Source organism: Priestia sp. FW507-14D1A (assembly GCF_058781295.1).
This window is the reverse complement of sequence record NZ_JBYSWQ010000005.1, coordinates 196,241-253,911: the sequence shown is the minus strand read 5'-3', so window position 1 is coordinate 253,911 and position 57,671 is coordinate 196,241. Positions and strand designations below refer to the sequence as shown.

The 57,671-nt window shown below is 37.6% G+C and carries 54 protein-coding genes, 3 tRNA genes, 1 pseudogene and 1 riboswitch (1 of these 59 cut by a window edge); of the genes and pseudogenes, 16 read left to right on the top strand and 42 right to left on the bottom strand.

Features of this window, described 5'->3' with window-relative positions; translation table 11 throughout:
* Positions 1-533: the 5' portion of an FUSC family protein gene (locus AC3WJG_RS18885; protein ID WP_102813205.1), read on the bottom strand. Its footprint begins 1,645 nt before the window's first position; only the first 533 of its 2,178 coding nucleotides appear in the window; it begins with the start codon at positions 531-533; its stop codon lies beyond the left edge, outside the window.
* 188 nt (positions 534-721) lie between these two features.
* On the bottom strand, positions 722-1,537 hold the full coding sequence (locus tag AC3WJG_RS18880; RefSeq protein WP_492588472.1) for a hypothetical protein: 816 nt from the start codon (positions 1,535-1,537) through the stop codon (positions 722-724).
* A 178-nt stretch (positions 1,538-1,715) separates the two neighbouring features.
* Between AC3WJG_RS18880 and AC3WJG_RS18875 the strand changes: the two genes are divergently transcribed.
* Positions 1,716-2,654 carry a VanW family protein gene (locus AC3WJG_RS18875; RefSeq protein WP_102813203.1) on the top strand — a complete coding sequence of 313 codons (939 nt, stop codon included), beginning with the start codon at positions 1,716-1,718 and terminating at the stop codon, positions 2,652-2,654.
* Between the two features lie 90 nt (positions 2,655-2,744).
* Here the strand turns inward: AC3WJG_RS18875 and AC3WJG_RS18870 are convergent, their stop codons facing one another.
* The 3 genes from AC3WJG_RS18870 to AC3WJG_RS18860 form a co-directional block, all read right to left on the bottom strand.
* On the bottom strand, positions 2,745-2,867 hold the full coding sequence (locus AC3WJG_RS18870; RefSeq protein WP_013056948.1) for a YjcZ family sporulation protein: 123 nt from the start codon (positions 2,865-2,867) through the stop codon (positions 2,745-2,747).
* A 188-nt stretch (positions 2,868-3,055) separates the two neighbouring features.
* Positions 3,056-3,568, bottom strand: coding sequence for a GNAT family N-acetyltransferase (locus AC3WJG_RS18865; RefSeq protein WP_221840505.1), 513 nt, complete (start codon positions 3,566-3,568; stop codon positions 3,056-3,058).
* An 84-nt stretch (positions 3,569-3,652) separates the two neighbouring features.
* Entirely contained in the window at positions 3,653-3,877 is a 225-nt protein-coding gene (locus tag AC3WJG_RS18860; RefSeq protein WP_028408619.1) for a YczF family membrane protein, read from the bottom strand.
* 145 nt (positions 3,878-4,022) lie between these two features.
* On the opposite strand from AC3WJG_RS18860, the gene AC3WJG_RS18855 reads away from it, so the two are divergent.
* From AC3WJG_RS18855 to AC3WJG_RS18845, 3 genes are read left to right on the top strand one after another with little or no spacing between them, the layout of a single operon-like run.
* Positions 4,023-5,645: a spore germination protein gene (locus AC3WJG_RS18855; protein ID WP_334034925.1), complete on the top strand. Its 1,623-nt coding sequence runs from the start codon at positions 4,023-4,025 to the stop codon at positions 5,643-5,645.
* Positions 5,635-6,858 carry a Ger(x)C family spore germination protein gene (locus tag AC3WJG_RS18850; RefSeq protein WP_221840503.1) on the top strand — a complete coding sequence of 408 codons (1,224 nt, stop codon included), beginning with the start codon at positions 5,635-5,637 and terminating at the stop codon, positions 6,856-6,858. The genes AC3WJG_RS18855 and AC3WJG_RS18850 overlap by 11 nt, the downstream gene beginning before the upstream one ends.
* 20 nt (positions 6,859-6,878) lie before the next feature.
* Complete coding sequence (locus tag AC3WJG_RS18845; RefSeq protein ID WP_060745708.1) at positions 6,879-7,979, top strand: GerAB/ArcD/ProY family transporter; 1,101 nt, start codon at positions 6,879-6,881, stop codon at positions 7,977-7,979.
* A 198-nt stretch (positions 7,980-8,177) separates the two neighbouring features.
* Here AC3WJG_RS18845 and AC3WJG_RS18840 read toward each other — a convergent pair whose 3' ends face one another.
* From AC3WJG_RS18840 to AC3WJG_RS18815, 6 genes are all read right to left on the bottom strand, one after another.
* Positions 8,178-9,578, bottom strand: coding sequence for a Na+/H+ antiporter NhaC family protein (locus AC3WJG_RS18840; protein WP_028408623.1), 1,401 nt, complete (start codon positions 9,576-9,578; stop codon positions 8,178-8,180).
* A gap of 214 nt (positions 9,579-9,792) precedes the next feature.
* Positions 9,793-9,864 (bottom strand) — tRNA-Gly (locus tag AC3WJG_RS18835).
* Positions 9,865-9,883: 19 nt separating this feature from the next.
* A tRNA-Leu gene (locus tag AC3WJG_RS18830) sits at positions 9,884-9,965 on the bottom strand.
* A gap of 26 nt (positions 9,966-9,991) precedes the next feature.
* A tRNA-Trp gene (locus AC3WJG_RS18825) sits at positions 9,992-10,065 on the bottom strand.
* Between the two features lie 221 nt (positions 10,066-10,286).
* Entirely contained in the window at positions 10,287-11,681 is a 1,395-nt protein-coding gene (locus tag AC3WJG_RS18820; protein ID WP_102813199.1) for a phospholipase D-like domain-containing protein, read from the bottom strand.
* Between the two features lie 309 nt (positions 11,682-11,990).
* Positions 11,991-12,260 (bottom strand): hypothetical protein, encoded by a 270-nt coding sequence (locus AC3WJG_RS18815; RefSeq protein WP_028408625.1) that lies wholly within the window; start codon positions 12,258-12,260, stop codon positions 11,991-11,993.
* Positions 12,261-12,764: 504 nt separating this feature from the next.
* Here AC3WJG_RS18815 and AC3WJG_RS18810 point away from each other — a divergent pair.
* A complete protein-coding gene (locus AC3WJG_RS18810; RefSeq protein WP_231504497.1) occupies positions 12,765-13,883 on the top strand; it encodes a GerAB/ArcD/ProY family transporter in 1,119 nt (372 codons plus the stop codon).
* 356 nt (positions 13,884-14,239) lie between these two features.
* The gene (locus tag AC3WJG_RS18805) at positions 14,240-15,361 is read left to right on the top strand and encodes a GerAB/ArcD/ProY family transporter (protein ID WP_098333233.1); all 1,122 of its coding nucleotides are present in this window, start codon (positions 14,240-14,242) and stop codon (positions 15,359-15,361) included.
* Positions 15,362-15,387: 26 nt separating this feature from the next.
* On the opposite strand, the gene AC3WJG_RS18800 is transcribed toward AC3WJG_RS18805, so the two are convergent.
* From AC3WJG_RS18800 to AC3WJG_RS18765, 8 genes are all read right to left on the bottom strand, one after another.
* Positions 15,388-16,722 (bottom strand): FAD-dependent oxidoreductase, encoded by a 1,335-nt coding sequence (locus AC3WJG_RS18800; protein WP_098432738.1) that lies wholly within the window; start codon positions 16,720-16,722, stop codon positions 15,388-15,390.
* A gap of 468 nt (positions 16,723-17,190) precedes the next feature.
* Entirely contained in the window at positions 17,191-19,272 is a 2,082-nt protein-coding gene (locus AC3WJG_RS18795) for a DNA topoisomerase III (protein WP_028408630.1), read from the bottom strand.
* A gap of 127 nt (positions 19,273-19,399) precedes the next feature.
* Positions 19,400-21,055, bottom strand: coding sequence for a DUF2339 domain-containing protein (locus tag AC3WJG_RS18790; protein ID WP_337134019.1), 1,656 nt, complete (start codon positions 21,053-21,055; stop codon positions 19,400-19,402).
* A gap of 173 nt (positions 21,056-21,228) precedes the next feature.
* Positions 21,229-21,465, bottom strand: coding sequence for a hypothetical protein (locus AC3WJG_RS18785; RefSeq protein ID WP_013056931.1), 237 nt, complete (start codon positions 21,463-21,465; stop codon positions 21,229-21,231).
* A gap of 99 nt (positions 21,466-21,564) precedes the next feature.
* Complete coding sequence (locus AC3WJG_RS18780) at positions 21,565-22,008, bottom strand: hypothetical protein (RefSeq protein ID WP_025752277.1); 444 nt, start codon at positions 22,006-22,008, stop codon at positions 21,565-21,567.
* Positions 22,009-22,161: 153 nt separating this feature from the next.
* Positions 22,162-23,190 carry a spore photoproduct lyase gene (gene splB, locus AC3WJG_RS18775; protein WP_025752275.1) on the bottom strand — a complete coding sequence of 343 codons (1,029 nt, stop codon included), beginning with the start codon at positions 23,188-23,190 and terminating at the stop codon, positions 22,162-22,164.
* Positions 23,191-23,301: 111 nt separating this feature from the next.
* A complete protein-coding gene (locus AC3WJG_RS18770) occupies positions 23,302-23,550 on the bottom strand; it encodes a transcriptional regulator SplA domain-containing protein (RefSeq protein WP_016764006.1) in 249 nt (82 codons plus the stop codon).
* A gap of 85 nt (positions 23,551-23,635) precedes the next feature.
* Positions 23,636-24,595: a LacI family DNA-binding transcriptional regulator gene (locus tag AC3WJG_RS18765; RefSeq protein ID WP_060745714.1), complete on the bottom strand. Its 960-nt coding sequence runs from the start codon at positions 24,593-24,595 to the stop codon at positions 23,636-23,638.
* 124 nt (positions 24,596-24,719) lie between these two features.
* Here AC3WJG_RS18765 and AC3WJG_RS18760 point away from each other — a divergent pair, with 124 nt between their 5' ends.
* Positions 24,720-24,848 (top strand): hypothetical protein, encoded by a 129-nt coding sequence (locus AC3WJG_RS18760; RefSeq protein WP_013083044.1) that lies wholly within the window; start codon positions 24,720-24,722, stop codon positions 24,846-24,848.
* Positions 24,849-24,887: 39 nt separating this feature from the next.
* Here the strand turns inward: AC3WJG_RS18760 and AC3WJG_RS18755 are convergent, their stop codons facing one another.
* From AC3WJG_RS18755 to AC3WJG_RS18745, 3 genes are all read right to left on the bottom strand, one after another.
* Complete coding sequence (locus tag AC3WJG_RS18755) at positions 24,888-26,198, bottom strand: Na+/H+ antiporter NhaC family protein (protein WP_337134020.1); 1,311 nt, start codon at positions 26,196-26,198, stop codon at positions 24,888-24,890.
* Between the two features lie 85 nt (positions 26,199-26,283).
* A riboswitch (SAM riboswitch) is annotated at positions 26,284-26,390 on the bottom strand.
* Positions 26,391-26,491: 101 nt separating this feature from the next.
* Complete coding sequence (locus AC3WJG_RS18750) at positions 26,492-27,259, bottom strand: ABC transporter permease (protein WP_028408634.1); 768 nt, start codon at positions 27,257-27,259, stop codon at positions 26,492-26,494.
* On the bottom strand, positions 27,252-28,163 hold the full coding sequence (locus tag AC3WJG_RS18745) for an ABC transporter ATP-binding protein (RefSeq protein ID WP_337134098.1): 912 nt from the start codon (positions 28,161-28,163) through the stop codon (positions 27,252-27,254). The genes AC3WJG_RS18750 and AC3WJG_RS18745 overlap by 8 nt, the downstream gene beginning before the upstream one ends.
* A 170-nt stretch (positions 28,164-28,333) precedes the next feature.
* Here AC3WJG_RS18745 and AC3WJG_RS18740 point away from each other — a divergent pair, with 170 nt between their 5' ends.
* Entirely contained in the window at positions 28,334-28,774 is a 441-nt protein-coding gene (locus AC3WJG_RS18740) for a YtoQ family protein (RefSeq protein ID WP_025752263.1), read from the top strand.
* Between the two features lie 152 nt (positions 28,775-28,926).
* Here the strand turns inward: AC3WJG_RS18740 and AC3WJG_RS18735 are convergent, their stop codons facing one another.
* Genes AC3WJG_RS18735 through AC3WJG_RS18725 form a run of 3 tightly spaced genes read right to left on the bottom strand, consistent with a single transcriptional unit; the run spans position 28,927 to position 32,830 of the window.
* A complete protein-coding gene (locus AC3WJG_RS18735) occupies positions 28,927-30,138 on the bottom strand; it encodes a Ger(x)C family spore germination protein (RefSeq protein WP_060745717.1) in 1,212 nt (403 codons plus the stop codon).
* The gene (locus tag AC3WJG_RS18730; protein ID WP_098333239.1) at positions 30,122-31,249 is read right to left on the bottom strand and encodes a spore germination protein; all 1,128 of its coding nucleotides are present in this window, start codon (positions 31,247-31,249) and stop codon (positions 30,122-30,124) included. Before AC3WJG_RS18730 ends, AC3WJG_RS18735 begins: the two co-directional genes overlap by 17 nt.
* Before the next feature lie 3 nt (positions 31,250-31,252).
* Positions 31,253-32,830, bottom strand: coding sequence for a spore germination protein (locus AC3WJG_RS18725; protein WP_337134021.1), 1,578 nt, complete (start codon positions 32,828-32,830; stop codon positions 31,253-31,255).
* A 505-nt stretch (positions 32,831-33,335) separates the two neighbouring features.
* Here AC3WJG_RS18725 and AC3WJG_RS18720 point away from each other — a divergent pair.
* A complete protein-coding gene (locus tag AC3WJG_RS18720; RefSeq protein WP_013083037.1) occupies positions 33,336-34,955 on the top strand; it encodes an ABC-F family ATP-binding cassette domain-containing protein in 1,620 nt (539 codons plus the stop codon).
* A gap of 36 nt (positions 34,956-34,991) precedes the next feature.
* Here the strand turns inward: AC3WJG_RS18720 and AC3WJG_RS18715 are convergent, their stop codons facing one another.
* The 5 genes from AC3WJG_RS18715 to AC3WJG_RS18695 all read right to left on the bottom strand — a co-directional run bounded on the left by AC3WJG_RS18715 (position 34,992) and on the right by AC3WJG_RS18695 (position 39,735).
* Positions 34,992-35,876, bottom strand: a complete 885-nt coding sequence (locus AC3WJG_RS18715; protein WP_098578840.1) for a DMT family transporter — start codon at positions 35,874-35,876, stop codon at positions 34,992-34,994.
* A gap of 64 nt (positions 35,877-35,940) precedes the next feature.
* Positions 35,941-36,657 (bottom strand): helix-turn-helix domain-containing protein, encoded by a 717-nt coding sequence (locus tag AC3WJG_RS18710; RefSeq protein ID WP_098525099.1) that lies wholly within the window; start codon positions 36,655-36,657, stop codon positions 35,941-35,943.
* A 27-nt stretch (positions 36,658-36,684) separates the two neighbouring features.
* The gene (locus tag AC3WJG_RS18705) at positions 36,685-37,314 is read right to left on the bottom strand and encodes an alpha/beta family hydrolase (RefSeq protein WP_337134022.1); all 630 of its coding nucleotides are present in this window, start codon (positions 37,312-37,314) and stop codon (positions 36,685-36,687) included.
* 60 nt (positions 37,315-37,374) lie between these two features.
* Positions 37,375-38,385 carry an LLM class flavin-dependent oxidoreductase gene (locus AC3WJG_RS18700; protein WP_337134023.1) on the bottom strand — a complete coding sequence of 337 codons (1,011 nt, stop codon included), beginning with the start codon at positions 38,383-38,385 and terminating at the stop codon, positions 37,375-37,377.
* A gap of 132 nt (positions 38,386-38,517) precedes the next feature.
* A complete protein-coding gene (locus tag AC3WJG_RS18695) occupies positions 38,518-39,735 on the bottom strand; it encodes an MFS transporter (RefSeq protein ID WP_492588468.1) in 1,218 nt (405 codons plus the stop codon).
* A 140-nt stretch (positions 39,736-39,875) separates the two neighbouring features.
* Here AC3WJG_RS18695 and AC3WJG_RS18690 point away from each other — a divergent pair, with 140 nt between their 5' ends.
* Both AC3WJG_RS18690 and AC3WJG_RS18685 read left to right on the top strand, forming a co-directional pair.
* The gene (locus AC3WJG_RS18690) at positions 39,876-40,157 is read left to right on the top strand and encodes an acylphosphatase (RefSeq protein ID WP_028408645.1); all 282 of its coding nucleotides are present in this window, start codon (positions 39,876-39,878) and stop codon (positions 40,155-40,157) included.
* An 83-nt stretch (positions 40,158-40,240) separates the two neighbouring features.
* Positions 40,241-41,017 carry a 3-hydroxybutyrate dehydrogenase gene (locus AC3WJG_RS18685; protein WP_025752250.1) on the top strand — a complete coding sequence of 259 codons (777 nt, stop codon included), beginning with the start codon at positions 40,241-40,243 and terminating at the stop codon, positions 41,015-41,017.
* Positions 41,018-41,054: 37 nt separating this feature from the next.
* On the opposite strand, the gene AC3WJG_RS18680 is transcribed toward AC3WJG_RS18685, so the two are convergent.
* The 8 genes from AC3WJG_RS18680 to AC3WJG_RS18645 all read right to left on the bottom strand — a co-directional run bounded on the left by AC3WJG_RS18680 (position 41,055) and on the right by AC3WJG_RS18645 (position 49,884).
* The gene (locus AC3WJG_RS18680; protein WP_337134024.1) at positions 41,055-43,466 is read right to left on the bottom strand and encodes a S8 family serine peptidase; all 2,412 of its coding nucleotides are present in this window, start codon (positions 43,464-43,466) and stop codon (positions 41,055-41,057) included.
* A gap of 741 nt (positions 43,467-44,207) precedes the next feature.
* The gene (locus AC3WJG_RS18675) at positions 44,208-44,645 is read right to left on the bottom strand and encodes a S1 domain-containing RNA-binding protein (protein ID WP_013056909.1); all 438 of its coding nucleotides are present in this window, start codon (positions 44,643-44,645) and stop codon (positions 44,208-44,210) included.
* Positions 44,646-44,826: 181 nt separating this feature from the next.
* Positions 44,827-45,648, bottom strand: coding sequence for an NAD(+) synthase (gene nadE, locus AC3WJG_RS18670; RefSeq protein ID WP_028408647.1), 822 nt, complete (start codon positions 45,646-45,648; stop codon positions 44,827-44,829).
* A gap of 34 nt (positions 45,649-45,682) precedes the next feature.
* Positions 45,683-46,363 (bottom strand): nicotinate (nicotinamide) nucleotide adenylyltransferase, encoded by a 681-nt coding sequence (gene nadD, locus AC3WJG_RS18665; protein WP_028408648.1) that lies wholly within the window; start codon positions 46,361-46,363, stop codon positions 45,683-45,685.
* Positions 46,364-46,378: 15 nt separating this feature from the next.
* Complete coding sequence (locus tag AC3WJG_RS18660; protein WP_102813189.1) at positions 46,379-47,848, bottom strand: nicotinate phosphoribosyltransferase; 1,470 nt, start codon at positions 47,846-47,848, stop codon at positions 46,379-46,381.
* Positions 47,849-47,870: 22 nt separating this feature from the next.
* The gene (locus tag AC3WJG_RS18655; RefSeq protein ID WP_028408650.1) at positions 47,871-48,419 is read right to left on the bottom strand and encodes a cysteine hydrolase family protein; all 549 of its coding nucleotides are present in this window, start codon (positions 48,417-48,419) and stop codon (positions 47,871-47,873) included.
* Positions 48,420-48,490: 71 nt separating this feature from the next.
* On the bottom strand, positions 48,491-49,267 hold the full coding sequence (locus AC3WJG_RS18650; RefSeq protein WP_028408651.1) for an NUDIX domain-containing protein: 777 nt from the start codon (positions 49,265-49,267) through the stop codon (positions 48,491-48,493).
* Between the two features lie 221 nt (positions 49,268-49,488).
* Positions 49,489-49,884, bottom strand: a complete 396-nt coding sequence (locus AC3WJG_RS18645; protein ID WP_028408652.1) for a CDI toxin immunity protein — start codon at positions 49,882-49,884, stop codon at positions 49,489-49,491.
* Positions 49,885-50,215: 331 nt separating this feature from the next.
* Here AC3WJG_RS18645 and AC3WJG_RS18640 point away from each other — a divergent pair, with 331 nt between their 5' ends.
* A complete protein-coding gene (locus AC3WJG_RS18640) occupies positions 50,216-51,304 on the top strand; it encodes an FAD-dependent monooxygenase (protein ID WP_334035810.1) in 1,089 nt (362 codons plus the stop codon).
* 90 nt (positions 51,305-51,394) lie between these two features.
* On the opposite strand, the gene AC3WJG_RS18635 is transcribed toward AC3WJG_RS18640, so the two are convergent.
* Together AC3WJG_RS18635 and AC3WJG_RS18630 are read right to left on the bottom strand one after the other, a co-directional pair.
* Complete coding sequence (locus tag AC3WJG_RS18635; RefSeq protein ID WP_013056901.1) at positions 51,395-51,730, bottom strand: helix-turn-helix domain-containing protein; 336 nt, start codon at positions 51,728-51,730, stop codon at positions 51,395-51,397.
* A gap of 203 nt (positions 51,731-51,933) precedes the next feature.
* Entirely contained in the window at positions 51,934-52,059 is a 126-nt protein-coding gene (locus AC3WJG_RS18630) for an anti-repressor SinI family protein (RefSeq protein ID WP_013083022.1), read from the bottom strand.
* Between the two features lie 232 nt (positions 52,060-52,291).
* Between AC3WJG_RS18630 and AC3WJG_RS18625 the strand changes: the two genes are divergently transcribed.
* Genes AC3WJG_RS18625 through AC3WJG_RS18615 form a run of 3 tightly spaced genes read left to right on the top strand, consistent with a single transcriptional unit; the run spans position 52,292 to position 55,171 of the window.
* The gene (locus AC3WJG_RS18625) at positions 52,292-53,845 is read left to right on the top strand and encodes an alpha/beta hydrolase (RefSeq protein WP_102813187.1); all 1,554 of its coding nucleotides are present in this window, start codon (positions 52,292-52,294) and stop codon (positions 53,843-53,845) included.
* A gap of 15 nt (positions 53,846-53,860) precedes the next feature.
* The gene (locus AC3WJG_RS18620) at positions 53,861-54,331 is read left to right on the top strand and encodes a DinB family protein (RefSeq protein WP_060745730.1); all 471 of its coding nucleotides are present in this window, start codon (positions 53,861-53,863) and stop codon (positions 54,329-54,331) included.
* A gap of 54 nt (positions 54,332-54,385) precedes the next feature.
* Positions 54,386-55,171, top strand: coding sequence for a nucleotidyltransferase domain-containing protein (locus AC3WJG_RS18615; protein ID WP_217598819.1), 786 nt, complete (start codon positions 54,386-54,388; stop codon positions 55,169-55,171).
* Between the two features lie 67 nt (positions 55,172-55,238).
* Here the strand turns inward: AC3WJG_RS18615 and AC3WJG_RS18610 are convergent, their stop codons facing one another.
* Positions 55,239-55,436: a hypothetical protein gene (locus AC3WJG_RS18610; RefSeq protein ID WP_102813185.1), complete on the bottom strand. Its 198-nt coding sequence runs from the start codon at positions 55,434-55,436 to the stop codon at positions 55,239-55,241.
* A 353-nt stretch (positions 55,437-55,789) separates the two neighbouring features.
* Here AC3WJG_RS18610 and AC3WJG_RS18605 point away from each other — a divergent pair.
* Positions 55,790-56,283 (top strand): annotated as a pseudogene (locus AC3WJG_RS18605) (MFS transporter); the annotation flags it as partial.
* A gap of 217 nt (positions 56,284-56,500) precedes the next feature.
* Here AC3WJG_RS18605 and AC3WJG_RS18600 read toward each other — a convergent pair.
* A complete protein-coding gene (locus AC3WJG_RS18600; RefSeq protein ID WP_098333248.1) occupies positions 56,501-57,343 on the bottom strand; it encodes a hypothetical protein in 843 nt (280 codons plus the stop codon).
* Positions 57,344-57,671: the final 328 nt, after the last annotated feature.

Here is a 57,671-nt window from a genome sequence, read left to right as displayed (position 1 = left end):
AGCACGTTGGCAGGCCGGTCTTTAAAGATAACAAAATTATAAATAAATGCACAGCATGCTCCTACTATAACGCCAGCTAACAGCCACGGCAGCTGAGAAAATGTGACGTGTAAAATAGAAGCAAAATAAAACGACATAAAGGCCACCATCGACAGGGAAAAATAGCGAATACCAAATCTCTGTAAATAAAAAGACAAAAACACCAACAGAACAAGAAAAATATTTTCTGCTTGTCCATATCGTGATAAAAACGAGCCAATTCCGAGAGAAACGGCGCTAGAAAGCGCTACTAAGCCTGTTGTCACTTTTTTTGCTTTTGTTGTTTCATCATTCACGACTAATATACCCATCAGGCCGATTACGCCTGCTAAAATAGCAGCGGTAATTTGTGAGCTTCCCGCTGCTTTTAATACGATCAGCATAATAACGACCGCTGTAATGACGCTAATCGTAGCTTTGGAAGCCGTTTTGAATCTTTTTCGTCCAGGGTCTGCAGCAACTAAGCGGCTGAACCAATATGAAAAAATAAACACCCTCTCCTTTCGTGCTGTAGAGTTCTTTGCAGAAAGAGTAATATTATTACTTATACCCTTTTTTATTCTTTTCTATCGTATGTAAGCACGTTTTTACACTATAACATTGCGAAGGACTAAAGTGCTAAACAAATGCTTAAAAACACATCTGTTTTCTGTCAGATGTGTTTTTAAGCATTAATCAGTACTTACAATGTAAGTGAAGAAATTTCCCACCCGTTTGTTAACGGATTTCTCTTTAAAGTAAAAACCATCGTGGTCTTTTGAACCCCTTTATCTTCGTAATAAATAAGGCAATCTACGGCGATTTTCTCTTTTGTTTTATACTTTTTTGCATGAAATACGTCCGTTTTATAATAAATAGTGGAGATACTATGCAGTTTTGTCCATAGCTTATGCTCTTGCTTCACGCGCAAAATCGGCTGCATCAAAGCATCATCATCTTGCTTTAATCCTGTTAAAAACATATTTACGACTTCTGCCGGCTCAGCTTTTAATGCATATTCATCAAGCTTTCCTCCTGCTTTTAATACCATTAACTGATGACCTGGATCCACATTTTGAGACTTGTGAGTCGTACTTCCTGCAAAGTGAATACAAAAATGACCGGGGAATCCATTGTCAAGCGCACCGGCTCCGTGAGGCATTCCGTTCATGGAAGCTGCAAGCATTTGACCTTTAAACGGAATAAGAACAGCTCTTCGGTTCCAGCTCCATTTCCCATTATATAAGTGCTTCATTACTTTCGTATCTTGACGTGTAAGCGGCTGAACATCTGCATGATGTGAGCCTGCTCTTCGCTGCACGTAAAAGTAAAAACCGGTTTCTACATCGATCACTTTAAACTTTTTCCCCTTCGGCAGTAAGCTTTCTACACGTTTCCACTTTAATACTTTTCCTGTGTCACTTACCGGAAAGTACGTAAGGTTTTCTTCTGCTTTCATCTTTTGGGGATGCACAAAAAAACTAATAAGCATAAAGACTAAAATCATTAATTTTGTCATTGTCTACCCTCATTACCCTGTAGTTTCTCTATGTAATATGCGAAAGTACACATACAATTATAAATAGAAATTTTTACACGCTCGCCTCATGGAAAATAATACAAAAAAGAGCTTGTGAATCCTATACATTAAACGGTTCATTTTATTCATACTAACAGGTGAAAGCGAGGTATATGATATGAATTTCACTTGGATGGTTGGACTTTTAATGCTCATTCAACCTCTTTCTACACAAGACCACCTATCTATTACTCATGACGGTAAACCAATTGAACGGATTGAACGGGACAAAGTGGCCGTACCTCTTCTTCCTGTCCCTATGGTTGATCATGATCGATACAATCTTCTTCTAAAAGAATTGGATAAAAAAACATATAGAGAGCCCATAAATGCCCGCATTGATAAAAGCGGACAAATTGTTCCTGAGCAAGCGGGTGTCAAACTATATCATAAAGATTTTGCGGAGAAATTTTATACTTATTTTTTTAACGGCGGTACGTCAACATTAGAAATCCCGACGCTTCCTGTTCCGCCTCGCGTAGATAAAGAACTGCTTGCAACGATTCGAATTAAGCAAATCGGTCATTATCATACGGTATTTAACCCTCACAATAAAAATCGTTCTCACAATATTTCTCTTGCGGCTGAATCACTAGACAGCAGCGTCATATTTCCTGGGGAAGTTTTCTCTTTTAATCAAACCGTCGGAAAAAGAACGGCAGCAAAAGGGTATATGCGTGCGCCAATCATTGTAAAAGGAGAGTATTCTGAAGGAGTTGGAGGAGGAATTTGCCAAGTTTCTTCTACTTTATTTAACGCCGTCGATAACGCTGGCGTAACGATTACACAGCGTTACTCACACAGTCGCAGTGTTTCCTACGTACCTCCTGGACGAGACGCTACCGTCAGCTGGTATGGACCTGACTTTCATTTTAAAAATACGTATAGTGATCCTTTGTTGATTCGAGCGCAGGTACAAGGGGGAGTCATAAGTGTGGCCGTGTATTCTACTGATGCGATTGAATATAAGCCTCGCCGAGTCCCTTGGGCTTCTGATGACCGATTGTTGAAAGAGAAAAAAATTGAATCACATGTTGATACTGAGCCTACCGATTAATCATCTTTTCCAGCATTTTATTTTTCCAGCATTTTATAATGAACACAAAAAAAGCCTAAAGGGTATCCTTTAGGCTATTCAGTGATATAATTAGCAGCCGTAGCCGCCACCGTAACCACCGCTATAACAACTACATCCGATAATTACTAATAGAATAAATAATACAACTAATAAAGCGAAACCAGAACCGAATCCACATCCAGCATTAGACATACAAGCACTCCCTTTCAACGTGATTTTCTGTTGCTAAAACAAAGAAGGTTCAAACATGGGGTGTTTCTCATGGATAGCTTATTGTATGTCTGCCTAGACGTTTTGGTTTGCTTTTCTGCTCATTTTTTAAAAATTGGGCTTGTTTTCGTCTTTACAACTCGGAAAACGTAATTCCGCAAAAGTAAAGCTCATTTCCACTCTTCCTTTAAAATTGCATAATAATATTCATCCCACCATCCTTTTTCAGTTGGAATACATTTTTTAAAATACCCTTCTCTTCTCATCCCGATCTTCTCCATAACACGATAAGAAGACGTATTCTCAGGTTGACAAGTAGCAATAATCCGATGCAGGTTCATTGTATTAAAGGCGTAGTCCACGATTGCTTTTGCCGCTTCTGACGCATATCCTTTCTGATGATAGAGAGAATTAAATACCCAGCCAATTTCATAAGTATGGTCCCCAAAATAGTTAAAAAAGACGAGATGACCAATTAAAATTTTTTCGTTTTTTAAGACAACTGGAAAATTTTTAACATTTTCTTTCATATTTTCATTTACAAATTTCTTCGCATCATCCTTACTAAAAACACCTTCTGGTATGTACTTCATGACATTAGCATCAGATGTATATGCGTAGACATCTTGCCAATCTTCATATTTAAATTTGCGTATTAGTAATCTGTCAGTCTCAATGTTCATGTAGTTCTCCCCTATCTCAAAGCTATCTTTCTATACGCTTGTTTCGATAGTGAAGATATAAAAACCTCTTTGCACCACAAGTTACTATTGCTTTTGCTGACGCTTCTTTAAAACAAGATAAAGTGACTCTGCGAAAAAGAAAAATAAAAGAGAAAAAAGGACAAATAATTCGGCCACTTCCATTACACGAAACGGGCTTAACGCATTGTATAGCGCCTGCAGTATGTTCGTTCCTTGAAAAAGATCAATTCCTACAGAAAGAGCGATCACAGATCCAAATAGCAGTAAGCTAACTCCAATAATTTTCATATGTCTACTCCTCACCTAATCATTACTTACCTCATAGGTTCGTCATTTTTATTTACCATCATGCAAAAGATATTTTGTTAAAAATTACATAATTATACGGTTTTTGGTCAAATTAATAAAAACTATAGTAAGGGTGCTTTCATTTATGCCTTCATTCTTTAAAAACCAAAAGTCTAAAAATAAGCTTCCCCCTCAGGCAGATCAAACAAGCAGCGAACAAACAGCTTCTTCTCTTAAGAATCTGCTGTCTGAGAACCTTACCCTCATTAAAGAGAAAACTGGAAACAGCTCAGATATTGTGATTCGTCATTTTAAACTAGGTGTCAATAACAGCTTGGCTGCTGCTATCGTCTATATAGAAGGGATTGTAGATAATCAGGCTATTCAAGATTACTTACTGCAGTCTCTTATGAAAGATAATCAAAAAAATGACCTAAACGATCAAAATGCATTAGAGTTAATCTCCGAAGACATCGTCACAATCGGCAACGTATCGTTTGCAGACAACTGGGATGATTTACTGTCTTCTTTGATGTCAGGAGACAGCCTTCTTATTGTCGATGGCATAAACCGCGTACTCAGCGTGAGTACACAAGGCGGTGAAAAGCGTGCCATTGCAGAATCTACTACAGAAATGGTAGTTCGGGGACCAAAAGGTGCCTTTACTGAGTCTATCGGCACAAACTTAGCCATGGTGCGCCGAATTATTAAAACACCTGACTTATGGCTAGAGTCGATGAAGATTGGCCGAGTAACTAAAACGGATGTCACTGTTATGTATATTCATGGCATCGCAAACGATAAAGTTGTAAAAGAAATTCGAAAGCGATTAAAAAACATTGATATTGATAGTATTTTGGAATCAGGTTATGTTGAGCAGCTAATTGAAGATCAAACGGTCACTCCTTTTCCAACTATTTACAATACAGAAAGACCCGACGTGGTGGCAGGTAACCTTTTGGAAGGAAGAATTGCTATTTTTGTGGACGGAACTCCTTTTGTCCTTATTGCTCCCGCGTTGTTCATTCAATTTTTCCAATCGGCTGAAGATTACTACGCACGCTTTGATATTGCGACGTCCATTCGTCTTTTGCGGGTGTTTATGTTTATGATTTCACTTATCGCTCCTGCTACGTATGTGGCGGTTACGACATTTCATCAAGAGATGGTACCCACAACGCTTATTGTAGCTCTTGCTGCACAGCGAGAATCCGTTCCATTTCCCGCGTTTGTGGAAGCTTTTTTTATGGAAGTCACCTTTGAAATTTTGCGTGAAGCGGGGATTCGTTTACCAAAAGCTATCGGCTCTGCCGTATCGATCGTCGGAGCTCTTGTTATTGGGCAAGCAGCGGTTCAAGCGGGGATTGTCTCACCAGCTATGGTTATTATTGTATCGATTACAGCCATTGCTAGCTTTGCAACGCCGTCTTTCGATATGGCTATTTCAGCGCGTTTAATTCGTTTTTTATTTATATTAGGAGCGGCTACATTCGGTTTCTATGGTATTATTCTTATTCTTTTAGTGGGAGTTGGACATCTGTGCAGCTTACGTTCATTTGGTGTTCCTTATATGACGCCATTAGCACCGTTTATTCCTGCAAGCAATGAAGATACTTTGATACGGTTGCCATGGTGGACGATGAGAAGAAGACCTAAATTAATTAGTGATAACAAAGTTCGTCAAAGCAAACATCAAAAGCCTGAGCCTCCTTCTTCAAGAGGTATGATTAACCAGGAAATGGAAGAAGATGATCGAAATGAAACGTAAAAGTTTATTTTTACTGGTAATGACCATAATGATGGTATTGCTTACTAGCTGCTGGAGTAAAAAAGAGTTAACGGATCTTGCATTTGTATCGGCAATGGGCATTGATAAAACGAAAGATGGGCGGTATGAGCTTACCTTTCAAATTATTAACCCGGGAAATGTAGCTGGCTTACAAGGGGGCGGCGGTACCCAAAGTCCGCCTGTTACGATCTATGCTGCTTCCGGTGATAATTTAGTTGAAGCAAGCAGACGCGCTTCAGCTAGAATTTCCCGAAGACTTTATTATGCCCATACCAACTTAGTCGTGATCGGAGAAAAATTAGCGCGTGAAGAAGGAATTAACATTCTCATTGATTCTATTGATCGCGATCCTGAGTTTCGAATTACGACTTCCTTAGTAATCGCCAACCAGTCAAGTGCTGCTGATTTGGTAAAAGCACTAACGCCTGTCGATAAAATTCCAGCAAACAAAATTATGAAAACGCTGGAGTTCACTCAAAGAAAATGGGGAGAAAATCTAAAGGTTTCCTTTCAAGAAGTGATGAGATCTCTCGAATCTCCTGGAGGAGAAGCACTAGTCTCGGGTTTTCGTTTAGTTGGAAATCCTCAACAAGCAGAAAAATTAGATAACCTCCAGCAAAGCGCACCAGAAGCTACCCTTCGTGCTTCTGGCATTGCTGTTTTTAAAAATGGAAAGTTAATCGACTGGCTGTACAATAGTCCAGCCAGAGGCAGCGTTTGGATTCTTGATAAAATACAAGGAACCGACATTAATGTAGACTGGAAAGGAAAAAAAGAAGCGCTTGCCTATCAAACAGTTCGTCAAAAAACGGATGTATCTGTAAAAATGGTAAAAGGAAAACCTTATGCGTCCGTTCACACTCGCGTAGAAGGCGATCTTGGAGAAGTGGAGGTCCCTGTTGATACACGTCAACCTGCTGCAATCAAAAAAATGGAAAAAGCTGCAGGTAAAGAAATAAAAAAAGAATTACAAACAGCTATTAAACAAGCTCAGACAGACAAAGTTGACATCTTTGGATTTGGAGAAGCACTAGCACGCACGCGGCCTAATCAGTGGGAAAAACTCAAATCAGAATGGGATGACGTTTATTTTCCAAAATTAGATGTAGACGTTAAAGTAGAAGCTTACATTCGCCGAACAGGTCTGCGCAATAAATCGTTTCTCTCTAGCGTAAAAGAAAAACAACAATGAGGTAAGGAGGTTCTGGCTATATGGAAAAAGCAAAAATTAGCGCCACTCAGTTATTTATTCTCATGGTTTTATTCGAGCTGGGAAGTGCTTTATTAGTTCCTCTTGCAATGAGAGCAAAGCAAGATGCATGGCTAGCTATTTTAATTGGAATGCTGTGCAGTTTTTTCTTCTTTTTAGTTTATCACAAGCTCTATTCCTACTATCCGGACCTCCTGCCCACAGAATATATGCAGAAAATTTTAGGTAAGGCACTGGGAACGCTTCTTGCATTCGTATATATCGTTTATTTTTTATACGATGCATCACGAGTTCTAAGAGATTTCGGAGAGATGCTTCTTACTTTTGCTTATCCCGATACGCCTTTATTTATTGCCAATGCCTTATTAATGCTGGTCATTATCTATATTACCCGAAAAGGAATTGAAGCGATAGCCCGGTCAGGAGAGCTTCTGTTTATTTTTATGTACTTTCTGGCTGTGGCAGGCTTCATCTTAATTATTAGCTCAGGACTAATTGATTTTAAGAACTTACAGCCGGTATTAAAAGAAGGAGTACTGCCCGTTGCAAAAGTTGCTTTAACCGAAACGCTGTATTTTCCTTTCACGGAAGCTATTGTATTTACCATGCTTCTTCCTTATTTGAGCAATCCCAAAAAAGCGAGTGTCACCATGATATGCGCAACGGGATTAAGCGGAATTAACCTAATTATTACGATGATCATTAACATTAGCGTGCTTGGAGTTGATTTGACGACAAGATCACAGTTCCCTCTTCTGAGTACTGTCCAAACGATCCAAGTAGCTGATTTTTTAGAGCGTCTAGATGTATTTTTTATGTTCGCTATGGTTATTGGGATTTATTTTAAAGTTAGCATCTTGTTTTATGCTTCTATAATAAGTACAGCTACTTTATTTAAAATTAAATCGCCTTCCCGTCTAGCATATCCTTTAGGCATCATTGTGTTATTTCTGTCGATTACAATCGCTAGTAATTTTCAAGAACACCTTTATGAAGGGCTGCACGTAGCGAGATTTCTTTTACATATGCCGCTATTTTCTATCATACCTATACTGCTTTTGATTATCGCCTTTTTGAAAAATAGGAAGAAGCAGCACAGATAGTATATATCTCTAATAAATAGAAAAATGGCATTAAAATTATCGAGGTGATGTTCGTGTATATATGGTTTTATGATCATTTTGTTAATACAATCTTATTTCCGCTTACTTGTATCATGCTAGTGTGCCTATCACTAGGGCTGTATGCATACGTTAAGCTAAAAAAAATGAAAAGTGAAGAATAGATAGCTACTCCCTCATTTAAAACAAGAAAGATACAACAAGATAGAAAGCAACTGTTATTCCCGCTGCAATTAAAGCTGGCTTTAATTTATATTTGGCATATTCAATAACAGATAAATCTAATATTTTGGCGATGGTATTCGTATCGTCGCTTAAAGGTGAAGAAAATGCTCCAAAGGAACCGCTCGCAAACACCGCACCGATAATTAATGGCAAAGAAAGATCTGCAGAACTTGCAAGCGATACGCCAAGCGGCATTAAAATCCCCCATGTCCCCCAAGCAGACCCGATAAAGTAAGAAATAGCAGCTCCAAACACAAACATAAAAGGAGTGACAAACATTTGAGGAATCCACTTAGAATGTGCCGTCACAAAATTTGAAAAACCTAAGTCTTCTGTAACAGCGGATAATCCCCATACTACCGATAACAGCAGAATAACGGACATTAAGTCATTGCCTCCTGTGATAAAACCATTAAGCAAATTCTGTAATGTAAAGCGCTGAAACAAGAAAAAAATGAGGGTAATTAACGTAGTGATAATTAAAGCTACTACCATCGCTTCTAGCACGTCTGCTTTAATAAATGCTTCAAAAAAGCTGTGGCTCTTATGATGCCCGCTCCACCATGTTAAAAGTAAAGTAAGTGAAATCACAACAAGTAAAGGTACTAACAGATTCCAAGGCTTAGAAGGCAAATCCTTCGACACGCAAGGATGACAATCATGCCAATCTTTTTCGTCTTCTTCCTCCAGCTTCATAGGAGCCGTAGATGTTGAATGATGAAAAAAACTGAAATAAATCCCTACTAGAATAATCACAATCGAAAAGAAGTTATAAGGAATGCTTTGAATGAACAAAGAATAAGCGTCTTGTTTTATGCCTTGATGATCAATTGCCATTTGAATGATTGAGACCATATACCCTACAAATGCCGTTGCCACAGGAATTAAGACGATAACAGGAGTAGCAGTTGTTTCAATAACAAACCCTAGCTCTGCTGTCGTCATTTTCACTTTTTTCAGCAGCGCTCTCATGATGGGTGCGATCGTCACAAAACGAAATGTGGGAGCACTGAATGTTCCAATGGTTGAAACATAGGTTAAAATAAGGGCTTTTTTTCTTGTATCAATTCTTTCTGCAGCTGTTTCCACAAACCCCTTAACTCCTCCAGCCATCTTAATCATTCCGATAAGCCCTGAAAACGCGTATAAAAAGACGACGATTTCTATATTACTTTTATTTCTAAGAGCTTGTACAACATAGTGAAGTAGCTTTTCAACACCTCCGATAATCGAATGATCAATTAAATAAGCACCTACTAATAAGCCTAAAAACAACCCTGGCAGCACTTGTTTCGTGAAAATAGCTATGGGAATAACAATTAAAAACGGTATAATCGAAAACCAACTAGATTCCATAGGACTCTCCCCTATCTTAAAAACCATATTAGATGTCTTCACGTATCGTTCATTAGCTTTTAATGTAACCCCAATATTATGTGTATATTCACGAAAGCAACACGTATAAGCAGTACTGCTTTAATAAAATATTTCTGATTACAAACAGCATAATAAAACTCTTTATTTCTACAACAAAAAAGCAGTTTGCACATGCAAACTGCTTTTGAAAAGAAGCGGAAGACGAGGTTCGAACTCGCGACCCCCACCTTGGCAAGGTGGTGTTCTACCACTGAACTACTTCCGCGCGTATATGAAAGTAAAGATGCGGGTGAAGGGACTTGAACCCCCACGTCATAAGACACTAGATCCTAAGTCTAGCGCGTCTGCCAATTCCGCCACACCCGCGTGTGAATTAAAAGATAACTCCAAAATGGCAGGGGCAGTAGGAATTGAACCCACACTGACGGTTTTGGAGACCGTAGTTCTACCTTTAAACTATGCCCCTAGAAATGACCTCTTCAAAAGAATCTCGTTTATTAACGACGCTACATCATAATAAAACATATATGGAATTTCGTCAATAGATCTTTTGATGAATCATAACTAGTACTAGCGGTTTTCAAAAAACTGTGAGGCATATCACAGCTTTTTACACATTCCCTTCACCAGCTGCAGTCCTCTTTAATCTCCGCTATTTGTTTTTAGAGACTCTGCTGTAACAAAGTACTATACAAAATGTCTCCAAAATCGTGTAAAGACCGAAAGAATATGTAGGAGTGCAGATTTTACAGGAGGCACGTTTTTTTGAGAATCCGTATTAACATCCACAGGTTCTCCCTCATCTCCCACAAGCATACTGTGAGAAATTTTAGCTTCAATAGCTCCTGTTAACTGGGCTGCAAATTCTTCACTATCTATCATAACCATGGATTCAGTATTTAAAAATGCAGAGCGCGAATCTAAGTTAAAAGAACCAACTGCACTTAAACGCTGATCGTAAACAACAGATTTCCCGTGAATTGAATAAGGCTTTTGATATTCATAAAGCTTCGAACCAGCTTTTAGAACGCGATTCTTTACTCCCAAGTATGCAGAAAAAGCCATAGCATTTGGAGTGGATGTAATAGAATTAGTTAAAATAATTCTTTGCACTTTTGGTTTTACTCGCTTATCTATATACTGTTCCATCTCTTTTGTTGGTACGATATAAGGGCTTTGAACAACAATGGATTTTTCAGCTTGCTGGGAAAGCTTAATAAACGTTTTCCATATAAAAGGGCTTTTATTTATTCGTTGAATAGGATTTGTAATAAAAGAAATCTTTCTTGTAGGGATCGTTGCTTCTCTCCATACAATATAAGGATGGACAAAAGGTTCGTTTGCTTTTTTGGCCTCTTCGTATTGATCTATCAACAATTTCTTTCCTGAAAGACCGCGAAATTGTTTAGTTTTCTTGAGCTTTGGAAAAGCTTTTCGTGTATACGGATGATTCCATAATTTCTCTACATACTTCTCCATTGAGAGAATGACACTATGACTTTCTTGCTTTGTGTTATAAATCAGCACATCACGGTCATAGACAAAATTTTTATTTGGTTGACTGGCCAAGTATTTATCTCCAATGTTTCGTCCTCCAATAATACCTAATTGGCCATCGACTACTATTATTTTATCGTGAAGACGATTATGCCATGTCCAAGGTTTAAAAATAGTGAAGGGCTCATAGTACTTTAATTCTATATTATTGTGGAAAGCTAGAGCATAAAGAACATTTTTCCTCTTGCCTTTTAGCCCATGAGAGATCCCGTCTAACAGCACGCGAATACGTATACCTCGATCCGCAGCTTCGAATAAAGCGCCCATAAGTAAATCCGAAGAACGACCTTTACCGATGGAAAAGTACGCAATATCAATTGTATGCCTCGCTTCTTGAATCATCTGCATTCGAACAAGCCCTGAAAAATAGCCGTTTTCCAAAAGCATAACTCGGTCTGTAGATTCTTTCTTCCCGTAAAAATTCTCAGTATTCATTACTTTTAAGTCTTTTCCCTTGTGTAAAGGGACATAAAACAGTACCACTGCAGTTACGAATACATATATGAAGTACAATACGACAATCATTATTAGTATGTTTATTAGCATATTTCCTGTCACAATCCCTTTCCATTCTTATTGTTCTGTTTTTATTAGGATTCTTACTTTTTTAACTTCTATACCTTTTAAAATAAGAATGGAATGATGGATTATTTGTTACACCACTGTTGATTTCCGTGCCAGTCTTCGCCTTTCCCTCCAAACAACAGCTAGAAGCAATTATATACACGAAACCTACGTTTACACTACCAATAAAAAAAGCAGAAGTTCATTACCTTCTGCTTTTACAATTTATACTCTCTATTGTGAAACTGCCTAAGTAAAACAGCGGCTCTTTTACTGATTAAGGTCGTTCTCCATATCTTCTATATCTTGCTGAAACTCTGTTAAACGCTGACGCTGTGTTTCAGAAGCATTTTCAAGCGCATTCTCAATTTGCTGAGAGGCTTCATTCACTTCACCTATCGCTTGCTTCGCTTCATGTCCGTACGATGCATCATTTTTAGCTTCATTTGCCTGTTCATATGCATCTACTGCTTCTTTATGCCCCTGCTGTGCTGCTTGAAACGATTGTTGTTTATCTTTATTGTATGGGAATTTTTTCATCATAGTGCTCCTTTCCATTTGTTCACTCTTTAGTGTGGCATTTTTCTACTTATTCATACGACGCTTCAATAGGTTAAAGCTAAGTGAATATTCCTCATAACAAATCCCTCAATCATTTAAGAGCCCTAGAAAATATCTTCTATCTCCTGAAATGCTTTCTATATTTTACAAAAATGTATAATCACTTTCTTTAGCGGACATCATACGAATAGCTTATCTGAACGAAAAAATGTATTGGGGTTGACTGCATGCACTTGTTTCTTTCCTTTTTGATCATTTGTGCAGGGATTATATGGATGGAAATAAAAAGATTACCTCAACACTCTCATAAAAAGGAACGGAACATTTTTATTGTGTTCATGACAATCAGCATCATAATCGCTCTTGCAAAAATCTTTCGGCTGCCTCTACCCAACCCTTCTGATTGGGTAGAAGTAATGTTTCAACCTTTAAGTCACTTATTATTCCGTTGGATCACTTAATTAGTGTATATGGCAAAAGGATGTGCTCATTTTGCTTAATGAAATCAATATTTCAGCTGCGCAGTTTCGCAAATTAGTAACTTTGTATAGCATCGGAAGCACAATTATTGTTGTACCTGCCGCTATTACAGCTGATGCTCATCAAGATGCCTGGATTGCCGCACTCTTTGGTGTAGCATTAGGAATTGGCTTAGTTTTGCTTTTTACCTCACTAGGAAAAATGTTTCCAACGCTTACGCTGATGGAAATGAACGAAAAAATTTTAGGCAAACTATTTGGAAAGATCGTTTCTGCTGTTTTTGTGTTATCCAATTTATTTATCAGCAGTCAAGTTCTTTACTATGTAGGAAATTTTCTCACTACACAAATTCTTCCCTACACGCCGCTTACAGCCATCCACATTGCATTTATGGGTGTGGTCATCGTAGGAGTACGCCTAGGAATAGAAGTTATTGCACGAAGTGCCGAGATTTTATTTCCTTGGTTTGTCGGATTATTCGGACTTCTTATTTTGTCTATGATCCCTCAAATTAAAATAGAGCATATTCAGCCGGTGTTCGAAATCCATCCAAAAGCTTTTATTCGTGCTGTTTTAACGTTTTTAAGCATGAGTTCTTTGACTTATACCATTCTGCTTATGATTTTTCCTTCTCATACACCAGACACAAAAAAGGCAACTCAATCCTTTTATATAGGTAATATAGCCGGTGGACTAGTGATGGTTACGTTAATCTTACTCGGAATTCTAGTACTTGGTCCTTATTACTCCCAAATCACCATGTTTCCAAGCTATGAATTAGGAAGAAGAATTGATGTAGGAAACTTTCTTCAAGGAATTGAAGTAGTCATTGCTATTTTGTGGTTTATTACTCTCTTTTTTAAACTTTGCATTTACTTTTACGCTACTCTTTTGGGGTTTGCCAATGTATTTCATATAAAGGACTACAAACTATTTTCTTTTCCAGTCGCACTCATCATGATTACCCTTTCCCTTATTGTGTATCCAAGCGTTTCTTATCAAAAGGATTGGGATACAAAAACGTGGATTCCCTACAGCTTACTTGTAGGCATCTTATATCCACTTTTCCTTTTAATTGCAGGGTTTATTCAAAACAAAAAGCGGCGTTCTAGCAATGGATAGCAACTCACAAACCTTTAGTAAAGAATGCACCTTCAGTATAAGTAATTATTTTTCAGGAAAATATAACACTAATTATTCATGTATAGGAGCTAGTGTATGCTAGGGGTATTGGGGTTACTTATTGTTTGCACGCTCGTCATTTAGTTTGAAGTACCTAAACTACGGCAAAAAAAGGCGAAGAAAGAACTTTGGCTATTCTATACAGTTCTTGCAATCGGAATGGTCGTAAGCATCTGTAAAGCACTTGGTTTAAATGTTCCAAATCCTTCTGATTTATCAGCTGCTATCTTCAAGCCAATCAGCATATTTTTACTTCATTTATTATCTTAAGACGTTAAGACGAGGAAGTGAATACAGTGAAACCTGTAGTTAAAATTTCAACGATTCAATTTCGCATGCTCGTTATGCTTTATACAATTGGAAGCACAATTGTTATTGCTCCAGCAGCTATGACTGTAGATTCTAAACAAACCGCTTGGATTCCAGCTATCCTTGGAGTAGTATGCGGATTTGTATTAGTGAAAGTATATATAGCTCTCGGACTGTTATTTAAAGATAAAAATCTGATAGAAATCAATGAAGCAGTGTTTGGAAAATATCTAGGAAAAGGTGTATCTTGTTTATTTGTCACGTCTACTGTCATAACATGCAGCCGCATTGTATACTACGTGGGGAGTTTTTTAAATACACATATTATGATGGAAACTCCGCTGATTGCTATTCACATTATTTTTATGCTTGTGGTTGTGTTCGGAGCAAGACTCGGACTAGAAACCATCGCACGCTGCTGTGAAATATTTTTCCCTTGGTTTATTGGCCTTCTCGGAATTTTCATCTTCTCACTGACTCCTCAAATGAAAGTCGAAAACCTTATGCCTTTATTAGATATTCACTTAAAGCCGCTTACTCATTCGGTTTTCACCTTTCTTAGCATCACTTATTTTACTTTTGCTCCTTTAATGATGGTATTTCCTATTCATTTAAGAAAACCTGAAAAAGGTGCTAAAGCTTTAATGAGCGGAAGTCTGTTAGGTGGATTTATTATGGTAGCGATCATTCTCTTTTGTATAATGGTGATTGGCTCTTATCATTCTTCAACTACTATGTTTCCTGTATACGAAATGGCTAAGCGAATTGAGCTGGGAAATTTTCTGCAAGGAATTGAAGTAATTATTGCTATTATATGGTTTCTTACTCTTTTCTTTAAAGTTTCTCTTTATTTTCATGCTTCTATCGCTGGGCTTTGCCACATTTTTAACGTCAACGAAACTCGATTTCTAACGCTACCGATCGGGTTAATCGTTACAACTTTTTCTATTATCGTTTATCCAACCATTATCTATCAAAAAACATGGTTAGCCGAAACGTGGATTCCCTATAGTTTTTTCGTAGGGGCTTTTTATCCTTTTATTCTTCTTGTTATAGGCTGGATCCGCTTTAGACCTGCTAAAATAAAAAAGATAATAAAATCTACATAAAAAAAAGCAGGTAGTCACCTGCTTTTTTATGCTTGAAGCGCTTGAAGTCCTGCTTGGTTTAAGAAATGCCAAGGCTTATTAAAGTGCGGTTGAAAGAAAAAGTCCATAAAGCCAAGCTCATCGATCGTCATCTCCTGCTGTACACAGACAGACAATGTATTGATTGCTTGAGTAGCATCAATTTTAGAAATAACCTGTGCGCCTACAATTCGTCTTGTTTCTTCTTCATATACTACTTTCAACGTAATATTTTCGTACGTTGGCATGAATTCAGGTCGGTTATTCTCTGATATTGTGATACTTTTCACATTCATATCAAAAAGAGAAGCTGCTGTTTCAGTTATGCCGGTAGATGCAACATTGTAATCATAAATATGCAAGCCTGATGTTCCTTGTGTTCCCATGTACTTAATCGTTGGCTTAACAAGGTTTTGAGCTACTAATGTTCCCATTCTAACTGCATTGGTAGCAAGCGGAATATAGGCATGTTTCTTAATTGGATTGTAATAAATGGCACAGCTATCTCCGGCTGCAAATACATCTTTTTTGCTTGTTTGCATATATTCATCAACTACAATTGCGCCGTTTGGAAGCATGTCTACTTGTCCTTTTACTAAGTCTGTATTTGGACGGAAGCCAACACACAGAATAACAAGATCCGCTTCGTATTCGCCTTCAGTTGTCACTACTTTTTCAACAGATCCCTCCCTGCCTACAAATTTAGTAACCGCTTGGTTTAATGCTAACTTAACTCCTCGATTTTCAAACTCAGTTTCCATTAGATTCGTAAATTCTGGATCAAGATATTTATTTAAAATGCGATCAGCACTATCAATAAACGTCACTTCTTTTCCATACACTTCGAATGCTTCTACTAATTCCGCACCAATATAGCCCGCACCAATTACGGCGATTTTCTTCGCTTGCTTCGCTTTTTCAATAATGTGATTAGCATGCTGATAGTTTTTACAAAGCACAACATTATTTAAGTCGATGCCTTCAAGGTTTGGAATAATCGGCCATGATCCAGTTGTCATCACTAGTTTATCAAATGTATCTTCAAATTCTTCGTTAGTTTCTAAATTTCGTACAGCTATTTTTTTACCCTCTGTATCAATATTCGTAACTTCATGTTTCATTTTCATATTTACACCCATCTCTTGCAATTCAGACGGTGAAGAGTAAAATAAGCCATTTGCATCTTTTACGACCCCGCCTACATAGAGCGCAATTCCACAAGACAAAAATGAAACATTATCATTTCGCTCATAAACTGTAATTTTAGCTTCTGGATAAAGTTCTGCCATATTTTTTACTGCTGCCGTTCCTGCATGTGTACACCCTACTACTGCAATTTTCATAGATGATATCCCCCTTAGGATTATAGAAAATATGATATTGTGAAGTTTTTCACATATATTGTGAAATGTTTCACATATCTTTTACAATTCTTATTATACAAACATGTTTGTCCTTTTTCAAGAGATATGTGAAAAAAATCACATACTTTTTTAAAAAAATATGTTACAGGGTTCTTTAAAGCTTGATATGATACGCTTTTCTTGCCGATGCGCTGCTGATGAAAAACTTCATCAGCTTAGTTTTTTACGTAGAAACTCACTATCCAGCGCACTCTCCATTAAAAAAATAAGACCGATAAAAGAGTCATCGCTAAAATGATTAGTACCATCACTCCTACTATAAAGAACGAGATTAAACGATCATTCCCCTGCTTTTTCTTTTCATTGTTCCACTCCACCTTGCTTACTCATCACTTAATCCATATTAAAGGAAAAAAGTGCGATACCGTGGTATCGCACTTTTCTACATTATTTATCTTTTTTATCTTGAAGAGCTTGTTTTAAAGCATCACCCAAGCTTGAACCAAATGCTCCATCATCATTGTATTTGTTAAGAAGCTTTCGTTCTTCTCGTTTTGAAATCTTTTTCTTTTTGTCCTCAGCTTTCTCCACTACTTGACATGAACGGCATTGGAAGTACGTACCCGCTTTTCCTGAGTGAATTTCCATTCGCTTGTGACACTGCGGACAGCGTCGATTTGATAGTTTAGGGTCTTTTGCGCGTCTATAGCTGCACTCAAGGCTTGAACAAACGAGCACTCTTCCTTGCTTTGTTTTCTTTTCTTTCAAGAAAGAACCGCATTCCGGACATTTAGAGCCCGTTAAATTATGAGGTTTGTACGTTTGATTACTCGTTTTTACTTGCTTAACTAGCTTTTCTGTTTGTTCGCGAATATTTGTTAAGAACTCTTTTGCATTTCCTTTTCCTTTAGCAATTGCTTCTAAGTCACGTTCCCACTTAGCCGTAAGCTCAGGCGACTTTAACTCATCTGCTACTAGGTCAATCAGCTGCTTCCCTTTTTTGGTTGCGTGCAGACGATTGTTTTGGCGATCAATGGATTCATTTTGCAGAAGTTTTTCAATAATATCTGCACGTGTTGCCGGGGTACCTAAATTATGTTTTTCCATTTGTCCAAGAAGATCCGCTTCTGTATAGCGCTGCGGCGGCTCTGTAAATGCACTTTTCATCGTTACATCTTGAATGGACAGCTTGCTGCCTTCTTCCATATCAGGCAGCTTCACCGTTGCTTCTGAGTCTCCACCAGAAACTTTTTTGAAGCCTGCATTCACGACTTGCTTTCCGCTTGCTACTAACTGTTCCCCATTTACTTCAAGCTCTGCTTTAACCACTTCATACTCATATGCAGGATAAAATAATGAAATAAATCGCTTTGCAATTAAGTCATACAGCTTTCGTTCATCAGCTGATAAGTCCTGGAGAAATACAGGCTGATCCGTTACGATAATAGCGTGGTGATCACTTACTTTTTCGTTATTAACCACTCGCTTTGGCAACTGTGCATTTCTTAAAATTGGACGAACTTCTTCTTTATATACAGCAGAGATGCTTTCCAAGCGCTCTTTCATAGTAGAAACCATATCTGTTGTTAAATAACGAGAATCTGTACGTGGATACGTGACTAACTTATGCTGTTCATATAACTTTTGAAGTACATTCAATGTCTTCTTAGCAGAGAAGTTAAAGCGTTTGTTAGCATCTCGCTGCAGTTCGTTTAAGTCATAAGGAAGCGGCTGCGCTTCTTTATGCATTTTACGTTTAATTGTTTTTACAACTGCCTCACCTGATAATTTTGAGTGCAGCTCTTTTGCGCGTTTTTCATCAAAAATACGCTTTTCATTGCCCTTTTGCCAAGCGGCTTCAAAAGATGAAAACTGAGCTGTAAGCGTCCAATATTCACTAGGTTTAAATGTATTGATTACTTGTTCACGCTCAATTATCATCGCAAGCGTCGGTGTTTGTACCCTTCCTGCCGACAATGGTTCTTCGTATTTAGTCGTTAACGCTCTCGTTACGTTTAAACCGATAAGCCAATCGGCTTCTGAACGGCAAACGGCTGAATCATACAAGCGATTAAACTCTTTTCCTGGTTTTAACTGTTTAAATCCGTCACGAATTGCTTTATCCGTTTGAGACGAAATCCAAAGGCGTTTAAACGGCTTGTTCCAGCGTACCTTTTCCATAATCCAGCGTGCTACAAGCTCTCCTTCGCGCCCTGCATCAGTCGCAATAATTAACTCACCAATATCCTTTCTTTTTGCTAGATCGGATACTGTACGAAACTGCGAGCTCACTTTACGAATTACTTTTAATTTCATTTTCTCAGGCATGATTGGCAGATCTTCTAAGCGCCATGTTTTATATTGGTTATCATAATCCTCTGGTGTTTGTAATTCAACTAAATGACCGAGTGCCCATGTTACGACATACTTTGGTCCTTCAATATACCCTTTTTTTGTTTGTGTGCTCCCAAGTACGCGCGCAAGATCACGTGCTACACTTGGCTTTTCTGCTAATACAAGTGATTTCATTTTATGTATACCTCCAATTCACTTGTTCCATTATACATGATTGTATACCTTTTGTACGACTTCAAGATTAAGTTTACATAATCATATTATAATAAATAAAGCTGAAGAATTTCTCTTCAGCTTCGAGCTACTTCTTTTTATAAAATAGTCGCGAGATAATTAAACCGATAGCTCCTAAGACGATAAATAACAAGGCCCGTATAGCCATTGGGATAAAAGGTAAATCGTATAAAATGAGTTTAAAAAGTGTTAAGAACAAAATGCCCACGCCGATATACGTTGCTGTTTTAAACGTTTTAAGTGATCCTATTACAAATGCTGCAATGGACATCCCTAACCAAACGGCCGTCATAATAAGCGTTTGCGGATTAGTGGAAAGGTGATTGGTGCCAGCGACCGTCACTTCTGTAGCAAAAATTAAAGAAAGAATAGAAAAAACAATACTTCCTCCAATTTTGAATATATCGTGCTCATCCCGTTCTGTTTTTTGAATGCTGATCCATATAAATACTGGAATAGAAGCTAACACAACAATCCAATTTAATGTCGGAAGAGACAACACTCGTTCGATTGGTGTAACTAAGATATACGTTGCACTCAGTATATAAATCGTATAAGAAAATAGTTGATGAAGTAGATTTTTATACGTCATGGCGATATAGTAAACAGCAAGTCCTTGAATCACATATAAAATAACTCCTTCTCTTAAATCGACGAGCTGATGAATAAAAAACGCTACTGCAACAATTAAATAGGTAATAAAAAATTCAAATTTCTCTTTAGAACTTCTTACTGCGTAAACACCTAATGCGTAAATAATAACTAGCGCAAGCAGCACCATTGTGGTCGTGCCATCGTCAAAAACGGCGAGCAGCCAGCCGTACGTAACTGCTAAACTCGATAAAAGGGTAAACGCATATACTTGGAGTACGGATTGTGATAGAAAAAAACTTGAAATTAAGCATAAATGCTGAATAAGAATTGCCATACCTAATAACTCTTTTACACCATTATCACCGACAAACGAGTAATAAATGAGTAGCGTAAGATTTAATAGTACCGCGGAAAGAACATATAAAATTGAATATTTTTGTTTGATTGCCACATATAAAAAGGCAATATACAGAAGCGTTTCATAGCCAATGAAAACGAGCGCATTAGGCGAATTACTTTCAATAAGAAAAGGAACTAGTACGCCTCCAACCGCGCTAATAATACCTAATGCCTGTGAACGATAAAAGACTGTCGCGATAATCCCTAGGATAATCCAGCTCGCATTTAGTATAAAAGCAAGCGTTGGTCCCGCTAAATGATACAGGCTATGCATCGCAAACGTCGTCAACATGAGGATAGGAATAGCTCCTCCTACAAGTACTTGCCCGAGCACCAACCTGCCCTTTTTAATTTGGAAATGACCTGTCACAGCAAAACCTATTGAAACAGCGAAACCGAGAACAACTTTTGCTTTTTCATTCATTAACCCATAGTCAGAGGCTGCTTTAAATCCCCATAGCACGCCAATAATAAATACAAAAATAAAAATTCTCGGCAGCCATGTTTGAAAAAGGACTTTTTCCCAATCAACGGGTTCTTCTATTGCCTGTGAGCTTTTAGCTGCTGTTTGAGCAGGACGTTTAGTCGTCTCCTCACGCTGCTTGGGAGGAGCGTGAACTGTTTTTGGTCTTGGAGAATTTGTTTTATATACGAGCGACTTTAGCCTGGCTACGTCTTCTTCTAAACTGCTTATTTTTCGTTCAAGTTCTTCTATTCTTTCTTTTTCCATATTTCCTCACCCTTTCTCTTTAAAGTATTTGTGATTTTTATATGTATATCTTACAGCACTTAACTATTATACCATTAAAAGGAATATCACTTAGAAACATTCTATTTTAAGCAAAAAAAAATACAGCGCCCTTTTCAAAAGAAAAGTTCGTTGTATAGGATGTGCTGCATTTTTTATGTCACTTTCTCGCTGTATGTACTATGAAATCCCGCTTCGATGTGGGCTACTTGAAAGCTATGGTGACCAATTAAATATTTAACAATATCCACACGGTCAATTTTACCGGGCTTATTATTCATTGCTTCTCGCACCATAGATTGAAATGTTTCTTTGCAAAACTTCTTTTCATGAAGCAGAATCGTTTCACAATACTCTTCATGGTCTCCCTCTGAAATACGATAATAATGCATTTCTTTCACCCCTTTTTAATGTTATACCTATTACATACCCCAAATATTGCTATTTTAACAAATTAATTTTATTATTCTTTATTTTTCCATATATATGGTTTATAGGGCAACGTTTCGAAACTCGTCGTTATAAATGCTAATTTGAAGCCGCTGAGAAAAACGTTCTTGTTCGATATATGTTTCAGGCATTAATCCAACAGGATATACCTTAGGGTTTTCGCCACTGCCTAATATGTATACATACATCTTTCCTTCGCTTGTATATCGAACTTTCGTCGAAATACCCCCTTGCCCTTGAAGAGGCGCATAAACAGCTCTTACATTATCTCTTATTTCTTGTACAAACCCATGCAGTTCAACATCAGAATCATAATAATGGTTTGCTTCATACAAGCCGTAGATACGAGACTTATCGATATCACACAATATGTTCCAAAATTCAGATAAATCTTCTTGGAACAACACTTGAATAAAATTCCGTGCAGCTTCTTGCTGTTCGTTTGTTAATTCTTTTGTTAGCGCAAACTCTTCATTTTTTAACATCTCAGTCACCTCCCTTTTGTATGTAATACGACAAGAGATAAAAATAACCTCTTTTTTTCAACTTATTAGCAAGCAATTTATTTTTTTACATTAAAAATTGAAAAGTTATTTTGACTGAAGCGTCAGAATAACTTTTCAATTACTGTAGAATAATTACGTAAAATATTCGATTTTTGCATTCGGAAAATACTGATCAATGTAATATTCTAATGTTTCTCTTAATTCTTGTTCTTCATCTTTTGCGTATACATACTTTCCAATTCCGTAACGCCCCCATTTGTAGCGGCGCTCTTCTTCATTCATCTCAAGCTTTGTTTTCGGATAATTTTTCTCGATTACCCGTTTGGCCGGCTTGGTAAAGCGATGCTGAATCATTTCAAACGTAATATCATCTCTTGACTCCTCAGGTATAGAGGCGTCAAGCTTTTCAAACAACTGACGGTATCCCTCTTGCCAACCTTCATGAATGTAAATAGGCGCCACAATAAAGCCAAGTGGATATCCGGCTTTTGCAACTTTATTAGCAGCTTCAATCCGGTAATCAAGAGGAGATGTACCAGGTTCAAAGTTTTTTATAACATAATCTGCATTTATGCTAAAGCGGAAGCGCGTGCGACCATTATGTTTAGCATCCAATAAATGATCCACGTGATGAAATTTAGTCACAAAGCGCAGTTGACCTAGTTCACTTTCCCCAAAATATTCAATCGCGCGCTTTAATGAATGTGTTAAATGGTCAATTCCTACGATATCAGATGTACAAGCCGCTTCAAATCGCGTTATTTGAGGGGCTCTTTCCTGCATATATTGCTCTGCTTGACCTAATATTTCTTCAACATTCACGTACGTGCGAATATATGGTTTGCTTCCCATTGTTGTCTGCAAATAACAATAGTGACAGTGCCCCATACACCCTGTTGCAAATGGTATTGCATATTCAGCTGACGGTTTAGATGTATCAAATTTCAATGTTTTACGCACGCCAACTACTAAAGTTGACTTGGCATTGCGGTATTTTTGCAAATCATTTTTTCCCGGTATATTACGCACTTGATTATGGGAAGTTGTTTGACGAATCTCAATTCCCATCTTCTCAAATTTCTCTTTTAATTGAACACCAAGCGGGTACTCCATTGCTCCTGGCTCAATATATACTAATTGAGGTACAAAAGGTTTTATCATCATGCACACTTCCTTTTTTCTAATACTAATAGCGTTTGAAAAATAAAAAGACTCTATCCTTGGTAATTATTTTTCAAACAAAAAAGACTCTCCGTTTAAGAGAGCCTTGCATCAGTCATATTGTTCATAATCAAATATCTTATTATACATTTTTTCAGCTTCTTCATACGTTGAATATACGGCATCATCTTCAGCTAACAAATGGTAAGACTCATGTAAAAACAGCGCCTTTTCACCTTTGTTTTCGGGATGTTCAACAATTTCAGCTTGATTAATATTCGCAACGTTTGCCGTATGAGGATTTCGGTAAATAACAAATACTTGATCTCCCACTTGATATTCTTTTTTCTCCACGATCATCATCCTTTTCTTCTTTCTTTACTCGTATGATGTCCGCTTTTGCTCGTTTTATCCGGTAAAAACACCTCATGGCATCATCAAAAATTCATACGCTTTTACGCTCAATAAACCGAAAAGGGAGCTCAATTTTCTGAGGAGTCTTACTTCCAACTAATGTAAAAAGCGTTTCTCCCATTTCCTTAAGAGGAAGTTCGATCGTTGTTATTTGTAAATAAGAAGAAAGCGGATGATTATCAAAACCAATGATAGCTAACTCACCAGGAACTGAAATACCCGCTTGTTCACACTGAGCTTTTATTCCGATAGCTACTTGATCGTTTGTTACTAAAAGCGCCTGAGGCCGATTTTTCATCTGCACTAATTTTTCCACCACTTTTTCACCATCTGTCACGTTCAAACAGCCTTGAAAAACCCATTCCGGATGATAAGGCTGATTTATTCTTTCTACATATTCTTTGTATGCTTGTTGCCGCTGTTGACTATTCGTACCCGTCATTCTTCCAATACAGTAGCCAATATCCGTATATCCTTTTTCTTTTAAATACATAAGCGCCTGTTTAAAAGCTGCATAATGATCAACGTATACGGAGCGAATAGAACGATTCTGTACGTTTTCGCACACGGCTATCGGTCCGTACTGCTGATAATATTCAATCGTGCTCCAGCTGCTTGCTCTAGAACAAATAATCACTCCATCAACTTGCTTTGTTTTTAGCATATGAAGCGCTTCTTCTTCTTTTTTCACATCATAGTTCGTCTGACAAATAACAAGCTGATACTGCTTTTCTAACGCTTGAGATGCCACTCCTTCTAAAAGCAGACTAAAATACGGATGATTAATAAAAGGCAAGACGACGGCAATCATATTTGTTTTCCCTTTTGATAAGTGAACGGCATTAATGTTTTGTTCATAATTAAGTTCGTGAATAACCTGCTCTACCAGCCGGCGTTTTTCTTCTTTTACATACGGATGATGATTTAGCACCCGGGATACAGTCGAAACAGATACACCAGCTTTTTTTGCGATATCTCGGATATTTGTCATGTTTTCACCTTTTTCTCTTGCGCTGAAACGCGTTTCATACTTTATTCTCATTATAAAGTGAAACAGCAAGAAGCTAAACCCGTTACCATCGTGTTTTTATTCATTTACGTAAGGAGGTCATTTCATGGGTATTTTATTATTCATTTTATTATGCGGGATTGAAATTGGAGGAGCGGCTTATGCACTTAAACAGAACGAGACGCTTTGGAAGGAGTTAGATGATGAAAAGCCGACTGATTTTTTTAAACAGTAAAAAACCCTTAAAAAGAACATTCTTTTTAAGGGTTTGATATTACGCAGCTTCTTTAGATGACTTTGAATTTTTATTTAAACGAGGAAATCCAATTACAATTGCAATGACCCCGCAAACCGCTGTTAACATTGGGTAGAATGTAAATGGAATAATCTCAATCGGTGAAACTTTAGCAAATCCTGCTGCGAGAAGCATTTGTGCGCCGTAAGGGATAAGCCCTTGAACGCTGCATGAAAACAAGTCAAGCAGACTGGCTGATTTACGATTATCAATTGAATATTTATCAGAGATTTCTTTTGCTAACGGACCTGCTGTAATAATTGAAATCGTGTTATTAGCCGTCGCTAAATTAGTTAAACTTACTAGTCCAGCGATGCTGAATTCGCCGCCTTTTTTTGTTTGAATGCGTCGTGTTAATAAATTCAATAAGAACTGAATACCGCCGTTATAGCGAATAAGCTCAACCATTCCGCCGATTAGCAGAGATAAAATAATTAACTCTGACATTCCGCCAATACCTTCTGTCACAGTTTTAGCAAGGGAAGAAAGCGTGTAGCTTCCGTCAGCTAATCCAATCACGCCGGCTAGCACAATTCCTCCGGTTAAAATACTTAATACGTTTGCACCAAATATGGCAGCAACCAGTACGCCGACATAAGGCAAGATTTTAAACCAGCTAAAATCTTTAATTTCTACTGATGACGTATTGCCTAGCGTCATTACAAGCAATAAAATTACCGTAACAATCGCTGCAGGAAGGACAATAAAAAAGTTTACTTTTAATTTATCTGACATATTTGTTTTTTGCGTACGAACTGCTGCAATGGTCGTATCAGAGATTACGGATAAATTATCTCCAAACATTGCACCACCAACAACGGCAGCAATTGCTAATGTAATGGATACATGCGCTTGCTCACTGATTCCTACAGCAATAGGTCCTAGCGCAGCGATTGTTCCCATTGACGTTCCCATCGAAATTGAAATGAATGCGCCAATAACAAAGATTCCGACTACCACTAAGCTTTGCGGAAGCACAGAGAGAGCTAAGTTTACCGTTGAATCAACAGCTCCCATACCTTTAGCAACTTCAGAAAAAGCACCTGCTAAAATAAAAATAAGCACCATAATAATGATATCAGGATGCCCTGCTCCTTTAGCAAAACGCTCCACTTTTACATTAAGTGAATCTTTACGATTCATAGCCAGGGCCACAATGGCTGCAATAATAATGGCTACTAATACAGGAAGCTTATAAAAATCTCCCGTTATAATTCCTGATCCGACAAACAGGACTAAAAAGACGCCCAGCGGTAACAGCGCCCAGCCGTTTCCTTTTTGTTGTTCCATTCTTAACACCTCTTGTTTACGTAATAAAAAAAGACCTCTTCTTATTGATAAGAAGAGGTCTCTTATTTGTATCATAAGATTACCCTTCTCATCTTCCAAACGAAACATCGTCTGCTGGATTTGGCACCGCACTGCGTACAGCCAGTTGCCGAGACATCATAGGGCCAGTCCCTCCGTCTCTCTTGATAAGAAGTTTATAGTTGTTTTAAAAATAGTCTTTCACTACTGTAATCTCTTTTTATTTAATTGTCAAATGCTATTTTAGAAAAATATATAGTGCGAAAATTCTCACATCAATTAGCTACGTCTCGTTTTAAAAACGCTGCCCAAGCTACGCCCATAAAGAAGACAAAATGGGCAACTAAGATGAAAATGGAAAATGGAATCGTCATGCCGTCAAACAGCGGCTTCATTCCGTCCATATACTGCACAAAGTTCGTGTTGGCAAATAATAAAAATTTCCCCCACCATAAACCTAGCTCTGATACCAGTCCTGTTACAGCTTTCGCGCCGATACTTACGACAATAGCTAGACTGGAAGCAAGCGCGCTGTTTCTAAATAAAGACGACAGCATGAATGCGAACGTCATCATCATAAACGTTTCCATATACGCACTGTCATACGTAAGCGTAATGTTTTTAAGCAGCTGTGCATCTCCTTCTAGACTGGTAAAGCCAAAGAACAATGCTCCCCATACAAATGAAAAAAGCAAATAGCTCAGTAAATAATATAAGCTAATTAAAACGAGAGTTAGGTACTTGGATGCTAAAATCGTTGAACGTCTAGCAGGGCGAATTAAAAGAAGTTTAATGGTACCTGCTTCAAACTCTTTTGCAACCATTGACCCTCCAACAGCAAGCGCGAAAAATTGAACGAGAATCAGCATACCTGAACTAAATGACAGGAAGTTCAAAATATTGTCTTCTGTTCCTGCACTGTTTGCTACTTTCTTCATTAAAAGAGCCATACAAAGAGTTAAAATGCCGATTGTAATAAACGTGATTTTTGTACTTCTTTTGTGAAACCATTTCATGTGTTCATTTTGAATTAGCTTAAGCATGGTGCTCTCCTTCCGTAACGGACATAAACGAATCTTCAAGCGTCTCATACACAGGGGTAATTTGGTAGACTAAAATATCGCTGTCCACTAATTTTTTATTCACAGCTGGAATTTGCTCTTTTACAATCGCCACGTCGATACTATGTGATCTCACCGTTACTTCAAATTGTTGTGATAAAAGATCCGCTGCTTTTTGCGCATCAGACACTTCAAATTCTACGTACATTCCTTGATCTTGACGATTTGGAGATAGATCTTGAACGGCTTTTAACTCACCGTCTTGAATGATGCCAACGCGATCACATAATGCTTCTACTTCTTTTAATAAGTGGCTCGCGATTAAGATTGAAATTCCTTCTTCCCTGCAAAGTGTTTGTAAATATGTACGAAACTCTCTCATTCCCGCTGGGTCTAGACCATTGGTTGGCTCGTCTAGTAAAAGCAATGCAGGCTTATGTAAAATAGCTTGAGCTACTCCTAAACGCTGTCTCATCCCAAGAGAATACGTCTTCACTTTTGCATGGATGCTGTTTTCAAGCTTTACTAGCGCAATCACTTCATCCAAGCGTTCTGCTGTGATCCCTTCATGCATATTCGCAAAGTGTTTTAAATTTTGATAGCCCGTCAGATAATCATAAAACTCAGGGTTTTCAATAATCGCTCCAATTGATTTCATAGCTGATGTAAACTGTTCCTTTAAAGGAAACCCATTGACGGTAATTGTCCCTTTTGTTTCTTTAATGAGTCCTACTACGGTACGAATTAGCGTTGTCTTTCCAGAACCGTTCGGACCAAGCAACCCGAAAATCTCACCGCGCTCAACCGATAAGGATACATCATGCAAAATGGTTTTCTTCCCAATTACTTTATTGACATGATCTACTTGTAGCACTGTTTCTGTCATCATGTACATCCTTTCTTTAATTAGCAATACGCCTTCTATTGTTTCTCTTTTTTAACTATTTGTCTACTATAACCTTATTTTTGGAAAAGTAGCCCATTCAAATCATTCGTATTATCCGCTTACATTTGATAAAATAAAACAAATCTTAGTTAGAGGAGGACTTCTACATAATGAACTTAACCGTATACCTTGCCGGGCAAATTCACGATAACTGGCGAGACGAAATTAAAAACCAAGCAGAACAATTAAACCTTCCCCTTACCTTTGTCGGTCCCATGACAGACCATGACCGCTCCGACAACATTGGAGAAGAAATTTTAGGAAAACAGCCTAACGCTGTCTTAAAAGATGAAGCTGCTTCCCAAATTAATAATTTACGCACGCAGGTGCTCCTTAAAAAATCTGATGTGGTTATTGCTTTATTTGGCGAAAAATACAAACAGTGGAACAGCGCAATGGATGCGGCGACAGCCATCGCATTAGATAAACCGCTAATTTTGGTTCGCCCTGAAAAACTGCACCACCCGCTTAAAGAACTGTCAAACAAAGCCCAAGTTGTAGTCGAAACGCCAGAACAGGCTCTTCAAGCATTAGCTTATATTTTTGAATAGCAAATAAGAGCTGTCGGTTCTGGACAGCTCTTATTCTTCATTTATCCCTCAAGCTCCTTACTGGGGGGAATATTTTTTAGCAAGCTCTAAGGCTATTCCTTTTAGTTTCTTTCATTTCCAACATCAAAACAAGCCAAATTGTACTTAGCTGCTCACTTTTTTGATCCTGACGTTCCATAATCTTTAATCATTAATTTTACATCATAGTTAATTGGAACTTCACTAAATGTTTGATCCCAATTGTCTTTAACCCTCATCCATACTCTGGGCCTTTTAATTCTCAATTGATTTCCGAACCCGGCCACATCGACTTTATATTCTTTTTGCATTTTTTCTACCGTGTTTTTTACGAGGTGCTCCACTTTTTTTTCTGAGTTTTTTTGCACCTTCTGTAAAAATTGATTTTTTAAAGGATTTCCTGAGACCACCCAATTTTCAGATAGCCTCCCCTCGGATTCAATATGCACATCGAAGGAGATGCTATTTCCTTTAACATGAGGTTCAATATGACTTTTCATGGATTCTATTTCGTATACAATCAGCTGACCGGTCTTTTTATCAAAGCTTTTCACTAGCCCGCCTTTCCCTTTTCCTGTGATCCAAGTCAGACCATCTAGTTCTTCTTCATTCAAAAAACCGATCATTTTGTTTGTTTTCCCTTTAATTATGGCAGCACCAGCAAATTTGATTTCCCCATTTGCCGATAATACATTTTGCAATAGAAAACTAGTCCCTGATTCAATATTGCTCTCTAATTTAATGAGCGACGTGGGAGGTAAAATTCTCGTTGTTCGATATGCATTTTCCACCATTCCAGCCAAACGAAATGCCGGGATTTCTCCTGCTGTCTTCGATTCTAGCCCGTCCCTAGCTCTCCCTTTACTAATAAGTACAAGACAGCTTGGTCTAATCTCATTATCACGAAGAAACTCATTCACTAATTTTCCTAAACTATACGTTCTCGCAAGAGCCTCGCCAATAATAATTACTTTTAGATGTTGGCTGGCAATCGAAGTCTCTCTTCTCAATGATAATTCACGAGTCATTTGATGAATAGAATCTCCCGTTTCAGCCATATTCACGTAAGCCTTCTGCTGAGGTCCTCCTTGGACAGTTGTTGAACTTGCCACTTGCGGGGTGATCAGCTGGTAGGTTGACGTAATCAAGTTCCTTTTGGGATACTCTTCTTGTTCATCAAATTCTTTTTCAGTCATGGACTTGTTAGCTTTATCAAGAGCCATACCTACTCCTAAACTTCGTTCTTCAATTTCATGACTGCTCCAGCAGCCCGCCAGAGGAAAAAGCAAAAAAACAGAAAGCAAAACCGATAAGAAGAACCGTACGTGATTAGAGGCTTGTCTCATACTTTCTCCCCTTTATTTTTGAAATTATAAGAAGCAGTACGGGTAAAAAGCCAAATAAAATCAGGGCAGCATTACCAACCATATCTCCTAATTTAAATACATCATTGATATTTCTAGGGATCATGGAAATGAGATAAATAACCGGAAGCACACCATACATAAATGTATGGATATTTTTTCCAAAAAGCTGAGACAGTCCTAATGAAGCAGCGTAATGGTTAACATTAAAAGAAGTAAACATTTGCATAATCCATACCACCAGCAACAAGGAATCAAAGCGTTCAAATATTAACCCAGTTAATTCATAACTTCTTATTAAATCAAGCGTAGGCCACGTTCTCGTAACCACTCCATCCACTGAGAACGCTCCGATAACCATCACGACGGTAATAACATAAAGAAGCAAAGGAATCGCAGTACCAACTAGTACAGCTTTTACTGCTTTGTTTGGTTCTTTCATGAATGCCAATATTAAAAGCATGAATTCAGGCCCAGTAAACGCAAGAGCTGTTGTCCTTATCCCTTTTAGCACCGGCGTAATACCTGAACCTAGTACCGGGCGCAGATTATCCACTTCAAATATTTTGATACTCATAAAGGCAACAAGTAAAAAAAGAATAACGGTAATAGGTAATATAATTTCAAATATACGGGCAATTGGATTTATTCCCCCTCTTATCAGATAGAGACTTGCCCACATAAATGGCATGATTATAGCCCATTTAGGGGTTCCTTCCAACAATAGATATCCAGTTACCTCTGCCAATGAACGAGCATGAAACCCACCAAGTGCCAAAAAATAACCTATCATGAGGAAACTAAATAACTTGCCTATCCATTTCCCTACAATTTCTTGGCTGTATTGATAAAAGGTTTTTTCAGGGAAGCGTTGACTTAATTTCACCATGATTACCCCTGCTATCATGGTGATTATCCCCCCTAAAATAACAGTTAGCCAAACATCTGGTGTTTTCACTTTTTCCGCAGCTGCCCGGGGCAAGGTAAGAATACCTGTTCCAAGAATAAAGTTGGTAATAATAATAGTTGTTTGAGGCGTCGTAATACGATCTTTTGAATTTATCATTTCTAACAGCCCATTTCCTTTCATCATAAGCTACCCTTTTCGCAGAGGATCTTTGGTGTGCATCATCTTTGGACGTCGTTTCATCATCATCAGAGGCATACGGACTACCAAGTCTTTCCATTCACTTAAACGATAAGGAACAGCTGGACTCATATAAGGTACGCCGAAACTTTTTAGTTTCACTAAATGGCTCATCATAAAAAGGAAAAATAAGATGACGCCATATAATCCAAGTATGGCAGCACAAAGCATGGCTACAAACCGAAGAATACGCAATGTGATTCCTACACTATATTGCGGAATAGAAAACGATGAAATGGCAGTTAACGCCACTACAATCACCAAAATAGGGCTAACGATTCCTGCCTGCACCGCAGCTTCTCCAATGATTAACCCACCGACAATGCCCATTGCTGGACCAATTGGTTTCGGCAACCGGAGTCCGGCTTCTCTCAAAATTTCGATCGATAGTTCCATAAATAAGGCTTCGATAAGGGCGGGAAACGGAACACCAGACCTTGATCCTATAATAGAAATAGCTAACTTAGTCGGAATTAATCCTGGATGAAATGAAATAAACGCAATATACAAAGCCGGGGTAAAAAGGGAAAGAACCACTGCAATATAACGAAGAAAACGAATGAATGTACCGGGAATCCACCTTTCATAATAATCTTCCGGCGACTGTAACATCATGCTAAACGTAACAGGGGCGATTAAAGCAAAAGGCGTCCCGTCTAATAAAATGGCTACTCTCCCTTCCATCAAAGCAGCAATTACACGATCGGGACGCTCCGTATTCTGCACCTGAGGAAAGGGACTAAGGTAATTATCTTCAATGAGTTGTTCAACATATCCTGACTCCGGTACATTATCGAGGTCAATTTTTTTAATTCGTTTTTCTACTTCTTCAACTAGCTCTGGATTAACAACCTCCTTTATGTAAGCAACAACTAAATCTTTTTTGGAACGCTTTCCTACTTGAAATTTCACCAGCGATAAATTTTCAATGTCTCCGCTTCCTCTTAATAAAGAAGTATTATCACTTAACGATTCAGTGAAGCCTATTCTTGGCCCTCTCACCAATGCTTCTGATACGGGCTCTTCAATCGTCCTTGTTTTTATTTTGCTTGTACCAAGAATTAAGGCAAGTGATAACCCGTCAATTAAAAGAGCCGTAGATCCTGTTAAGACTTTTGATATTACTTCTTTAATAGGATGTACCTCTTCTACTTCACTAATTGATAATACTTGGCTTTTAATAAACTGTTTTGAAAGGCTTCCCTTTACGTAAAGCTGATCCTGTTGATATTCTTTTGAAAAATCAGCCATCAATGATGACAAAATATGTTTTTCAATAAGATCTTTATCTGATAGCCCCTCTACAAAAATAATAGCTGCCTGAATGCCGGTGCGTCCTATAATAAACTCTCGAAAATGAACGTCGGAGTTATGACCAATTTCATTTTTAACTGCTTTTAGAGTTAAAGATAAATGATCCGTAACAGGATTAGATGAATTTTGAGGTGTAAATTCTTGTTTGTTTTCCTTCTCGTTCGCATGGTTTCCTATTTTTTTTACTGCTGATTTCCATTTTTTCACTTTCATCACTCTTCCTCTGAATTACGAATCCCGCTTAATAATTTGTAGATTATATACGGGATGAAAAAAACCAGAACTGCTTGTATAAAAACTGGCCATTCTGGAAGATAGGAAACAACTAATTTCCACATGATAATCACCCTATTTATGTCTATATCAAACCAATTTTAGAAATAAGCACCCGTAAAATATCAGTGTTCACTTCATATAAATTCTTTTATTTACCAGGTAGTATTATTCTTCTTTTTGTTTCTTATACAAAGGATTACAACATCCATCTTAAAAATGAAAAAGAGCTGATTACTGAAGGATTAAACATGCTGGTTTGCTGTTCAAAGTTTTGGTGAATGCTAGAATAATCAAGTTTCACCGCTCAAAAAATCCCTTAAATGGTTGACGAGTGCTTGAAGTGTCGGTTACACTTTATGTTTGAAATATTGTATTCATATCGCTCTTATCTCAAAAGAATGGTATAATTTTATAGATATTGAATTTGGAGGACTGCTCATACATGATTACAGTTAGTAATGTAAGTTTACGATTTGGCGACCGAAAGTTATTTGAAGATGTGAATATTAAATTCACGCCTGGTAACTGTTATGGATTAATCGGCGCAAACGGTGCTGGAAAATCAACGTTTTTAAAAATTTTATCTGGTGAAATTGAATCTCAAACTGGTGATGTACATATGGGCCCTGGCGAACGCCTTGCTGTCTTAAAACAGAACCACTTCGAATATGAAGATCAAGAAGTTATGAAAACCGTTATTATGGGGCACGCTCGCCTTTATGAAGTAATGCAAGAAAAAGATGCTATTTATATGAAAGCAGACTTCACAGATGAAGACGGAATGAAAGCAGCTGAGCTTGAAGGTGAATTTGCTGAATTAAACGGTTGGGAAGCAGAATCAGAAGCGGCTATTCTTTTAAAAGGATTAGGCATTTCTGAAGATCTTCACGCAAAAAAAATGGCTGAACTAACGGGTAGTGAAAAAGTAAAAGTGCTTCTTGCACAAGCTTTATTCGGAAAACCTGATGTATTACTTTTAGATGAGCCTACGAATAACTTGGATATTCAAGCAATTCAATGGTTAGAAGAGTTCTTAATTAACTTTGAAAACACAGTCATTGTTGTATCTCATGACCGTCACTTCTTAAACAAAGTATGTACGCACATTGCTGACCTTGACTTCAGTAAAATCCAAGTCTACGTTGGTAACTATGACTTCTGGTATGAATCAAGTCAATTAGCACAAAAAATGGCGTCAGATGCGAACAAGAAAAAAGAAGAAAAAATTAAAGAGCTTCAAGCCTTTATCGCTCGCTTTAGCGCAAATGCATCAAAATCAAAACAAGCAACGTCTCGTAAAAAATTGCTTGATAAAATTTCATTAGATGACATCCGCCCTTCTTCTCGTCGCTATCCGTACGTGAACTTCACACCGGAACGTGAGATTGGAAATGACGTACTTCGCGTTGAAGGTCTAACAAAAACAATTGACGGCGTAAAAGTGCTTGATAACGTAAGCTTTATTATGAATAAAGATGACAAAATCGCTCTTGTAGGCCGCAACGAACTTGCAAATTCAACATTAATGAAGATTTTAATGGGTGAAATGGAAGCAGACAGCGGTACGTACAAATGGGGTGTGACAACGTCTCAAGCCTTTTTCCCTAAAGACAACTCCGAGTACTTTGAAAACGGAGACTTAAACTTAGTAGACTGGCTGCGTCAGTATTCACCTAATGACCAAAGCGAAAGCTTCTTACGCGGTTTCTTAGGCAGAATGCTATTCTCTGGTGAAGAAGTGTTGAAAAAAGCCAACGTTCTTTCCGGAGGAGAAAAAGTTCGCTGTATGCTTTCTAAAATGATGCTAAGCGGTTCAAACGTTCTTTTACTAGACGATCCTACGAATCACCTTGACTTAGAATCAATCACAGCACTCAACAATGGACTTATCAGCTACAAAGGTTCAATGATTTTCACATCTCATGACCATCAGTTCGTTGAAACGATTGCAAATCGTGTAATTGAAATTACGCCAAACGGAGTAATTGACAAGCAAATGACGTACGATGAGTATTTAGAAGACAGCAACCTGCAAAAACAAGTAGCTAGCATGTACGCTTAATAAGAAATCCCCTTTCTCTGGAGAAAGGGGATTTCTTTATATACGCACCTCTTGATTTAGCGATGATTTCGGAGAATACGTTAAAAACGCTAAGCTAGCAAATACTAGTGCTGCTCCGCATATGTTCACCAAAGTTAGAGATTCTCCTAAGAAAAAGACGCCCAATAAAAAAGCGGTAACGGGCTCTGCTAATGATAACGTCACGGCGGTAGACGCATGCACCGACTTAAGCGCTGTAGAAAATAATACATAAGCAAGAGCCGTCGTAAGTATTCCTAAGTGAAGAGCAATGCCTATTCCATTTAAAGAAACTAGCCAGCTCATATCGTATATAAACCAGCATGGGATTAGTAGAACAGCAGCTGTTGTGAACACAAGAGAAGCGCCTACTTGCGGATCAACATGCTGAACAATTTTTTTATTAACAGTCGTATAGCAGGCAAAAGACGCCCCTGCTCCTATCGCCATACCTAAACCTATCACGTCGATTTGACTGTCTTTTTTTAACAACAAGCTGCAGCACCCTATAATACCCGTACACGTGGCAAGCAGCCACTTTTTTGTAGGTTTCTTGCGGTACACTATGTAATCTAACACTCCTGACAAAAGCGGCGCACTCCCAATTGCTACCATTGTCCCTACTGCAACACCCGTTTTGATAACGGCTGAAAAAAACAGCGGCTGATAAGCGGCCATACTTGCTGCAGCAACCGTAAGAGGCAGAATAGGAAGGTTTCTTACGTCCACTTTCTTTTTTTGAATAAGACAAGCTGCAAGAAGTGACAGCCCCCCTACAGCTAAACGCACGGCTCCAATCGCCACGGAATGTGCTTCAGCAGATGCTAAAGCTTGGGCAGTCCCTGTTGTTCCCCATAGTACAGCTGCACATAAAATAAGTATTTTTGATAATGAAGTATTCATATTTCCATCTCCTTTCTTTTATCATAGCTAAAAGAAAGAAAAAAGTTTTTCCGCTTTTATGATATTATTTGTCTGTTTTTAAGATACTTCGATATTGCGTGGGTGAGACTCCTTCTTGTTTTGCAAACCATTTAGTGAATGAAGACAAGCTGTAATAGCCGACTTCGTGCGCAATATACGTTATCGAATAGCTGCTCTCTTTTAACAATTCTTTTGCTTTCTTTAAACGTATACGCGCTACATAGCTTTGAGGCGAATAGCCCGTTTTTTGTTTAAACCAAGCGGAAAAATAGGCAGGATGGTAATTTTCCATCTTAGCAAGGCTTTCTATGTTTAGCTCTTGATTAAAGTTAGCATGAAGATAATCAATGGATTTAAACGTTTGGTTCTTTGGTAAATAATGCTGAACGTAACGGACTAAATCTTCAAGCGCCCCTCTGTCAGTGCTTTTTTGAAGCCCATCAAGTAAAAGGTAGCGAATTGCTTTCCACGTTGAATCCCATTGAATAAAAGCGGCTTGTTGAGAAAGATGCGCACTTTCTGTAAATTTCAACGGAATATCAACAACTAAACATTCATTTGCGTTTTTAGCTTGATACGTATGAAGCTGACGAGGCGGAATGTAAAAGCATCCTTCTTGCAGCGTTAAGTGCTGCTCACTTGCTTGAATATCAAGAGCACCTGCTAGCGGAAACAAAAGCTGACTGTAGTTATGATCATGAGTATGAGGTGAATAGCTGTAGGCTCTTTTTTCGCAAATAATTTCACGTAGCGTATCCATTTTTTCCTCCTTTCCTTACTTCCTATCTCAAAGAAGCTTTTCTATGCCATTCAAAACGGTTTCTAGCGCCTTTAACGATTCCGTGGGAGTATACAAAACGTCCAATGAATGATCGGCATTTTCAATCACTTCAATATTCATTGTGTTTGTTTTTAATTGATACACTTCTTCAGTATAATAGTGATCGCGAGCTCCTATTACAAGAAGACCTTTATGAGTGTTTTCTAGTAAACTTTCAAACAGTTCTGTTCTTGTTAAAAGCGGCGTCAGTAAAAGCATCACTGCATCTTTGTAGACTTCATCTTTCATAACTCGCTGAATCAGCGGAATGGTGCCAATTGATTTTCCTGCAAATATGATATTTTTATAGTCACTGTGAGATAAAACGTCCTGCAGCACGAGATCAATGTCTTGCATCATAACATCTGCAATCTCATCTGTAGACTTTGTCATCAGCTCTTTTGAATATGCATAGTGAATCTGAACAACATCAATCCCATGTTTTAGCATCAGCATTGTCACATAATACAACAGCGGCTTTTCGTACGTATAGCCTAGACCTGAAAACATAAAGCAAATGCGAGGCCCTCCTGTTTTAATATGTGTATAGGTAATCCTATGAGTTTGGCTGCTTACACTTTTTTGATCTACGTGCATGTCACTCCTCCTTTTTAAATATTCTAACATTTAATCCCGTAAAAAAACCCCATCTTTTTCTTAAAAAAATGAGGGTTGAGGAAATAGCTCTGCAAGCAGTTCATAAGACTTCTTTTTTGCTTCATAATCATGGATATTTGTAATAATTAAAAATTCGTCGTTATCGTATTTTTGCTGCAGCCCGATTAATCCTTGTTTTACTTCAGCTGGATTTCCTACGATCATACGAGGACGATTGGTGGTTATTTTTTTGAGCTCTTCTTCTGAATAAGAACGATTACGCACTTCTTCTATCGATGAAACCGTTGTATCTCCGCCTTTAGCTACTTTCAACAACCAATCATCTAACGTTTTAGCGTGTCCCTCAGCTTCTTCTGTTGTTTCTGCACATACTACAAATACGCATACGTTGGTTTTAGGCGTTGATTGATACGAAGAAGGGATAAATTCTTGTTTATAATGACGAATGGCTTCTTGTCCTCCAACTGAATAAATAAAGTGTCCAAACGTAAAAGAGATGCCCAGCTCAGCAGCCGACCTTGCTCCTCTTTTATTGATACCAAGATGCCACAGTTCTGGTTTTGTTTCACTTAACGGATAAGCTGTCACCCCGTAATACGGATGATCCGACGGCAAATTATGCTCAAGATGTCCTTTTAACGCTTGAATTTGCCGCGGGAATTCATTGAGGCTTTTACGGACTCCATCTGTCAGCGCAAGCCGAGTCAGCGCATCTCCTCCCGGTGACCGTCCAAGACCTAAGTCAATTCGATTCGGAAACAGATTTTCAAGCAGCTGAGCGTCTTCTGCTACTTTATACGGACTGTATTGAGGAAGAAGAACTCCTCCAGATCCAATTCGGATTCGGCTCGTTTGAGAAGCCAAGTGCGTCATTAAAAGAATTGGAGATGAGCCTGCAAGACCGTTCGTATTATGATGTTCCGCTATCCAAAAGCGGTGGTAGCCCCACTCTTCCGTTAATTTAGCCAGCTCTACCGTACGTTTTAACGCTTCCTTTGGTGTTGATCCGCTTGAAACAGGAGACTGGTCCAATACGCTTAGCTTAATCATAGGTGATTCTTCCTTTCAATTTTCAATTTCTATATTGTCTCTATTGTAGGAGAAAAATATGAATTCGTCTTGAAATTTGCTTCACGCTCATAGAAAAAGCAAACGCTGTCCTGCGTTTGCTTTTTCATTTTCTTATTTTGCTTCGTGCATTTCTTTCACACTCTTATCGCTCGGTAACAGCCATGTTAGCAGCCCTAGAATTGGAAGATAGCTGCAAAACAGCATGATAAATTGAAGGCTGAAGACATCGGCTAATTTACCGAATACAACAGCTCCTAAAGCTCCCATTCCAAAAGCAATCCCTACAATTAAGCCGGATACCAAGCCGATTTTCCCCGGCATCAGCTCCTGAGCATAGACGACCGTGACGCTGAAACTTGACTGAAGAATAAAGCCAATTAGTACTAAAAGAGGTGCCGCCACTCCTAGAGAAACATGAGGAAGTAATAAAGTAAACGGTACTGATCCTAACATAGAAAACAACAAAATATTTCGTTTTCCGAAACGATCGGCAAGCGGACCTCCAAAGAATGTTCCAAACACCCCTGCAATCATAAATAAAAAAACGTAAAGCTGAGCGCTTTTGATAGGCAAATTAAATTTTTCAATGATATAAAACTGAAAGAAATTAAGGATGCCTGCTCCGTACCATGAACGTGCAAAAACAAGAAAAATTAAAAGTCCAACTGCAAAAATAATTTGCTTGTTCATCGTAAATGAAGCATCTGACTGCTTTTTCTTTAAGCGTTGACGAGTAGCTAACTCCGATTTATACCATTTAGAGACGCTATACAAAACCACTACGCCGATACCTGCAATTAACGTAAACCAAATCGTTCCAAACTGACCAAGTCCGATAAAGATAAATGCTGTAAATAGCGGAGCCATCGATTGTCCTGTATTTCCGCCAACTTGATAAATAGACTGTGCCAGCCCCCGTTTTCCTCCTGCTGCCATATACGCTACGCGAGAACCTTCCGGATGAAAAATAGCTGAGCCGAATCCTACAAATAAGACAGATATAATCACAAAATAAAAATTTGGCGCTAAAGCGAGCCCAACCATACCAATCATGCTTAAACACATTGCAATTGGCAATAAAAATGGCGAAGGACGCTTATCGGCAAACACGCCGAATACGGGCTGCATAATCGATGACGTCATGTTTAAAGCAAAGGCAATCCAGCCGATTTGCGTGTAGTTTAAATTCATCGATTTTTCAAGGACAGGAAAAAGTGCCGGTATAACGGACTGCATACAATCATTTAGAAAATGTCCTAAACTAATAGCAAATAAAATACGATAAATCGTTGCCGGCTGCGCTTGCTGCGTTCGTGCTGCTGCTTGCATTCATAACCCTTCTTTCTTAATTTAATCTACATTATAATTGTTAAAGTCTTACAATGTCTTTTTCTATTATACAGTGAAAGTTAAGATTGTAGTTGTTTTCTTTTTATAAAAAAGGGAAAATTACCTGCGAGGTGAGAACAGTGAAAAAACATGTGCATATGATTGTAGACGGACGCGTTCAAGGGGTTGGGTTCCGTCACTATACGCAGCTAAAGGCAATGGAATGCTCCATTAACGGATGGGTACGAAATCGAGACGATCAAAAAGTGGAAATTGATGCTGAAGGTGAAGAAAGCAACATCCAAAAATTTATTGAAGAAATAAAAAAAGGTCCCTCACCGTTCGCTTCTGTTAGCAATGTGGAAGTAAAGATAGTAAACACCCCTTCCCACACCCATTCTTTTCGCGTGAAGTATAGTTAAAAAACTCGCTAAATTAAGATAATTTTTGATAAAATGGAAAAGTAAGCGATTTTATATTTTCTACATATAAGGGGGAAAAAACGATGGTTGAAAACAAAATTGTGTTAATTACAGGTGCAGCTCAAGGTATCGGTTATCAAATTGGTGAGCGCTTTGCTGAAGACGGAGCGACTGTTGTCTTAACTGACTTAAATGAAGATGGAGTTAAGAAAGCAGCAGACAAATTGAAGACAAAAGGCTACGAAGCATTAGGCATTAAAGCAGATGTGACAAAGGAAAGTGATATTGAACAAATGATTGCTCAAACGGTTGAAACATATGGCCGCCTTGATGTATTAATTAACAATGCCGGCATGCAATTTGTTTCCCCGCTTGAAGAATTTCCTACTGAAAAATTTGAACTTTTAACGAAAATTATGCTTGTTGCACCTTTTGTTGCGACTAAGCATGCGTTTCCTATTATGAAAAAGCAAAAATTCGGCCGCATTTTGAACATGTCTTCCATTAACGGATTGATTGGTTTCTCAGGAAAAGCGGCATACAACAGCGCTAAGCACGGCGTGATTGGCTTAACGAAAGTGGCTGCTCTTGAAGGTGCAGAGCACGGCATTACGGTAAATGCGATTTGCCCTGGTTATGTCGATACGCCGCTTGTTCAAAATCAATTAAAAGATTTAGCACGTACGCGAAATGTAGCGCTTGAAAAAGTACTAGAAGAAGTCATTTATCCTCTTGTTCCTCAAAAGCGCTTGCTTGCAGTTGATGAAATTGCAGATTATGCAATGTTTTTAGCAAGTGATTTAGCAAAAGGCGTAACCGGCCAAGCTGCTGTGATCGATGGTGGATATACGGCTCAATAAAAAAAGAGTGTCAGTTAGACTGGCACTCTTTTTTTATTTATTTAATTTCGAATTCTCCTAAAGAACCTGTCGTCTGACCTGCTTTTAGTGCTTCTGCGTATAAATAATACGTTCCCGCTGGAAGAGCTTCACCATTAATCTTTCCGTCCCACGTTGCGCTAGAAAATCCTTTTGCTACATTCGTATATGAACTTAACAATTCCCCTTTTTCTAACGTTGCATCGTAAATGTAATAGCTAAGCTTCTCCGCTCCTCCTGGTAAATAACTCCCGTATTCAAATGAGCCATTTCCAAGTACATCTACATACGCAGAAGTAACGCGAGGATAATCCGGCTCTTTTACAAATAAAATGGTTGGAACATCGTACGTTTCTTTATTGTTACTTACGGTAATTGTCCCTTCGTAATAGCCAGGAGATAATTTCCCTGCATCTACTTTTACATTCAGATTTACTTTTTGCGTTTTTCCTGCATTAACCACTAAATCGTTTGTTGATTTAACGTCAATTGCCTGATGGCTTTTCTTAAATTTTACTTTGACCGAGTATTTTTGACTGTGATTTGATAGATTTTTAATCTTAAAGCTTTGTTTTTCCACTTGTTTCCCTTTATCTTTATAAAAGACGCCGTACGAGTGACTTCCTGGTGTAATAAGCGTTTTTGCTTTAATTGCATCTACTACACGCATGCTTCCTGCACCTTGCGTATTATGAGGGTAAACCAGCCCGTTGCGGTCACGAAGCAGTTCCGTTGTGTTCATTAAAGATGCTTTTACGTCTTCTACTTTATAATTTGGATGCGCCTGTAAAATTAACGCTGCTGCTCCTGCTACGTGGGGTGCTGCCATACTTGTTCCTTGTTTGGATCCATATCCATGAGGGTTGCTTGGATCATTGGTTGGCACTGTGCTGATGATATCGACTCCCGGTGCCGAAATGTCCGGCTTAATCATCCATGTATCAACAACCGGTCCGCGCGATGAAAAGTCAGCCATTGTTTCATCGACTGTCTGATTAAACGTTGCACTAAAAGATCCCGTAACCGATCCCTTTGCCAAAGAAGCAACCAAGGCTTGTCCATCAGCTTTTGATAAGCGAATACTTGGCAAAGATGTGCCTGGAATATCAGGGATTGTCCCTTCTACATTGTTGTAAATCACCGTGGCAACAGCGCCGGCTTTTTTCGCATTATCAACTTTATCTACAAACGCAATGTCGCCTCGAGAAATAACCGCTACTTTTCCTTTTACATCCTTTCCTTCAAAGTCTTCTGGTTTTCCGAGTCCGACAGGTACAAATTCATACTTTTTACCACTTGCATCCAGTAATGCCTTGTCATTTGGAAAGCCCATTACTTCAGCTGAAGCATAGCTTGCGTTATCTACAGTTAATGTCGTTTTATACAAATTGTAAGGAAGCTGAGTTGCACCAACTGAAATAGCTTCACGAGACGTTCCCGGAGACCCTACTGTCCAGTTAGCTGGTCCACTGTTTCCATTTGACGTAACGGCAACTACTCCTTCTTCCATTGCCCAATCTAATGCAATACTCGTTGCCAAGTCTGGATTATTAATCGTATCTCCAAGCGACAGGTTCATTACATCCGCTCCGTCTTCTACCGCACGTTCAATACCGGCGATCACGTCTTCCGTTGTACCTGTTCCTCCTGGCCCTAGTACACGATAAGCAAGTAAATGAGCATCAGGAGCTACTCCTTTAATTTTCCCGTCCGCTGCAATCGTTCCCGCTACGTGCGTTCCGTGCGTTGTTGCTTCTCCTTTTGGATCTCCAGCCGGCGTTTCTTGAGGGTCTTTGTCATCATCTACAAAATCCCACCCTTTATATTTCTCAAACGCTGACTTTAAATCCGGGTGGTCGTAATCGACGCCTGTATCAATAACGGCTACAGTCATATTTTTACCTGTATATCCTGATTTCCACGCTTGATCTGCTCCTACATAGTAAATGCTTTTATACATTTCAGAACTGTATTCTTCGGCGCTCACTTCTTTCGATTTCACTTCTGTTGTATGATATTCAACGCTTGGATAAATAGCTTTTACTCCCGGTAAACTTGCTACTTTTTCAAGGTCATTAGCCGGAAGTTCCGCTGAAAACCCAGAAAATACTTGGTCATATTCACGCTTTACTTTTGAAGTTTTAGAAGCTTTTGAAAGCTCTTTTTTCACTTCGTCACGCGCTTTTTTAATCTTTCCTTTACTTTGCGCTACTCCTTTTTTCTTTGCTTCCGCTACAGACTCTTCATTTAACTCCACAATAACTTTTACTTTTTTAGCCGACTTTAAGTTATAGTCTCCTTGAATTTTAACTAAAGACGGTTCAAGCGCTGGTTTTGAATTTCCGTTGGCGGATGCGCCCATTGCAAAAGAAGATAAAGCAACCGAAAATGCTACTGTACTTAATACAGACCGAATTGATACTTTTTTCATTGTGTTTTCCCTCTCCATTTCTCTCTATACTTCGTGCTACTATGTATGCCTTCATCCCCAGAACATACGCATCTTTTGCTTAGCTAGTGAGCTAAAAACTAGAATAGTATGGAAGTTCTATATATTACTATAAAATCCTTGAGTCTATGGAATCATTTTATATACTCGTGCAAATTAAGCACTAATGCTCAAAAAATGAAGAATTTTGTCTGTTTATCTTCTTTCCGTAACTTTTTTATTCCTAAAATTATGAAGAGATTAGATGAATATACAAGAATACTGACGAATTTCTGTTAATGTAGCTATTTTTATCAGGGACTCATTCCTACTTTTCCTTTGTTTACTTATAAGGTTTTTTTATTATTTTAAGAAAATTGTTCTTATAAGCGTTTTTTATTTTATTACTTATTATTTAGAACATAGTTTAATTTAATATAAAATATCGCACTTAATTAAATGAAATTTTAAAAAATTACGAATAATAAAATGAGATCTTGCAGATACTAACGTCAACGCTCGCACAAAGGGAGGCATGATTATGATAGATTTAAATTTCATCCTACTCATCCTTGATCTTCTCTCATCTCTTGTCACTATTGGCATCTACTTTACAACCAAGTAAGTACCTAACCTTCTCTTTACTCTTCTAGCGCATGTACTTAAGCTATTACAAAAAAGAAGCAAGCCAATTTTTACTGGCTTGCTTCAACTATATAATAAAGTAGTTAAAGTGGAAGGGATTTATCCGCGTCTTCCGCCTCTGCCACCTCGTTTTGATTCAGTGCTGCGTTTTAGTGTAGATAAATTATCTTCACTATCTTTTAAGAAACGCGCCATTTTTTGTTCGAAGTTTTCCTTTGGTTGGAAGTTGCTTTTAGAACGATTATCATTATTTCTTGCCTGACGTGGCGGGCGTTGTGAATAAGAAGATGAGGGTCTTTCAGGTTTATCTATTGCTTTTTTAATCGATAATCCAATTTTTCCGTCTTTCTCATTAACGACTTTCACTTCAATTTCTTGACCAACTTTAAGATGGTCATTAATGTCTTTTACATAGCTGTCAGCTACCTCACTAATATGTACAAGCCCAGTTTGACCTCCAGGTAATTCTACAAATGCTCCAAAATTAGTAATACCTGTTACTTTACCTTGTACCTTGCTACCTACTTCAACTGCCATAAAAAATGTTCCTCCTCAATAATATTAAAAGCACTTCATTATACCAAAGTGCGTAAGAATAACAAAGTGTGTATGAGAAAACAATTTGTTAAATTGCACTTTTTCCGCCTCTTTTTTGTTTTATGAAAGAAATCAGTCAAAATAATGCCCATATTAGATATACCTAATATGGGCATTTCTCTCATTTCCACCATTCATCAAACATACTAGCCGGTAACTGACGCTTATGTTCAGTAATACGATAGCGCTGTTCAATTTTTTCAGCGGCTTCTTGTGATACTTCTTTTCCTTCCAGATAATCGTCTAGTTCATCATAAGAAATTCCTAGTTCCGTTTCATCAGATTGACCAGGACTATTATCTAACAAGTCAGCTGTTGGTACTTTTTCATACAATCGTTTATCTGCACCTAATTCTTTTAGCAATGCTTTTCCTTGACGTTTTGTTAGTCCCGTTAGAGGGAGCACGTCTGCTCCGCCATCTCCATATTTCGTAAAAAAGCCTGTTACTGCTTCTGCTGCATGATCGGTTCCGATAACTAAAAGGCCGTTTTCTCCTCCGACTGCATACTGTACAATCATACGCGTACGTGCTTTGACATTTCCTTTATGAAAATCAGACAGCGCTATATCTGTCGCACCTGTAAACGAACTTTCAAATGCTTCTACCGTGTTTTTAATATTAAACGTATATGTTTCATTAGGTTTAATAAATTCTAGTGACGCCTTCGCATCCGCTTCATCATGCTGCGTGCCATGAGGCAAGCGAACGGCTACAAATTTTGCTTCATATTCTTCTTTTCGCAACTCGTCTACAGCAATCTGCGCTAATCGTCCAGCTAAGCTAGAGTCCTGGCCTCCGCTTATACCTAATACAAAGCCTTTTGCATTTGCTGACTTTAAGTAGGTTTTGAGAAAATCAACGCGGGCACGAATTTCCTGTGCTGGATCAATTTCAGATTTCACATGTAGCTCTTTTCTTATTTTTTCTTGCATGTCTGACATGATACATGCTCTCCTTCCATTATATGTAGATTTCTTACTGATACAATCCATGTTTTTTACTATAAAAATAACAGAGATCAGGCATTAAATATCTTGGTTCTCCACCCCGGGCAAATTCTTGACGGATATAAGTAGAGCTGATTTCCATCGCCAGCCCTTTATCAAGAAGCTGAAACCGGCCGTCGTCATAATTTCGAAGCAAAGGAGAACGGCTAATAGCTTTCAACATGTCTATTCCCTCTCTTGCCATGACGATAAACTGGTTTTTACTAATAAGTTCATCTGCTTTCTTCCACTTGCCTTCGCCAATATCTTGCAGTAAGTCCGCTCCCATAATAAAAAATAACTCAGCGTGTGGAAGCAATTTTTTAAAGTGCTCCATAGTGTAGTATGTGTAATGATAGCCGGGCAATACGTCTAGCTCATACGTATCGAGCAAAAATTTTGGGTTATCTTTAATCGCTAAGCTAACCATATTTACACGGTGCTCATCCAACGTCTGGAGCTTTTTATCCGTTCGTTTGTGCGATGAAGGCAAAAAGATAATAGCATCTAACTTCTTTCGATGCGCAACCGTTGATGCCGTCCAAAGATGAACATTGGTAACCGGATCAAAAGAAGAACCATAAATCCCAATTTTCGCTCCTTTTTCTAAAAGCTTATCTATTTTTTTATCAGGGTTTAGCTGTTGAAAATAAGCAAGCGTATCTGACATGTCTCCAGCTCCCTACTATTTTTTATTTAGGGCTTCCGCTACTTTTTGTTTCACGTACGCAATTTGACGCGTTTTATTTTCCCAACATTTTTCGCTTAAATCTACTGGATATTCTTCAGGATTGCGCGTGCGCTTATATTCATCCCAAAGCAGCTCTAAATTATCTTTTACGTACTGCTGAATTTCCTGAAGCTCTTCTGTTTCATACACAAGCTCTCCGTTTACAAAGATATCATGGTGGAGTTCTTTTGCCTCAAAATTTGTGACGAATTTACTGATAAACGTATGAACAGGATGAAACATTTTTAAACGTTCTTCGCTTTGAGGATCTTCGTCTTCCATCGTGATATAATCCCCTTCAGATTTTCCATTCAAATTGTTAATAATACGATATACGCGCTTTAATCCTGGTGTACTCACTTTTTCAGGATTTGCGCTAATTTTAATCGTATCCATCATCTCGCCCTTTTCTCCTTCAATAGAAACGAGTTTATACACTGCGCCAAGCGCCGGCTGATCATAGGCAGTAATAAGCTTAGTGCCAATTCCCCACATGTCTATTTGTGCACCTTGCGACTTTAAATGCATAATCGTATCTTCATCTAAATCGTTGGAAGCAACAATTTTTGTTTCTGTAAACCCTGCTTCATCTAACATTTGACGAGCTTTTTTAGACAAATATGTTAAATCGCCGCTGTCTAAGCGAATCGCTGTAAAATTAATTTTATCGCCTAATTCTTTTGCTACTCTAATGGCGTTGGGAACTCCTGATTTTAACGTATCGTACGTATCAACTAGAAACACGCAGTTTTTATGGCGACGAGCATATTTATGAAATGCAATATATTCGTCTTTATAAGCTTGCACCATCGCATGAGCATGCGTTCCTGCAACTGGAATTCCAAATTTCTTTCCTGCTCGCACGTTAGAAGTAGCACCAAATCCGCCAATATAGGCTGCTCTTGTTCCCCAAATAGCAGCGTCCATTTCTTGAGCGCGGCGTGTTCCAAATTCCATTGCCACTTGATCTCCTACTACATGTTTGATTCGAGCTGCTTTTGTCGCAATCAGCGTTTGGTAATTCACAATATTCAAAATAGCTGTTTCTACGAGCTGAGCTTCAATTAATGGTGCTTCTACACGTAAAATTGGTTCATTATGGAACACAAGCTCACCTTCACGCATACATCGAATCGTTCCAGTAAACGTAAGGTCTTTTAAGTAAGCTAAATAATCTTCTTTAAAACCTAATTCTTCATGCAAGTAGGTTAAATCTGATTCGCTAAATCTAAATGCTTTAATATATTCAATAATTCTTTCTAATCCAGCAAAAACAGCATAGCCATTCCCAAAAGGAAGTTTGCGGAAGAAAACTTCAAAAACAGCCTTCTTTTGATGAATATTATCTTCCCAGTAAGTTTCTCCCATGTTAATTTGATATAAATCGGTGTGTAGCATTACGCTGTCATCTGTAAACATATTCATTGATTTCCTCCACTATTATGTCTTAAATAATTTCTGCTCCGAGGCAAGATTTAAAATGTTCAAGCGCCCACTCATGACCTTTTTGATTAAAGCTTGCTACGGCTTTTTCATAAATATAAATAGCAAATCCTTTATTATAGGCATCTACTGCTGTATGAAGTACACAAATATCCGTACATACACCTGCTAAGTAGACATCGGTAATTTGTCTTTCTCGAAGTTTAATCTCCAGATCCGTTCCAGCAAATGCGCTGTATCTCGTTTTATTCATCCATTCTACATTTACCTGTGATTGATACACATTATATAAATCATTTAACTTTCCGTATAGCTCTCTTCCTGCAGAGCCTTCAACATTATGAGGCGGAAACAGCGCTGATTCTGGATGCAAGGAATCATTTTCTTTATGAAAATCAATGGCGAACACCACATACTCATTTTGCTCAATAAATTGACGCGTAATATCGCATATGAATGTTTCAATGTGTCGCCCTGGTTCTCCGCATGTCAAAGCTCCGTTTTCAGCTACAAAATCATTTGTATAATCGATGTTAATCAGTGCTTTTTTCATTATGTTTCCCCCTCATAAGTGAAAATTAACAGTTAACATATTGTTAATTATTTGGATTGAAAGTTTTTCTTTTAATAGCGTGCTGTATAGATTGGCTTCATCACATTCATTTCAACAAACTGATAGAGCTTTGTTGGTTTTTTAGACGTTCTCGTCGTTGTTTTTCCGTTTACTTCTTCAATAAATGGCAGCATTCTTATTTTTCGTGCAAAGGCCTGATCACTTTTAATCGCTGCATCATCCGTTACGGTAAGCAGCACAGCCTGCAGCTCAGAATATGTAAACTGAGAAGGCAGAAATTTCTGGGCAATGGTCGTTTGCAATAAATCTTTCTTAATTTCCTTGATTGCATCTCGAATGATGATTTCATGATCAAAAGCTAAAGGCAATGAAAAGATTTCATCTATTTTAAATAATTCAACTCGAGCAGCATCATCATTCGCTTTTCGCTTTATTAGACTATCTTCTGGAACGATTGCATAATGTGCGTTTGTAATGACCCATCCTCTATCGTCCCTGCCAGGCTCATCATAGACACCATAGTGTTTTAAATGAATGTCCTTTACGCCCGTTTCTTCTTCGAGCTCTCTTTTAGCCGCTTCAAAAGCTGATTCATCAGGATGGACAAATCCGCCGGGAAGCGCCCACTTTCCTGCTTCGCTGTTCTTTTCTCCCTCTGCGTTCACCATTGCTCGTTGGATAAGCATTAATTTCAAACTCATTTTAGGTGGTTTGTATGGTTCTTTTTCTTCCGTCACAATCGTAAATACAGCAATATCTGACGTATAGCCATATGGTTTAGGATATTCTTTTTTCGTTTGATTCGTCATTGCTTTTTTGTTCGACATTCATCATTTCTCCTGATCGCTCTTTTTACAATTAACAATATGATTAATGTTAATTATATTTGTTTTATGGAAAATGTCAATACTTTTCCCACTAATTATAAAGAGAAGGTAATTTATGTTGTAAATAACGTTATGTTTCGTATTTTTTAGATTTTATATGCATAAAAAGCTGAGTGAAGAAGTTCTAATTCCCCTCCCCCCTCAGCTTTTTTTCCTTTTAATTAACGTGCTGCTAAACCAATCATCATTTTACCGTCTTTAAAATACTCAATGACATAGTCAACAGACGGACAGTAAATAAATGCTTCTTCTGTAAGATCAGCTGTTTGTTGAAAAAATAGTAAAGCCTGAGCTAAATCGACGCTTACAGCTTTAGTTGCTCGTTTCCAAAATAAAACAACCTGATGTTCTTTTATATTCATCTCTTGAAGCCATTTTTTGATTTCTTCAATATGCCGGGTGGACTTTTTAATTAATACTTTTCGCCAATTAATTTGCATGATTGTTAAAAAAGGAAAGGTGTTTGAAAGTTTTTCGAAGTAAATGCTTGTCTGCTTTTTCGTTAGCAAATCTGCACTGTTACCCAATGTTTGAATATAATGTTCTACTTTTGTCATAATCATCCTCCAGTCGAAATTGGAGTTTGCTAGAATTTTCAGAGACGATCTCTACTCTTCTTGCTAAAAATCCTGCAGCTTTCCAACCGTGCTTTTTCTCAACAATTTTGATGTTTCACCTTTTTATACAAATTATTCAAAATAATTTGTGTATTTTAGTTTATCATAAAACTTAATCTTTGACTTTGATTATGCAAAACCTTATTTGTGTTTTGTCCAAAGAGCGAATTCCATAGAAGAAAAGCTATAAAAAAGTTGACATTCACATTTATAAAAGTTAATATACTTACTAAAAGTAACTTAATTGCATATAACAAACAAGGTGAAGAAAATGAACTATCAAACAGATGTGTGTATAATAGGAGCCGGACCAGGCGGTGCTCTACTGGCCTATCTACTGGCTAAACAAAATATATCAACTATACTGATAGAGAGATCTGATGAGCTTGGAAAAGAATTTCGAGGCGAACATTTAAATGAAGATGGAGAAATGATTCTTAAGAAACATCATATATTTGAAGAAATGGAAAGCTTAGGCCTCCTTCGAATGTCTAGGGTCGAATACTGGAAGGATGGACATGTATTCAAAACCATAGAATCTGAACTTGGACATGCAGGAATTCATGTTCCACAGCAGCATCTCCTTCAGTCTATAAATAACCAAGCAAGCATCCATCCCTCCTACAAACTTATGCTGGGCACAAAAGTAACGGAGCTAATGCAGAATGAAAAAGGACAATATACTGGAATAAAAGCTCAGCAAAAAGGCCGGGGTGAAATAATAGTTGAAAGTAAAATCATTATTGGAGCAGATGGCCGATATTCAACTGTTCGCAAACTTGCGCACATAAAAAACAATATTCATAATCATGGATACGATTTGCTTTGGGCAAAAATTCCTGCACCAGCCAATTGGGAGCCTTCTATTAAATTTGCACTTGTAGAACAGCAGCAGGTGGCGCTTTTTTCTCAAGCAAAAGGCTTTGTTCAAATCGGATGGAATATTGAAAAAGGCAGCTATCCTGCTCTTCGGAAACAATCATTTAGACCGTTTATTCAGCGTTTAATAGACGCTTTCCCTAGCTTGAACCTTTCAATAGAAAGGTTTATTACGTCGTGGTCAGACTTTACGCTTCTTTCTGTGCAAAGCAGCATAAGCGAAGTATGGTCAAAGCATCACCTGTTATTATTAGGGGATGCTGCTCATACGATGACTCCAACTGGCGCTTTTGGATTAAACGAGTCATTAAAAGATGCTGACTTACTGTCTGACTTACTGCATCAAGTTTTTTATCAAAACAAAGAGATTTCAGAAACATTGAGACAGTTTGAACAGAAAAGAAAGCCTAGATTAATAACTCTTGAACATATTCAGTTTCAGCGAGAAAAAGAATTCTCGTCCCATTTTATTTCTTCTTAAGCCTAAAAAAAAGAGATTCCATAGATAAATGGAATCTCTTTTTTTAGCAGTTGTTCTATGTAAGTTCTCTTTTATGTATATTCCGCGAAGTTAATCTTGCTTTGCCCGCTGCCATTTTTGAAATTCAAGAAATTGTTTAAACTGCTCTTTGCTTATTCCTGACTCCGCTGCTTCTTTTGCTAACTCAAGCCACTCATCATCAATATCCAACGATTCAGATTTATCCATAGGCTCATGAATTAATCTATCAATACTCACGTTCAATGAGGTAGAAATTTTGTTTAGAAATTGAATAGATGGGTTGAGCTGAATTCCTCTTTCTACTGAAGATATGTACGATTTAGCAACACCCGCTCGGTTTGCAAGTTCTGTTAGCGATATTCCCTGTTTCGTTCTGAGATCTCGAATACGTTGGCCAATTGTCATTTTAATCACCCTTACTAATGCTTACTTATCGATAATAATACCATAATTTCACTTTACCGTGCATTATAAATAAACGTTCTTACCATAAAGGGGTGATTATACATCTAAAAAAGGGTGATTATGCATCTAGTGAAGATAGCTTGAGACTGGTTATAAAGGTTATCTATACTTGGGAACGCTTTATTCCCTTATCATTGTATCGGCTAAGCATTTGAACTAATGCTTTGTAAAAATTGTCTAACTTCCTCGATGCTTATACCTGTTTGTTTTGCTTCCATTATGAGCATAACCCATTCTAAGTCTAACGTATTTTCGTCTTTAAAATTCATAATTCTCCTCCTTTCTTCTTTTTTCGAAATTGATAACGTTTTCTTTTTAGTGTTTTTGGGCATTCTCCCTTATTTATCACTATGGTTTTACAGTATAATGGATATTACTAGAACATTAGACATTTTTTAATTACTAAAAAGCACCTATTTTTTTGAAATTTTTGTCTATTCTTATCATAATAATTTTACCGTTACACAAACGCTACAGTTAGACACTAGGAGGGTTGTTTTTATGCCTTTTCTGCATACGGCGACAGAAAAAATTTACTATGAAGTTCATTCGCCCGCGTTCACTGACCAGACAGACACCATTGTGATGATTCATTCTGTTATCACTGATCATACGCTTTTTGATTCTATTACTGCAGAATTAACCCAACATTATTGTGTTATTCAATACGATTTGAGAGAGACAGGAAACAGCGCCTCCGCTACAGGGGAAATATCGTTTGAGACTCATATTGAAGATCTTTTCCACTTATTACATACGTTGCATATAAAGAAATGTTACTTAGTTGGCGTGGGATTTGGAGGACAAATCGCTGTTAAATTTGCTGCTAGCTATGAATTTCTTATTGAGGGACTGATACTATTGTCTCTTCCTTTTTATTCCGATAGCACCCTTCAAAAGATTAAGAGATGTTACAACGAAGAAAGTAAAAACCAAATACCGGTAGATAAAATTTTCGAATTAGGCAAACTAGAGAGTTTGGAACCTACAAACATACAACAGATAATTGAAAAACTAAAAAAAATGGATCCCAGGGTATATTTCCGCTTTCTTAAACTATCTATTACAGACAATCTATTTCAAGAGTTGACTAGTATTTCACTTCCTGTACTCACTTTATCTGGCCAAAATGATTTGCTGTTTTCATCACAGTATCTGATTTCAAAAACGATGTTTTTAAAAAATTACAGTCATATGACCATACCTAACGCTCATTCTTCATTTCTAGTAAAAGAAAAAACAGCTTTACTCAAAGAAATTGTTATAGATTTTATTAAAAGCAATACACAACAACTGCCTTCTTTAAAGAATGATCCTATGAAAATACTTAAGAACTGGGAAAGTGACACAGCTATAGATATACAAAAAGATTTTCATGCACATACACCCTCTCTTAAAGTAGATTTTTTGTACTCTTTTTCCGTCTATGTAAATGGCCAGCTTATTACAGAAGGCTGGAATAAGCGCTTTGCTCAAGAAATCTTACTATATCTTATTTTTCATCATTCTATCAGCAGAGAACAGCTATGTGAAGCGCTGTGGCCTGACGTACCTTTAAGCAACGCCAAAAAGAATTTGCGCGTCTATTTGTCTCATTTAAAAAAGCTATTGAACGGAGAAAGCGCAGAGCCAGTTTTACTTGTTAACAGGCAGCTCATTTCTTTAAACGCCGATGTGTCAAGCGATGGATTAGACTTACTAACTGACCTTCAGTGGATTACCGAACAGTCTGATCCGGCGTTGAAATTCAAGGAAGCTGAACAGAGACTGCACCAATTAGTTCCTCATTATTTAACAACGATTTATGACGACTGGTTCCTTGATATCCGAGTAAAAATAGAGATTATTCTTCTTGACTTATTAATCTGGATGAAAGAATGGCTTTGTGAGAATGGAAAAGTTTCAAAAGCCGTATTTTTACTCATTAAATTTATTGATTTAGTAGAAGAAAAGGAATTCATTTATGATGAAATTGTCGATTGCTATATCAAGCTCGATAACAATGAAAAATCAGAGTACTGGCTCGATCAAAAAATGCGGTATTTAGTTGAATAAAAAGGATGTGAATATATGAATTCGTACTGTGAGATGGTGTTTAATCAAATAAACGTTAACATCCATTCCCTAACCGCCATTATTAATGACGTTACAGAAGAAGAGCTTGCTTATCGTCCCCTCCCTCACAAGCGATCTATTCAAGAGCTGCTGCAGCATTTATGTCTCATTTGCAGTGCAGACTATTATATTTCCTTAGGCTACTCTGCAGATAAAATGAATGACTTTTATCTGCAGCATCCAGCTTATACAAAGCTTGAACTCAAAGCAGCTTTAGTAGAGGGCTTCAATCAGCTAAAAGCAGTTTACTCTTCTTTTGACGAACAACAGCTATTGTCACTGCAGACATCCTATTGGGGATGCACGTATACACGTTTTGAGTGGCTGCTTGAAATTCAGTCTCATTTATACCATCACCGTGCAGAACTGTATACGCTTCTAACCTGTTACCGCAGAAACGGATTGGATGTAGTGCTTTTTGAGTGATATAATTTGTAGCTTTTATATATAGAAAGCATTAAAAGAAAATGAGGTTGGGTTATGAGAGAAACAATCGTTGCAGCTTTAAAGAAAATTGAAGAAGATTACGATGTAAAAGTATTATACGCTTGTGAATCTGGAAGTAGAGCGTGGGACTTTCCATCTAAAGATAGCGATTATGATGTTAGATTTATTTATATTCATAAGAGGAATACATATTTAAGCATTGATCCAATCGGTGTAGGTAAAAAGCGAGATGTAATAGAGCTACCTATTAATGACCTATTAGATGTTAGCGGCTGGGACTTAACCAAGACATTAAAACTTTTCAGAAAATCAAACCCACCTTTACTAGAATGGATGCAATCAAACATTGTATATTACAAGGCGTATTCAACATTTGATAAAATGAAAGAACTACATTCTAACATCTTTACTCCTACTTCTTGTATATACCACTATTTAAATATGGCTAAAAATAACTTTCGAGAGTATTTACAAGGTGACGAAGTAAAAATCAAAAAATATTTTTATGTTTTAAGACCTGTGTTAGCTGCTAAGTGGATTGAGCAATATAACGAATTTCCTCCACTAGAATTCCCTATTCTCTTACAGAAACTGTTACCAGAAGGAGAATTAAAAGAAGAGGTTAGCAAGCTGTTAAAGCGTAAAATTAGTGGTGATGAGTTAGATTTAGAACCACGCATCAATGTGATTAATGAATTTTTACACTTAGAAATTGACCGTTTAGACAAATACGTCAGAACTTTATCCGTAGAATTAGATGACCCTACATATGAATTAGATCAATTGTTTAGAGATACTTTAGACGAAGTTTGGAACTAAGTATAAAACAAAAAGGCTTATCCCTAATGCAAGTAGCAGCGGATAAGCCTTTTATTTATGGTTTCTATTAAAGCGGTATATTATTATTCGTATTTTTTGTTTCATTTAAATAGCTCTCCACATATATTTGTTCTGCATCTGTAGCATTTTTAATTCCATCCTCCGGACTAAATTCAATGTCTCTCCTTATGGCTACACGATCTGCAATGTAACCCATCGCTAACAAAAAAACTATACATCCTCCTGCCCACAGCCACATTGTCATTTTACTACCCCCTTTTTTAATTTCGATATTACATTTGATTACTTCTTAGGATTTTGATTAGTTTTACTAACCACTCCTTTTACTAACCCAGTAAAAGGATTAATTTCATAAGTTAAATCTCTTCAGGTCCCTTTTTCTTCTTTAGTTCACCTAGCGTCGCGTAATACAGCATATATCCTCCGACTGTATATTAAATGTTTTTCCGCAAAAAGGAATTTAAATTAACATTCCCTATACTTACTATACGTTATAGCACGAAGAAAGGTTTCAGAAAATTGCATTAATAATTTTTAGGTTGATTTTTAACAAATCTGATTATATTTTTTTATGTTTTATCCTAAATAATTTCAAAACTGCTGCCAATCTATCTACAAAGCACTCGAGGCTTTACGCCGCTTCAAACAGCTCTACTATTATTGCCAGGTCAGGTGCATTAATTATGGACTTAATGGGACCTATCCCCGGTAAACTGTTTGATAAATACAGCATTCGCGTATTAGCAATAGTTGGTCTTGTAATTACTTCTTATGCTACATATGAATTCACTAAACATACTGGTGAAACTCCATATAGCCACATTTTAGGCATTTACACCTTACGTTCGTTCGGTATGTCTTTAATTATGATGCCGATTATGACTGCAGGTATGAACCAATTACCTCAACACTTAATTTCTCACGGTACAGCTTTAAGTGATACAATTCGTCAAGTTGCAGGTTGAATTGGTACGGCTATACTCGTTACAATTATGACGCAACAAACTACTGAACATCTTTCAAACTACACTAATACACTAACAACTAACAATGATTTCTTTAGTAGGCAACTTAGTCAGTTAGGTACTAGCGGTATTATGTCGCTATATGCTAAAGCAATAAAAACTTCGACTATAGATGGCATTAACAATGCATTCTTATTTGCTACATTATTAGGTCTGGTTGCACTTTTACTCTCTTTCTTCTTGCGTACACCAAAGATTAACAGAGAGAAATAACAAAAAGCCGTTTCTTTGGTTAAGAAACGGCTTTTTATTTTAATAAACAATTGTATTTAAAGCATATATCTTACATTTGGATATCATATTTAGATTCAAATGTAGACACTTTTTCTTTAGCATCTAAAAATTGTGTTTCAGCAGCTTTTGTGTTTTCTTCTAAAGTTGATTTATCCTTACCACTTTCTTTTTGTAGAACTTCTAGCATTTCAACTTGCTTATTTAATGACGAAGTTACGCTAGTGACTGCGGAATTCAATTGATTATATTCTTCAGTACTAAAGCTATCTTTATATTTCTCCAACTCTTCCTGAATAAGCTTTATTCTTTTCATAGGCATTCCTTGTATAGACTTAATAGCCTCAGTTGCGTCTGCATCAATTTTTTCATAATCGTAGCTATCTGCATTAAAATCTTTGTCTAACTCAATCGTGTTCACTGCATTAAAGTGCTGAGTAATATCGGCTTTCGTTAATACAATATGCATATGAGTACCTATTGCAGCCTCGTACACATCTACTGCCGAACCGTAACGTTTTTGAGCTTTTATTGCTTGATCATTACTTAAATTGTCTATCTCAGTTTTTAAGTCTTTTAAGTGTTTGTCTATTTCACCATCATCGCCTTGAAGAATATTCTTGCTTTCAATTGACTTTGCAAGTATGTTAAAGTCTGCTTCAAAAACAAGATAATCATCAGATTCCATATATCCTTTTTCTTTTGTATAGTCTTCATACTCGCTCTCTAATTTAGAGATTTTTTGTTCCAGTTTTTTCTGCTCTTTCCCCATTTGTTTCTGCTCTTGCTTAGCAGATGCTTGTTTTTGTTCTTCTTTTGTTGACCCACAAGCTACTAGACTAATAGATAACAACGATGCTACAAGTCCTAGGCCAATTTTTCTTAAATTCTTCATTTCTTTCTCCTTTTTTTGGTATGTAGTTTTTTCACCCAACCATGATAGCATATATTACGTAATCCAAAAGAACGATTTTAGCAAAAATATCAAGTTTTTAACAAATAAACCATTAAGAGCAACACTTTTTTCTACTAGTTCCGGAGATTTAAACAGGTCTTTTTTTCTCAAAGTTATTGAAAATTGTTTAATCGTTACACCTTTCACCTTGCGCAGGCTAAAAACTAATTAGGAAAAGTAAAAACCGTTTCACCGTTTAGAAAACGGTTATTTACTTTAACATATAATTCTATACTTAGAGTTAATGTGATATTTCAACCCCTAGTTC

Bases quoted from the DNA above. Each gene is read 5' to 3' on its own strand.
- AC3WJG_RS18880 (WP_492588472.1), bottom strand. From the start codon at position 1,537: ATGACAAAATTAATGATTTTAGTCTTTATGCTTATTAGTTTTTTTGTG.
- AC3WJG_RS18875 (WP_102813203.1), top strand. From the start codon at position 1,716: ATGAATTTCACTTGGATGGTTGGACTTTTAATGCTCATTCAACCTCTT.
- AC3WJG_RS18870 (WP_013056948.1), bottom strand. From the start codon at position 2,867: ATGTCTAATGCTGGATGTGGATTCGGTTCTGGTTTCGCTTTATTAGTT.
- AC3WJG_RS18865 (WP_221840505.1), bottom strand. From the start codon at position 3,568: ATGAACATTGAGACTGACAGATTACTAATACGCAAATTTAAATATGAA.
- AC3WJG_RS18860 (WP_028408619.1), bottom strand. From the start codon at position 3,877: ATGAAAATTATTGGAGTTAGCTTACTGCTATTTGGATCTGTGATCGCT.
- AC3WJG_RS18855 (WP_334034925.1), top strand. From the start codon at position 4,023: ATGCCTTCATTCTTTAAAAACCAAAAGTCTAAAAATAAGCTTCCCCCT.
- AC3WJG_RS18850 (WP_221840503.1), top strand. From the start codon at position 5,635: ATGAAACGTAAAAGTTTATTTTTACTGGTAATGACCATAATGATGGTA.
- AC3WJG_RS18845 (WP_060745708.1), top strand. From the start codon at position 6,879: ATGGAAAAAGCAAAAATTAGCGCCACTCAGTTATTTATTCTCATGGTT.
- AC3WJG_RS18840 (WP_028408623.1), bottom strand. From the start codon at position 9,578: ATGGAATCTAGTTGGTTTTCGATTATACCGTTTTTAATTGTTATTCCC.
- AC3WJG_RS18820 (WP_102813199.1), bottom strand. From the start codon at position 11,681: ATGATTGTCGTATTGTACTTCATATATGTATTCGTAACTGCAGTGGTA.
- AC3WJG_RS18815 (WP_028408625.1), bottom strand. From the start codon at position 12,260: ATGAAAAAATTCCCATACAATAAAGATAAACAACAATCGTTTCAAGCA.
- AC3WJG_RS18800 (WP_098432738.1), bottom strand. From the start codon at position 16,722: ATGAAAATTGCAGTAGTAGGGTGTACACATGCAGGAACGGCAGCAGTA.
- AC3WJG_RS18795 (WP_028408630.1), bottom strand. From the start codon at position 19,272: ATGAAATCACTTGTATTAGCAGAAAAGCCAAGTGTAGCACGTGATCTT.
- AC3WJG_RS18790 (WP_337134019.1), bottom strand. From the start codon at position 21,055: ATGGAAAAAGAAAGAATAGAAGAACTTGAACGAAAAATAAGCAGTTTA.
- AC3WJG_RS18785 (WP_013056931.1), bottom strand. From the start codon at position 21,465: ATGCATTATTATCGTATTTCAGAGGGAGACCATGAAGAGTATTGTGAA.
- AC3WJG_RS18780 (WP_025752277.1), bottom strand. From the start codon at position 22,008: ATGTTAAAAAATGAAGAGTTTGCGCTAACAAAAGAATTAACAAACGAA.
- splB (WP_025752275.1), bottom strand. From the start codon at position 23,190: ATGATAAAACCTTTTGTACCTCAATTAGTATATATTGAGCCAGGAGCA.
- AC3WJG_RS18770 (WP_016764006.1), bottom strand. From the start codon at position 23,550: ATGATCGTGGAGAAAAAAGAATATCAAGTGGGAGATCAAGTATTTGTT.
- AC3WJG_RS18765 (WP_060745714.1), bottom strand. From the start codon at position 24,595: ATGACAAATATCCGAGATATCGCAAAAAAAGCTGGTGTATCTGTTTCG.
- AC3WJG_RS18760 (WP_013083044.1), top strand. From the start codon at position 24,720: ATGGGTATTTTATTATTCATTTTATTATGCGGGATTGAAATTGGAGGA.
- AC3WJG_RS18755 (WP_337134020.1), bottom strand. From the start codon at position 26,198: ATGGAACAACAAAAAGGAAACGGCTGGGCGCTGTTACCGCTGGGCGTC.
- AC3WJG_RS18750 (WP_028408634.1), bottom strand. From the start codon at position 27,259: ATGCTTAAGCTAATTCAAAATGAACACATGAAATGGTTTCACAAAAGA.
- AC3WJG_RS18745 (WP_337134098.1), bottom strand. From the start codon at position 28,163: ATGACAGAAACAGTGCTACAAGTAGATCATGTCAATAAAGTAATTGGG.
- AC3WJG_RS18740 (WP_025752263.1), top strand. From the start codon at position 28,334: ATGAACTTAACCGTATACCTTGCCGGGCAAATTCACGATAACTGGCGA.
- AC3WJG_RS18735 (WP_060745717.1), bottom strand. From the start codon at position 30,138: ATGAGACAAGCCTCTAATCACGTACGGTTCTTCTTATCGGTTTTGCTT.
- AC3WJG_RS18730 (WP_098333239.1), bottom strand. From the start codon at position 31,249: ATGATGAAAGGAAATGGGCTGTTAGAAATGATAAATTCAAAAGATCGT.
- AC3WJG_RS18725 (WP_337134021.1), bottom strand. From the start codon at position 32,830: ATGAAAGTGAAAAAATGGAAATCAGCAGTAAAAAAAATAGGAAACCAT.
- AC3WJG_RS18720 (WP_013083037.1), top strand. From the start codon at position 33,336: ATGATTACAGTTAGTAATGTAAGTTTACGATTTGGCGACCGAAAGTTA.
- AC3WJG_RS18715 (WP_098578840.1), bottom strand. From the start codon at position 35,876: ATGAATACTTCATTATCAAAAATACTTATTTTATGTGCAGCTGTACTA.
- AC3WJG_RS18710 (WP_098525099.1), bottom strand. From the start codon at position 36,657: ATGGATACGCTACGTGAAATTATTTGCGAAAAAAGAGCCTACAGCTAT.
- AC3WJG_RS18705 (WP_337134022.1), bottom strand. From the start codon at position 37,314: ATGCACGTAGATCAAAAAAGTGTAAGCAGCCAAACTCATAGGATTACC.
- AC3WJG_RS18700 (WP_337134023.1), bottom strand. From the start codon at position 38,385: ATGATTAAGCTAAGCGTATTGGACCAGTCTCCTGTTTCAAGCGGATCA.
- AC3WJG_RS18695 (WP_492588468.1), bottom strand. From the start codon at position 39,735: ATGCAAGCAGCAGCACGAACGCAGCAAGCGCAGCCGGCAACGATTTAT.
- AC3WJG_RS18685 (WP_025752250.1), top strand. From the start codon at position 40,241: ATGGTTGAAAACAAAATTGTGTTAATTACAGGTGCAGCTCAAGGTATC.
- AC3WJG_RS18680 (WP_337134024.1), bottom strand. From the start codon at position 43,466: ATGAAAAAAGTATCAATTCGGTCTGTATTAAGTACAGTAGCATTTTCG.
- AC3WJG_RS18675 (WP_013056909.1), bottom strand. From the start codon at position 44,645: ATGGCAGTTGAAGTAGGTAGCAAGGTACAAGGTAAAGTAACAGGTATT.
- nadE (WP_028408647.1), bottom strand. From the start codon at position 45,648: ATGTCAGACATGCAAGAAAAAATAAGAAAAGAGCTACATGTGAAATCT.
- nadD (WP_028408648.1), bottom strand. From the start codon at position 46,363: ATGTCAGATACGCTTGCTTATTTTCAACAGCTAAACCCTGATAAAAAA.
- AC3WJG_RS18660 (WP_102813189.1), bottom strand. From the start codon at position 47,848: ATGAATATGTTTACAGATGACAGCGTAATGCTACACACCGATTTATAT.
- AC3WJG_RS18655 (WP_028408650.1), bottom strand. From the start codon at position 48,419: ATGAAAAAAGCACTGATTAACATCGATTATACAAATGATTTTGTAGCT.
- AC3WJG_RS18650 (WP_028408651.1), bottom strand. From the start codon at position 49,267: ATGTCGAACAAAAAAGCAATGACGAATCAAACGAAAAAAGAATATCCT.
- AC3WJG_RS18645 (WP_028408652.1), bottom strand. From the start codon at position 49,884: ATGACAAAAGTAGAACATTATATTCAAACATTGGGTAACAGTGCAGAT.
- AC3WJG_RS18640 (WP_334035810.1), top strand. From the start codon at position 50,216: ATGAACTATCAAACAGATGTGTGTATAATAGGAGCCGGACCAGGCGGT.
- AC3WJG_RS18635 (WP_013056901.1), bottom strand. From the start codon at position 51,730: ATGACAATTGGCCAACGTATTCGAGATCTCAGAACGAAACAGGGAATA.
- AC3WJG_RS18630 (WP_013083022.1), bottom strand. From the start codon at position 52,059: ATGAATTTTAAAGACGAAAATACGTTAGACTTAGAATGGGTTATGCTC.
- AC3WJG_RS18625 (WP_102813187.1), top strand. From the start codon at position 52,292: ATGCCTTTTCTGCATACGGCGACAGAAAAAATTTACTATGAAGTTCAT.
- AC3WJG_RS18620 (WP_060745730.1), top strand. From the start codon at position 53,861: ATGAATTCGTACTGTGAGATGGTGTTTAATCAAATAAACGTTAACATC.
- AC3WJG_RS18615 (WP_217598819.1), top strand. From the start codon at position 54,386: ATGAGAGAAACAATCGTTGCAGCTTTAAAGAAAATTGAAGAAGATTAC.
- AC3WJG_RS18610 (WP_102813185.1), bottom strand. From the start codon at position 55,436: ATGACAATGTGGCTGTGGGCAGGAGGATGTATAGTTTTTTTGTTAGCG.
- AC3WJG_RS18600 (WP_098333248.1), bottom strand. From the start codon at position 57,343: ATGAAGAATTTAAGAAAAATTGGCCTAGGACTTGTAGCATCGTTGTTA.